General features: G+C 67.7%; 42 protein-coding genes and 2 tRNA genes (1 of these 44 cut by a window edge). 22 read left to right on the top strand and 22 right to left on the bottom strand.

Annotation, left to right across the window (positions count from 1 at the left end):
- Window positions 1–147: 147 nt before the first annotated feature.
- Window positions 148–2,361 (bottom strand): methyl-accepting chemotaxis protein, encoded by a 2,214-nt coding sequence (locus tag FMQ63_RS12185; protein ID WP_011553486.1) that lies wholly within the window; start codon window positions 2,359–2,361, stop codon window positions 148–150.
- 234 nt (window positions 2,362–2,595) lie between these two features.
- On the opposite strand from FMQ63_RS12185, the gene FMQ63_RS12180 reads away from it, so the two are divergent.
- Entirely contained in the window at window positions 2,596–3,462 is an 867-nt protein-coding gene (locus tag FMQ63_RS12180; RefSeq protein WP_011553487.1) for a 2-oxo acid dehydrogenase subunit E2, read from the top strand.
- Window positions 3,463–3,484: 22 nt separating this feature from the next.
- Here FMQ63_RS12180 and FMQ63_RS12175 read toward each other — a convergent pair whose 3' ends face one another.
- Genes FMQ63_RS12175 through FMQ63_RS12165 form a run of 3 tightly spaced genes read right to left on the bottom strand, consistent with a single transcriptional unit; the run spans window position 3,485 to window position 6,422 of the window.
- Window positions 3,485–4,534 (bottom strand): SUMF1/EgtB/PvdO family nonheme iron enzyme, encoded by a 1,050-nt coding sequence (locus FMQ63_RS12175; protein WP_011553488.1) that lies wholly within the window; start codon window positions 4,532–4,534, stop codon window positions 3,485–3,487.
- The gene (locus FMQ63_RS12170) at window positions 4,525–5,826 is read right to left on the bottom strand and encodes a radical SAM protein (RefSeq protein ID WP_020478320.1); all 1,302 of its coding nucleotides are present in this window, start codon (window positions 5,824–5,826) and stop codon (window positions 4,525–4,527) included. Before FMQ63_RS12170 ends, FMQ63_RS12175 begins: the two co-directional genes overlap by 10 nt.
- Complete coding sequence (locus FMQ63_RS12165) at window positions 5,823–6,422, bottom strand: hypothetical protein (RefSeq protein WP_216608501.1); 600 nt, start codon at window positions 6,420–6,422, stop codon at window positions 5,823–5,825. Before FMQ63_RS12165 ends, FMQ63_RS12170 begins: the two co-directional genes overlap by 4 nt.
- A 106-nt stretch (window positions 6,423–6,528) precedes the next feature.
- Here FMQ63_RS12165 and FMQ63_RS38365 point away from each other — a divergent pair, with 106 nt between their 5' ends.
- From FMQ63_RS38365 to FMQ63_RS12140, 6 genes are all read left to right on the top strand, one after another.
- Window positions 6,529–6,654: a hypothetical protein gene (locus FMQ63_RS38365; RefSeq protein WP_255509240.1), complete on the top strand. Its 126-nt coding sequence runs from the start codon at window positions 6,529–6,531 to the stop codon at window positions 6,652–6,654.
- 29 nt (window positions 6,655–6,683) lie between these two features.
- Window positions 6,684–7,175: a GFA family protein gene (locus tag FMQ63_RS12160; protein ID WP_026114007.1), complete on the top strand. Its 492-nt coding sequence runs from the start codon at window positions 6,684–6,686 to the stop codon at window positions 7,173–7,175.
- 113 nt (window positions 7,176–7,288) lie between these two features.
- Window positions 7,289–8,404 (top strand): Gfo/Idh/MocA family protein, encoded by a 1,116-nt coding sequence (locus FMQ63_RS12155; RefSeq protein ID WP_171452205.1) that lies wholly within the window; start codon window positions 7,289–7,291, stop codon window positions 8,402–8,404.
- Window positions 8,405–8,538: 134 nt separating this feature from the next.
- Window positions 8,539–10,044: an SDR family oxidoreductase gene (locus FMQ63_RS12150; RefSeq protein ID WP_011553494.1), complete on the top strand. Its 1,506-nt coding sequence runs from the start codon at window positions 8,539–8,541 to the stop codon at window positions 10,042–10,044.
- Window positions 10,045–10,067: 23 nt separating this feature from the next.
- Window positions 10,068–16,718: a type I polyketide synthase gene (locus FMQ63_RS12145; RefSeq protein WP_011553495.1), complete on the top strand. Its 6,651-nt coding sequence runs from the start codon at window positions 10,068–10,070 to the stop codon at window positions 16,716–16,718.
- Window positions 16,719–16,742: 24 nt separating this feature from the next.
- Complete coding sequence (locus FMQ63_RS12140; protein ID WP_011553496.1) at window positions 16,743–17,828, top strand: fatty acid desaturase; 1,086 nt, start codon at window positions 16,743–16,745, stop codon at window positions 17,826–17,828.
- Between the two features lie 174 nt (window positions 17,829–18,002).
- Here the strand turns inward: FMQ63_RS12140 and FMQ63_RS12135 are convergent, their stop codons facing one another.
- Window positions 18,003–20,081 carry an acetyltransferase gene (locus tag FMQ63_RS12135; RefSeq protein WP_225909255.1) on the bottom strand — a complete coding sequence of 693 codons (2,079 nt, stop codon included), beginning with the start codon at window positions 20,079–20,081 and terminating at the stop codon, window positions 18,003–18,005.
- Between the two features lie 522 nt (window positions 20,082–20,603).
- On the bottom strand, window positions 20,604–22,130 hold the full coding sequence (gene hutH, locus FMQ63_RS12130; RefSeq protein ID WP_011553498.1) for a histidine ammonia-lyase: 1,527 nt from the start codon (window positions 22,128–22,130) through the stop codon (window positions 20,604–20,606).
- Between the two features lie 135 nt (window positions 22,131–22,265).
- Between hutH and FMQ63_RS12125 the strand changes: the two genes are divergently transcribed.
- Both FMQ63_RS12125 and FMQ63_RS12120 read left to right on the top strand, forming a co-directional pair.
- Window positions 22,266–23,543 carry an aspartate kinase gene (locus tag FMQ63_RS12125; protein ID WP_011553499.1) on the top strand — a complete coding sequence of 426 codons (1,278 nt, stop codon included), beginning with the start codon at window positions 22,266–22,268 and terminating at the stop codon, window positions 23,541–23,543.
- A gap of 4 nt (window positions 23,544–23,547) precedes the next feature.
- The gene (locus FMQ63_RS12120; RefSeq protein WP_011553500.1) at window positions 23,548–23,964 is read left to right on the top strand and encodes a helix-hairpin-helix domain-containing protein; all 417 of its coding nucleotides are present in this window, start codon (window positions 23,548–23,550) and stop codon (window positions 23,962–23,964) included.
- A gap of 104 nt (window positions 23,965–24,068) precedes the next feature.
- On the opposite strand, the gene FMQ63_RS37875 is transcribed toward FMQ63_RS12120, so the two are convergent.
- A complete protein-coding gene (locus tag FMQ63_RS37875; protein WP_225910005.1) occupies window positions 24,069–24,482 on the bottom strand; it encodes a hypothetical protein in 414 nt (137 codons plus the stop codon).
- 403 nt (window positions 24,483–24,885) lie between these two features.
- On the opposite strand from FMQ63_RS37875, the gene FMQ63_RS37870 reads away from it, so the two are divergent.
- Both FMQ63_RS37870 and FMQ63_RS12100 read left to right on the top strand, forming a co-directional pair.
- On the top strand, window positions 24,886–26,307 hold the full coding sequence (locus FMQ63_RS37870) for a lipopolysaccharide assembly protein LapB (RefSeq protein WP_228556407.1): 1,422 nt from the start codon (window positions 24,886–24,888) through the stop codon (window positions 26,305–26,307).
- A 166-nt stretch (window positions 26,308–26,473) separates the two neighbouring features.
- On the top strand, window positions 26,474–27,655 hold the full coding sequence (locus tag FMQ63_RS12100; protein WP_011553502.1) for a glycosyltransferase family 2 protein: 1,182 nt from the start codon (window positions 26,474–26,476) through the stop codon (window positions 27,653–27,655).
- A gap of 18 nt (window positions 27,656–27,673) precedes the next feature.
- Here FMQ63_RS12100 and FMQ63_RS12095 read toward each other — a convergent pair whose 3' ends face one another.
- On the bottom strand, window positions 27,674–28,522 hold the full coding sequence (locus tag FMQ63_RS12095) for a CHAP domain-containing protein (protein WP_011553503.1): 849 nt from the start codon (window positions 28,520–28,522) through the stop codon (window positions 27,674–27,676).
- A 135-nt stretch (window positions 28,523–28,657) separates the two neighbouring features.
- Here FMQ63_RS12095 and FMQ63_RS12090 point away from each other — a divergent pair, with 135 nt between their 5' ends.
- The 6 genes from FMQ63_RS12090 to FMQ63_RS12065 all read left to right on the top strand — a co-directional run bounded on the left by FMQ63_RS12090 (window position 28,658) and on the right by FMQ63_RS12065 (window position 35,063).
- Window positions 28,658–30,349: a hypothetical protein gene (locus FMQ63_RS12090; protein WP_026114006.1), complete on the top strand. Its 1,692-nt coding sequence runs from the start codon at window positions 28,658–28,660 to the stop codon at window positions 30,347–30,349.
- A gap of 44 nt (window positions 30,350–30,393) precedes the next feature.
- Window positions 30,394–32,472 (top strand): ATP-dependent helicase, encoded by a 2,079-nt coding sequence (locus FMQ63_RS12085; protein WP_011553505.1) that lies wholly within the window; start codon window positions 30,394–30,396, stop codon window positions 32,470–32,472.
- Between the two features lie 90 nt (window positions 32,473–32,562).
- Entirely contained in the window at window positions 32,563–34,185 is a 1,623-nt protein-coding gene (locus tag FMQ63_RS12080) for an Hsp70 family protein (RefSeq protein ID WP_011553506.1), read from the top strand.
- Window positions 34,186–34,193: 8 nt separating this feature from the next.
- The gene (locus tag FMQ63_RS12075; protein ID WP_011553507.1) at window positions 34,194–34,619 is read left to right on the top strand and encodes a hypothetical protein; all 426 of its coding nucleotides are present in this window, start codon (window positions 34,194–34,196) and stop codon (window positions 34,617–34,619) included.
- A 12-nt stretch (window positions 34,620–34,631) separates the two neighbouring features.
- Complete coding sequence (locus FMQ63_RS12070; RefSeq protein ID WP_011553508.1) at window positions 34,632–34,901, top strand: hypothetical protein; 270 nt, start codon at window positions 34,632–34,634, stop codon at window positions 34,899–34,901.
- Window positions 34,902–34,991: 90 nt separating this feature from the next.
- Window positions 34,992–35,063, top strand: a tRNA-Val gene (locus FMQ63_RS12065).
- 147 nt (window positions 35,064–35,210) lie between these two features.
- Here the strand turns inward: FMQ63_RS12065 and FMQ63_RS12060 are convergent.
- Window positions 35,211–36,170, bottom strand: a complete 960-nt coding sequence (locus tag FMQ63_RS12060; protein WP_011553509.1) for a TerC family protein — start codon at window positions 36,168–36,170, stop codon at window positions 35,211–35,213.
- Window positions 36,171–36,518: 348 nt separating this feature from the next.
- Here FMQ63_RS12060 and FMQ63_RS12055 point away from each other — a divergent pair, with 348 nt between their 5' ends.
- Together FMQ63_RS12055 and FMQ63_RS12050 are read left to right on the top strand one after the other, a co-directional pair.
- On the top strand, window positions 36,519–37,607 hold the full coding sequence (locus FMQ63_RS12055) for a carbohydrate-binding protein (RefSeq protein WP_011553510.1): 1,089 nt from the start codon (window positions 36,519–36,521) through the stop codon (window positions 37,605–37,607).
- A gap of 267 nt (window positions 37,608–37,874) precedes the next feature.
- On the top strand, window positions 37,875–39,482 hold the full coding sequence (locus tag FMQ63_RS12050) for a Rieske 2Fe-2S domain-containing protein (RefSeq protein WP_011553511.1): 1,608 nt from the start codon (window positions 37,875–37,877) through the stop codon (window positions 39,480–39,482).
- Window positions 39,483–39,554: 72 nt separating this feature from the next.
- Here FMQ63_RS12050 and FMQ63_RS12045 read toward each other — a convergent pair whose 3' ends face one another.
- The 4 genes from FMQ63_RS12045 to FMQ63_RS12030 form a co-directional block, all read right to left on the bottom strand.
- Window positions 39,555–40,124: a hypothetical protein gene (locus tag FMQ63_RS12045; protein WP_225909256.1), complete on the bottom strand. Its 570-nt coding sequence runs from the start codon at window positions 40,122–40,124 to the stop codon at window positions 39,555–39,557.
- 164 nt (window positions 40,125–40,288) lie between these two features.
- A complete protein-coding gene (locus FMQ63_RS12040) occupies window positions 40,289–41,428 on the bottom strand; it encodes a hypothetical protein (RefSeq protein ID WP_011553513.1) in 1,140 nt (379 codons plus the stop codon).
- A 51-nt stretch (window positions 41,429–41,479) separates the two neighbouring features.
- A complete protein-coding gene (locus tag FMQ63_RS12035; RefSeq protein WP_011553514.1) occupies window positions 41,480–42,580 on the bottom strand; it encodes a hypothetical protein in 1,101 nt (366 codons plus the stop codon).
- On the bottom strand, window positions 42,577–43,830 hold the full coding sequence (locus FMQ63_RS12030) for a glycosyltransferase family 2 protein (RefSeq protein ID WP_011553515.1): 1,254 nt from the start codon (window positions 43,828–43,830) through the stop codon (window positions 42,577–42,579). The genes FMQ63_RS12035 and FMQ63_RS12030 overlap by 4 nt, the downstream gene beginning before the upstream one ends.
- A 200-nt stretch (window positions 43,831–44,030) precedes the next feature.
- Here FMQ63_RS12030 and FMQ63_RS12025 point away from each other — a divergent pair, with 200 nt between their 5' ends.
- Window positions 44,031–44,807 (top strand): 4'-phosphopantetheinyl transferase superfamily protein, encoded by a 777-nt coding sequence (locus FMQ63_RS12025; protein ID WP_011553516.1) that lies wholly within the window; start codon window positions 44,031–44,033, stop codon window positions 44,805–44,807.
- A gap of 9 nt (window positions 44,808–44,816) precedes the next feature.
- Here FMQ63_RS12025 and FMQ63_RS12020 read toward each other — a convergent pair whose 3' ends face one another.
- Window positions 44,817–45,602, bottom strand: coding sequence for a thioesterase II family protein (locus tag FMQ63_RS12020; protein ID WP_216608500.1), 786 nt, complete (start codon window positions 45,600–45,602; stop codon window positions 44,817–44,819).
- Between the two features lie 106 nt (window positions 45,603–45,708).
- On the opposite strand from FMQ63_RS12020, the gene cysC reads away from it, so the two are divergent.
- Window positions 45,709–46,266: an adenylyl-sulfate kinase gene (gene cysC, locus FMQ63_RS12015; protein ID WP_011553518.1), complete on the top strand. Its 558-nt coding sequence runs from the start codon at window positions 45,709–45,711 to the stop codon at window positions 46,264–46,266.
- 57 nt (window positions 46,267–46,323) lie between these two features.
- Here the strand turns inward: cysC and FMQ63_RS12010 are convergent, their stop codons facing one another.
- From FMQ63_RS12010 to FMQ63_RS11970, 8 genes are all read right to left on the bottom strand, one after another.
- On the bottom strand, window positions 46,324–47,913 hold the full coding sequence (locus FMQ63_RS12010) for an MBL fold metallo-hydrolase (protein ID WP_011553519.1): 1,590 nt from the start codon (window positions 47,911–47,913) through the stop codon (window positions 46,324–46,326).
- A 568-nt stretch (window positions 47,914–48,481) separates the two neighbouring features.
- Window positions 48,482–48,757, bottom strand: coding sequence for a hypothetical protein (locus tag FMQ63_RS12000; protein WP_020478315.1), 276 nt, complete (start codon window positions 48,755–48,757; stop codon window positions 48,482–48,484).
- A gap of 177 nt (window positions 48,758–48,934) precedes the next feature.
- Window positions 48,935–49,057 (bottom strand): hypothetical protein, encoded by a 123-nt coding sequence (locus tag FMQ63_RS38360; protein ID WP_011553522.1) that lies wholly within the window; start codon window positions 49,055–49,057, stop codon window positions 48,935–48,937.
- A gap of 750 nt (window positions 49,058–49,807) precedes the next feature.
- Window positions 49,808–50,782: a hypothetical protein gene (locus FMQ63_RS37380; protein WP_167545715.1), complete on the bottom strand. Its 975-nt coding sequence runs from the start codon at window positions 50,780–50,782 to the stop codon at window positions 49,808–49,810.
- Between the two features lie 528 nt (window positions 50,783–51,310).
- Window positions 51,311–51,384, bottom strand: a tRNA-Arg gene (locus tag FMQ63_RS11985).
- Window positions 51,385–51,559: 175 nt separating this feature from the next.
- Window positions 51,560–52,588, bottom strand: a complete 1,029-nt coding sequence (locus FMQ63_RS11980; RefSeq protein WP_011553525.1) for a fatty acid desaturase — start codon at window positions 52,586–52,588, stop codon at window positions 51,560–51,562.
- 185 nt (window positions 52,589–52,773) lie between these two features.
- A complete protein-coding gene (locus FMQ63_RS11975) occupies window positions 52,774–53,427 on the bottom strand; it encodes a hypothetical protein (protein WP_011553526.1) in 654 nt (217 codons plus the stop codon).
- A 476-nt stretch (window positions 53,428–53,903) separates the two neighbouring features.
- Entirely contained in the window at window positions 53,904–56,081 is a 2,178-nt protein-coding gene (locus FMQ63_RS11970; RefSeq protein WP_011553527.1) for an AAA family ATPase, read from the bottom strand.
- 151 nt (window positions 56,082–56,232) lie between these two features.
- Here FMQ63_RS11970 and FMQ63_RS11965 point away from each other — a divergent pair, with 151 nt between their 5' ends.
- Window positions 56,233–56,965, top strand: the 5' portion of a protein-coding gene (locus FMQ63_RS11965; RefSeq protein ID WP_011553528.1) for a CCA tRNA nucleotidyltransferase. The gene runs 536 nt beyond the window's last position; 733 of the gene's 1,269 nt are visible here — the first part of the coding sequence; it begins with the start codon at window positions 56,233–56,235; its stop codon lies off the right edge, out of view.

The raw sequence follows: 56,965 nt of genomic DNA, 5'->3' as shown, positions 1-56,965 counted from the left end.
CGGGCCCACCGGAGGAGGTGGTGGGCCTGCCCTACAGCCAGACCGCGCCCTTCCTGGAGGAGGCGCTGGGCTGAGCTTCCAGCGCCCGTCGGAGCCTCCGAGCCGTGGCCGTGAGGGCCGCCGGGCTCGGAGGTGGAGGCCGCGGAATCAGCGCGCCTGCGCCTGTGCCGCGGGCACGGACAGGCCTTCCGCCTTGAGCGTCTGGCTGGCCATGCCGGACATGCTCTCCGCGAGCGACTGCACGGAGCGGGTGGCTTCCTGCGTCTCCTGCACCGTCTTCAGCGTGCGCTGCATCTGCCCGGACAGCTCCTGGATGGCCTGCGCCATCTGGTGGGTGCCCGCATCCTGCGCGCTGACGGCGGCGGTGATCTGCCGCACGCTGGAGCTGGTGTCGCCGATGATGTCGGCCAACTGCTGGAACTGTGCGCTGGAGGTCCGCACGGCGTCGAGGCTCAGCCGCACGCGCTCGTCGCCCTTCTCACTGGAGCGGGCGGCCTCACGCATGCTGTTGCTGACGCCGTCGAGCACCTCGCGGATGCGGTGCGTGGCCTGGATGGACTGGTCCGCCAGGCCGCGCATCTCCCGGGCCACCACGCCGAAGCCACGGCCGCTCTCTCCACTGCGCGCCGCCTCGATGGCGGCGTTGATGGCCAGCATGTTGGACTGGTCCGCCAGGTCCTTCACGGAGTCCACGATGCCGGAGACCTCGCGGGTGCGCTCGTCGAGCGCGAAGATGCGCCGGGCCATGTCGGAGACCTCGGTGCGGATGGCCGCCAGGTCCGACAGCGTGCGCTCCAATGCGGCCGTTCCCTCGCGGCCCACCTGTTCAGCGCTCTCCGCGGAAGCCGCGAGCGCGCTGGCCTTCTCCGCCGTCATCTGCGAGCTGCGGCGGATCTCCTTCACCGTCTGCTCCGCCTCCTGGAGCGCCACGGCCTGACGGCTGACGCCCTCGGTCTGCTCGTCGCTGGACGAGCGGAGCTGCTGCACCACCGTGGCGAGCTCGCCGGCGCCGTTGCCCATGCGCTCGGCCAGGTTGCGCACTTCCTGCGCGCGCGCCTCCAACTGGTGGGTGTGCGCTTCGAGCGTGCGCACCACCATGATGGAGCGGCGGGTGACGATGCCCAGCAGCGACAGCGTCAACGCGACGTAGCCCCAGTGCGTGACGTTGCCCAGCGACCAGCCCACCAGGCCGATGACGGGGAGGATGGTGAGGACGATGGAGAGGACGAGCCCCGCGAAGCCACCGACGAAGAGGCGCGCGTCCGGGTTGCCCAACCACGCCTGGGTGATGGCCACTGAGAGCACCACCAGCAGCACCACCATCGCCATGGGGAGGAAGGGCACGAGGATGCGCTGCCCGATGCCCAGGTCAAGGAGCGTCGCCAGGGCGCACACGCCCGCCACGGGCGAGAACACCATGGCCGCCTTCTGGAACCAGCCGCGCCGGTTGTCGAGCAGCGCGTCCGAGACGAACTCCATCAGACCGGCGACGAGCAGGAAGATGCCCATCGTGGTGCCCAGCGTGGCGGCGGCGGACGAGCCCCACAGCGCCGTGGGCATGCCGCTCAGGCCCAGGAGGATCAGGCCGCCGCTGGCCGCGGAGACCGCCAGGCCCGCCAGCATCCGGCGCCGCCAGTGGAGCGCGAAGGCGCCACCCGCGCCGAGCGCCACCGCCAGCAGCAGGCAGCAGATGACGAAGGGCGCCTGGCCCTGGCGCGTCACGTAGACCAGCAGGTCATACTTCGAGCCCACCTGCGCGGCCTGCGCCACGCCGATGTTGGGATTGCTGGACTGGATGCGCAGCAGCACGCGCTTGCCCTGCGCATCGCGCGGCAGGGGCACGATGTGCCAGGACAGGTTCTCGCCAATCTCGTAGCTGTCCGGCCGGATCTTGCCGCTCGTGTAGATGTGCTGGCCGTCCGCGTACACCTCGAGCGCGTGGGTGATTTCGCCCAGGTACAGCGCGGGGTCCGTCCAGCCGCCGTCGGGGATGGGGATGCTGAGCCACATGAACTTGTGGTCGCCGCGACCCTCCGGCGCCGCGAGCGCGGGCGTGGTCCGCCACTCCTTCGAATCCCCCGTTTCCTTCGCCCACAGGGGCGTGCCATCCGAACCCACGGGGGAGTCACCCCATCGGAAGCGCCACCCGTCGAGCACGTTGACAGGAGGTCCCGCCTCGGCCGCGTGGGCCGAGGACGTGAGGGCAAACATCAGCAAGAGTGCGGAACAGAAGCGGAAGCCAGCCATGGAGTGCGTATGGTCTTCCGCCCGGGCACCGAATGTAAATGGGTCTTCCCGACCTCTCCCGAGAATCGATTGGCGTTGCTTGGAATTGACGTCCACAGAGAGCGTGGCAGGCAATGAATGCCGCGAATTTTATACTTCCGGTGAATTCCTCGCTCCGGCAGCCCGTGGGGGAAGCGGCCCACCGGCAAGGTTGTTCCTGGAAAGCCGGATGATCCTCAACGTCCGGACCATGTTCCGATCGGGTTTGAACGGCGACCCGGTGCGTCATGTTGAGTCCGAGGCGGGCGGGGGCATCAGCCGGGGGACCCACCCTTCCCTTGGGGTGGGCCAAGCGGCGACACTGGGGCCATGGCGCATCTGGAGTTGATCCCCAAGCGGGACCTGTCGAGCTTTCGCAAGCTTGCGATTGGAAGTTGGAAGACGGCGTACGACCCCACCGTCTACGGAACGCTGACCGTCCGCATGGACAAGGCGATGGCCTACATCGAGGCCTTCCGTCAGCGCACGGGCGTGCGGCTCACGGTGACGCACCTGGTGGCCAAGGCCATGGGCGAGGCGCTGCGTCGCTGCCCGGACGCGAACGCCATCCTCCGCTTCAACCGCATCTACCTGCGCCAGCGCGTGACGTTGTCCACGCTCGTCGTCCAGACGGACGGCGGAAAGGTGGACCTCACGTCGGCCCGCATCGAGGACGCGGACAAGAAGAACCTGAAGGAGATCGCCAACGACCTGGAGGAGGCGGTGCGCCGCGTCCGCGAGCGTCGGGACGTGGCCCTGGAGAAGGGCAAGGGCACCATCCAGAAGATCCCCTACCTGTTCCTCAACACGTTCACCTGGTTGCTGTCCTTCTTCATGTACACGCTGAACCTGGACATGAGCCGGTTCGGCATGCCGAAGGACGCCTTCGGGTCCGCCATCATCACCAACGTGGGCTCGCTGGGGCTGGACACGGCCTACGTTCCGCTGGCGCCGTACACGCGCGTGCCCATCTTCGTCGCGCCCGGCGCGGTGAAGGAGGTGCCCGTGGTGGAGGACGGCAAGGTGGTGCCGGGCAAGGTGATGAACATCAACGCGACGTTCGACCACCGCTTCATCGACGGGTTCCACGCGGGCGTGCTCGCCAACACGCTCCGGGAGATGCTGGAGAACCCGTTCGAGAGCTTCGACGCGCTTCCGGAGACCGCCGACGCGGCTCCGGTCGCCGCCGTGGGGTAGGGCGGCTCACAAGCCGCTGGTCTCACCTCCGTGAGGGAACCCGGACCAGGCGGAAGCCGATGTTGGGCGCCGCCCCGGTGTCGCTCGCGGAGCGGAAGCTGACCCGCAGCGCGTCCGCGCAGTCCGCCCACGAGCCGCCGCGCAGGACGTGGGTGCGCTTGGGGATGTCCTCGCCCAGCACGCAGACGGGGGACGTCTTCGGCGAGTGCCGGTAGTACTCGGCGTCGTAGTGGTCCTGGCACCACTGGCTCACGCCGCCCGCCATGCCGAAGAGGCCGTAGTCGTTGGGCGGGAAGGCGCGCATGGGGCGGAGCGAGAAGTCGTTGAAGCGGTCGAAGTCCGCGCGGCTCGCGTCTGGAGGTTCGTTCCCCCATGGGTACGCCGCGCCACGGAAGCAGCCCCGCGCCGCGCGCTCCCATTCGGCTTCGGTGGGCAGGCGATAGGTGACGGAAGGCGTGCTCAAGCGCCGCGCGAACTGTTCCGCGAGCGAAGGGGCGACCGCGACCATGGGCTTCTGGTCATAGCGCAGCGGGCCCTCGCCCGCGCGCGCTGGCGTGCCGAACAATTCCTGTGAGGTCTTGATGACGCCGTCGCCGGTTTCCCATCGCGTGTGGATGGCGTGGGCGTGCCAGTCACTGGCCTGCAGGGTGTCGTTCTCGCAGTACTGCAGGCGAATCTTCGAGTCGTTGAAGTACGCGAAGCTGTCGGTGAATCCGTCGAGTTGTTCGTCCGTGGGGAACTCGGGCGGTTCGGGCCAATCCAGGAGGCGAGCGAAGGCGCTCCATGACAGCGATGTGTCGCTCATCCAGAACGCGGACAACGTCACCGCGTGGGCGGGGCGCTCGTCGGGTTCGCCGTCGTCGCTGCCCATGATGAATGTGCCCGCGGGGACATAGCGGAACACGAAGCCGTTCTCGATGACGGTGAGCTGCTCCAACACGTCCTGGAGCATCGGCAGGACGTCCTCGCGTGCCTGCCAGGCCACCGCATCCAGCGTCGCGGCGGCGCCTTCCAGGTCCCCACTGGCACGCTGGACCCGGGCTTTCCCCAGCGCGGCTTGGATTACCGACATGCGCCCCCCTGTCCCCGCTCCGCGCCGAGCACGGGCAGTGGATGTGACTCCGTGGCAGCTCCCAGGGACTGGGCTTGCCAAGGGTCCTCCGCGAACGCGGAGCCATTGTAGAACTGCGCACGCGCGCGGCAGCCCCCGGTGAAGCGGTCTCCCGTCTGCTTCGCCCGGAGGCGCTGGAAGGACTGCCCGTCACGCCAGATGTCCTCGAAGGGGCGCGTTCGGATGTTGCCGGACTCGAAGGCCCGGCCCAGGAAGCTGCACGGATTCACGTTGCCCTGGACGGAGACGGAGGCCACCGTGTTCGCGGCTCCGCAGCCCGGGCCCTCCGTCACGACGCCGCGCAGCTCCTCGCGCGCCGAAGGACTGAAGGGGTCCAACGCGAAGAGGTCCGAGTCGGCTTCGACGCGCTCCAGCCGCGCGAGTGCGTCCACGTAGCCGTCGAACGTGGGCATCAGCTCTGGGTGCCGGGTGGCGGTGCCGACGGGGTACAGCGGGCGGAAGACGGCGGTGTGCGCGCCCACCCGCCGGGCCAGTTCGACGCAGGCCTCGACTTCCGCCACGTTGTCGCGCGTCAGCGTGAAGGCGAGGGTGAAGCGCGCATGCTGGCCGAGTAGCGCGAGCTTCTCCATCACCCGGTCGAAGACGCCAGCGCCCCGCACGGCATCGTTCGTCCCCGCCTGGGCGCCTTCCAGCGACACGTTCAGCCACACCAGCTCGCGCTTGCCGAGCTCACGCGCCCACCGTTCGTCGATGAGCAGCGCGTTGGTGGTGATGCAGGGATGGAGGCCGTGGCCCGTCGCCGCGTCGAGGATGTCCAGCAGGTCCTTGCGCATCAGCGGCTCACCGCCGGTGAGTCCCAGCCGGAAGCTGCCCAATCCGGCGAGCTGCGCGAAGAGCGCGTCCATCTCCTTCACGGAGAGCGGGGACTGATTGCGCGGCAGCTCCCCCGCGAAGCAGTGCGTGCACGTGAGGTTGCACGCGCCAATGACCTCCAGGTGGACGGCGAGCGGGCCCAGCAGGTGGTCGGGTGGGGGCGCCCGGTCGATGCGGGCCGCCGCGAGCCGGCCATCCATCCGGAGGTAGCCCTTCGTCGACAGGTGCTGGATGAGCCCGATGACGGCGTCCCGGTCGCCAGCCTCCGCATCACCGATGACGTCGTCCGCGGTGTGCTCGGTGAGCCGGGTGAGCACGGCCGCCGCGGGGGCATCGAACGGCATGTAGCGAGAGGAGCGCCGGTCGAAGAGGAGGGCGCCGAAGTGCTGAGGAATGAGGACCAGGGAAGGGCGGCTCATTTGAAGCCCTCGTCGTCCACGTGGAAGGACCACCGCACCCAGGCCTTCGTGGCGCTCGAGGCCAGGCCCAGGCCCGTGGCGTCGTCCTTGAGCATCTGCCACCGCCAGCGCTCGTTCGTCTTCGGTTCGGGAACGGGCCGTTGCACCAACGGCGCGAAGCCCGCGTCGGCGAAGTCCGGTAGGCGCCAGCCTTCGGGAGGTGGCCGTGTCGTGGCCTTCCATCGGCCATCCGGAGCGGATGCCAGTTTCGGGTGGACCGCGCTGGCGATCTCCGGATCCAGCCGGGCCTCCATCAGGACGAAGCCCCTGTCTCCGGGACGGTTCACTTCAAATGACAGGATGTGCGCACCCGGGGTGACGAGCACCCGTTGCTCCACGAGGGGATTCCCATCGAGGAACAGGCCGCCGTCCGGGACGCCATTCAGGTAGGAGGACAGCGACAGACCGATGGACGCACCGGGCCTTCGCCAGCGAAGCACCACACCGCCACAGCCCGCGGGCACCTCGCAATGGCTGTGGATCTCCAGCGCGAGCTGGCTCGACCTCTTGCGGTAGCGCGCCAACGCATTGAGGCGGAAGTCGTCCGAGTTCGACATGCCGGCGTTGTACCGCGCGCCACGCACCTCCGCGAACCGCGTAGGAGCCGAGCATTCACGGTATTCCTGGAGCGTATCGGGTCAAATGTCGGACATCGGAGGAAAATTGCGCCACGTATGGCAGGGCTGCTCCGGTGACTTCGGCAACGCCCAGTGCTTCGACGTGGGCGGCCGGTGGAACGCCAAGGACGGCATGCCGGCCAGCGGCGCGCTGAATACCTTGGGGCCGTAGCGCGTGCTCATTCTCTCCAAGGACCTGTGATGAAGCTCGAAGGCTCCTGCCACTGTCGCGGCGTGCGGTTCAGCGTGGAGACGCACCACCCGTCTCCCTTCATGCGGTGCTACTGCTCCGTGTGCCGCAAGACGCAAGGAGGCGGAGGCTTCGCCATCAACCTGTCGGGGGACGCGCGCTCGCTCAAGGTGCGCGGCCGGCAGCACGTCAAGGTGTACCGGGCGCGCATCCAGAACCCGGAGGACGCGAAGGCGCACCAGAGCAAGGGTCAGCGCCACTTCTGTGGCCGCTGCGGCTCCGCGCTGTGGCTGTATGACCCGAGGTGGCCAGAGCTCATCCATCCGTTCGCGTCGGCCATCGACACGCCGCTTCCCGAGGCGCCCGAGCTGGTCCACATCATGCTCGAGTTCAAGCCTGACTGGGTGCCCGTCCATGCGGGCAAGAAGGACAAGAAGTTCCAGCGCTACCCGAAGGAGTCCATCGCGGAGTGGCATCAGCGCCACGACGCGGAAGTGGGCTGAGGCGGCTCGGGGGGCCGCCTGCTGTCCGGACGGGCGGCACGACGTTGCCCGGAGCGCGGGTTGTGGCGGGTGCCTCGGGGGCCCAGCGTGTCTCTCATACGCGGAGGCAATCGATGGCACAGGGCAGCTCGCGGCGAATCCGGTATGCGGTGGTGGGGGCGGGGAATATCGCGCAGGTGGCTGTACTTCCGGCCTTCCAGCACGCCCTTGAGAACTCGGAGTTGGTGGCGCTCTTTTCCTCCGACGCGGAGAAGCGCGACGTGCTGGGGAAGATGTACGGCGTGCGCCACACCGCGAGCTACGACGACCTTGAGCAGGTGCTGCGCGACGCGGACGTGGACGCGGTGTACATCGCGCTGCCCAACACCCAGCATCGCGCCTTCACCGAGCGGGCCGCTCGCGCGGGTGTGCACGTCCTCTGCGAGAAGCCCATGGCGACCTCGGTGGAGGACTGTGAGGCGATGATTCGCGTCACGGACGAGAATCACGTCAAGCTGATGATCGCCTACCGGCTCCACTTCGAGGAGGCGAACCTGCGGGCCATTGACCTGCTGCGTTCGGGGCGCCTGGGTGAGCCGCTGATGATGTCGGCGCTGCTGACGCAGCAGGTGCGGACCGGGGACATCCGGACGCGCGTGGACGTGGGCGGAGGCGCGCTGCTCGACGAAGGGCCGTACCCCATCAACGCGGCGCGCTACCTCTTCCGTGACGAGCCCACCGAGGTGTTCTGCTACACCAACGAGGAGCAGGACCCTCGCTTCAAGGGCGTGGACGCCACGGCCTTCGCGTTGATGCGCTTCTCGAATGGGCGCATCGCGCAGTTCGGCATCAGCCACGCCGCATCGGCGGTCTCCAGCTACCGGGTGGTGGGGGAGAAGGGCGACCTGCTCGTCGAGTCCGCGTTTGGCTACGAGAAGGAGCGCAAGCATGTCCTCACGCTGGAGGGCAAGACGGAGGAGCGCGTCTTCGCGACGCACGACCAGTTCGCGCCGGAGCTGCTCTACTTCTCGAAGTGCGTGCTGGAGGACCAGGAGCCCGGGCCGTCCGGCCGGGAAGGGCTCGCGGACGTGCGCGTCATCACCGCGATGCAGGAGTCCGCGAGGACGGGGCGCCCGGTGAAGCTGGAAGCATTCCCGATGAAGCGGCGGCCGTCCCTGGACCAGCTCATCGTCCGCCCCGCGGCCAGGCCGCCAGCGCCAGTGAACGCGCCCGCGCCAGTGCAAGGATGAACTTGCGTCCACTGGAAATATTTCCCGCGCGCGAGCTTCTTCGTGCGCTGAATGTGCGGCGACATCCGCCTCCGCAAGTCGTGTCAGACCCTTGATGCATTCATTGCCGCGAACCGGGAAACCAGGGGTCGGCAATGACAACGCACGCATCTCATCAGGGCACCTACGCGGTCGAGCACGTTCTCCAGCGGATTCGCCGTTGTGCCGCTGACGTCACGCGGTACCCCGTGGACATCCTGACGGCGGACGCGCAGCTCGAGGACGAGCTCGGCATTGACTCCGTCAAGCTGGCGGAGATCGCCGCCGTGGTCGGGCGCGAGTTCAACATTCCGTCCGAGCGGCTGCCACGGGGCGCTCAGGCGCGTACGTTGGGTGCGATGGCGGACGTGGTGGCGCGGCTGCTCGCGGACACGCAGCCCGCCGCCGTCGCGACGCCTCCACCGGCGCCTGTCGCGGCTCCCGTACTCCAGGTGTCGTCAGCGGGCTCACCGGTGAAGGACCTGGAGGCGCGGGTCCGTGCCGTCTTCGCTCGGGTGACGCGCTATCCGGAAGAGCTCTTGACGCCGGAGGCGGACCTGGAGGACGAGCTGGGCATCGACTCGGTCAAGCAGGCCGAGGTGATGGCCGTGCTCATCAAGGAGCTGGGCCTGACCGATGCTCCGCAGCCTTCGCAGCGGCTGCGGACGATTTCCTCTATCTGTGAGATGGCGCGCGCTCGGCTGGCGGTCGCGGCGCCCGTGCGCGAGGACCGAGCGCCGCGTCAGTCGCCGCCGCCAGCCGTGCTGCCCTTCGCGGGGAAGGTCGCGTTCGTTACGGGCTCTGGGAAGGGGATTGGCAAGGTCATCGCGGCTCGCCTGGCCGGCTCGGGGGCGACGGTGGTGGTGAACTCGTTCCACTCCCGTGACGAAGGAGAGCGGACGGTTCAGGAGATTGTTGACGCAGGAGGGAAGGCGTTCCACGCCTGGGGCTCAGTCGCGCAGGAAGAGCACCTGGACCGGATGTTCGCCAGCATCGAGGCGCAGTTCGGCGGGTTGGACTTCCTGGTGTGCAACGCGTCCAACGGCCTCATCGGACCGTTCGACCGGATTACTCCGCGCGACTGGGACAAGGCGTTCCGCACCTGCATCACGGGGACCTATGAGTGCGCCATGCGCGCGCGGCCCCTGATGGCCCGGCGTGGCGGCGGAAGCATCGTGACGATGTCCACCTCCATGTCCCAGCGGTACATGCACGACCTCGGCTGTCAGGGCGTGGTGAAGGCCGGGGTGGAGTCCTTGACACGCTACCTGGCCGCGGAGCTGGCACCGGATGGCATCCGGACCAACTGCGTGTCCGCGGGACCGGTGCATGGCGAGCTGCTGCGCATGTTCCCCGACGCCGCGAGCCGGGTCGCGCGCTGGGAGTCGGCGACGCCGGGCGGGGAAATCTGCACTGCCGAGGATGTCGCCGACGTCACCGAGCTCCTCCTGGGGCCCAAGACGCGCCGGGTAAACGGCGCCATCTGGGTGGTGGATGCGGGGCTCTCCGGCACGGTGGACGGGCTGCTGCCGGGCGCGTCGGAGGCACGGCGTTCCGAGGCGCAGCGCGGGTCTCACCGCAGTGAGCACGACCTGCGAGCGCTCCTCGCGCTCGATTCCTGAACGTCGTACCGGAGCCAATTGCCATGGGTTACTTCGCGGTCCCGTACGACATTCATTTCGATGACACGATGGCCTACGGGAGCCATCACTTCCTCACGAACTTCAAGTTCCAGTGTGCTGGACGGGAGCACCTGCTCTTCAGCCCGGACGTGTTCGACGTGCCGGAGTTCCGGCGCGACTTCGACCAGGTGCTGCTGCTCACCTACGAGGGCTACTCGCGCAACCTGGCACCGGCCAGCCTGGGAGACCGGTTGGTGGTGCTGACGACACTGGAGGAGGGGGGAGCGGTCTCCATCCGCTTCTGCTTTAGGACCCTCAAGAGCGATGGGACGCCAGTGGCGTGCGGCTTCCAGACGGTTCTCTGTGCGGACCGGACGTCGGGTGCCCTGTGTTCGTTTCCCGATTCGTTCCTGCGGTGCTTCGATTCGTTGTCCGGCATCTTCGAGCGCGCAGGGGCACGGAGCTTCCGGGACTGTGTCCAGCAGGGAGGTTCCGCACTCAAGGAGGTGTTTCCAGAGTCCATCCGGGCGCTGGCGAAGTCGCTGCTCGCGGACCCGGCGTCGCTGGGGACGTCCCGCGTCGTTTCGTTGGAGGGGGCGCCCGCGGCGAGTACTGCCGAGAGTCCCGGCGCGCTGGTGCTGCCGCCGGGGGCGACGGCATTTCTGTTCGCCGGGCAGGGTTCGTTTGATCCAGGGCTCTATCTCCAATTGAAGGCGCTCGACCCTGACCTCGGAGACGAGCTTCAGGGGGTCGCCGCCGCATGTCGTGCGGTCGGAGTGGAGGCGGAGCCGTTGCTCGCCGCGCGTGATGTCTCGGGCGTCCAGCGTGCGCTGGAAGAGCTGCCTCAGCTCGACCAACTGGGCATCTACCTGTCCGGAGTCCTGGGCGCCCGGTGGATGCAGCGCCAGGGGGCGAGCCCGGACGTGTTCGTGGGGCACAGCTTCGGGGAGATTGCCGCGATGACGGCGGCGGGTGCGCTCGACTTGCGCGCTGGCGCGCAGGTCGTCTGCCACCGCATCCGAGCGCTTCAGGTCCTTCCCGACGACTTCGGAACGCTGGCGGCGGTGGCGCTCGGGGAGTCCGAGGCCGTTCGCGCCATCGCGGAGTGCGGCGCTTCGAGATTGCACATCGCGGGACGCAACCACGCGCGGCAGACGGTGGTAGCGGGAGCGCGCGGTGAGCTCGCGCGGCTCCGCGCGCTGCTGGAAGGCCGGGGGCAGGGATTCACCTTCGTTTCGAGCCGGTACCCCTTCCACCATCCGGGCATGGCCCCGGCCGCGAAGGCCTTCCGCGAGATGCTGGACCGTGTGCCCATGCAGGCGCCACGGCGCCGTATCTATTCGCCCATTGAACGGCGCGCTTATGTGGGCGGGCGGCCAGAGCTGGCGGATGCGCTCGCATCGCACCTGGTGCGCTCGTTCGACTTCCTGGGGACGGTGGAGACGCTCTCCCGCGCGGGATGCGCGCGCTTCGTCGACTGCGGAACCACGGGCGTCCTGGCGCGCATCGTCCAGAAAATCATCCCCGAGGAGACGGCCGCCGAGGTGAGCGTCATCAGCAAGCTGCTTCCGGCGGAGCGGTCTGCCCCGTCGGCTGGCATCGAGCCGAAGTCCGTGGATGCCGCCGAGGTCGACGAAAGCGGCATTGCCGTGGTGTCGCTGGGCTGCATCCTGCCGGGGGGAGCGAAGGACCCGGAAACGTACTGGCAGAACATCCGGAAGGGCATCAGCGGCATCGTCGACCAGGGCCTGTTGCAGCCCGAGTTGGTGACGGACTTCGCGGGTCCCGCGGGAACTCCAGACCGGACGTACACCCTGCTCACGGGGTATGTGCGGGATGAGGACCTGGTTCCGCCGCCGGGCTTCGACCCGACGCGTTTCCAGCAGTACGTCCGCGAGCAGAAGCTGCTGGCCATCGCCCTTTCGCAGGCCATGCAGGGACTGAAGCCGGTGGCATCGAAGACGCCGGGGCGCATCCAGTGCCTGCTCGGTTCGACGGCGGAAGGGTCGGCCGAGTACGACGCCGCGCTGAGCGTGGAGGCTGGAGAGGCGCTGCTGAGTGCCCGGGGGGAGCGGGTTCATGACATCGCGGCGCTGGCGTGCGCGGCGCGTGAGGCACTTGGGGTGGAGGCCATCTCCAGTGACCTGGCGCCGCATCCCACCCTGCAGGCCGTGGTGACGGACGTGGTGGGGCAGGGTGTCGCCACCACGCTGCTCGACGCTGCTTGTGCGTCGTCGCTCTATGCCATGGCGCTGGGCATGAAGGCGCTGGAGCGAGGGGACTCGGACCTGATTCTTGCTGGCGGCGTGTTCTCGCCGGGGCCTGGCAACAGTTGTCTGTTCTCACAGTTCAACGGCCTGTCCGCCACGGGGAGCCGGCCCTTTGACGCGCGCGCGGACGGCGTCATCTTCGGTGAAGGCGCGGGTGTCGTTGGGCTGATGCGCCTGAAGGACGCAGTCGCGGCGGGGCACCGGGTCCATGCCGTCATTCGAGGCGCGGGGCTCTCCAGTGATGGTCGGAGCAGCTCAGCGAACGTGCCTCGGTCGGACGGGCAGGTGGCGGCGATGGAGGCGTGCTACTCGGGGGCCCAGGTTGACCCGGCGAGCGTGCAGTACATCGAGGCGCACGGAACGGCGACTCCCGCGGGGGACGCCACCGAGCTCAGGTCGATTGCCCGCGTCTTTGGTGGCAAGCGCAGTGGCGTTCAGCTCGCCAGCGTCAAGGCACTGATTGGCCACGTTGGCTGGGCCGCGGGTGCTGCTTCGGTCATCAAGCTGTGCAAGGCGATGGCGCACCGGATCTTCCCGGTGCAGTCCAACTTCGATGCGCCCGGTGCCGCGCTGCGCGCCATGGGGCCCGGCTTCGAGGTGAACACGCGCGAGCAGCCTTGGCCGGAGAATGGCGAATTGCCTCGTCGTGCCGCCACCAATGGCTTTGGCTTTGGCGGAACCAATGCCCACCTGGTGCTGGAGGAGTACCGGGGGCCTTCATCGGCGCCGAAGTCCCGTGAGGGCATCCCATCGGAGGCCGAACTCGTGGTCGTGGCCACGGAGGGCTTGTTCCCGGATGGACGCGGACGGCCCGAAGCGGGGGTTCCTGTCGAGGTGGGAGCGCGCTTCGATCTGCAGGCACTGCGCCTGCCGCCCACGGTGCGCCTGCTGCCCGACATCTCCGAGGACATGGATGCGACGCAGCACCTCGGGCTCGTGGTCGGGAGTGCGCTCGCCCAGAAGCTGGGGGCGTTCGACGCGCTTCGTTCAGGGACGGCCATCGTGCTGGGGCTGGAGGGCAAGACGCGCCGTGGTGTCGAGGCGGTCCAGCGTGTCCTGGCGTTCACGCTGCAACGGCGCTTGAGTGAGAAGGCTCGTCGCGAGCCAGCATCCGCCGCGGTGCTGCCCCTGGCGGAGCGTCTTTACTCGGCGGTGATGGGGAGCCTCCGTCCCTCGGGGCCGTACACGCTTCAGGGGATGATGCCGAACGTCACGCCCGGCCGTGTCGCGGGAGCGCTCGACGTCAAGGGGCCCAATTTCGTGGTGGATGCGGGGGCTGCGTCGTCCTCGGCGGCGCTCCAGGCTGCGCGGGGGCTTCTGGAGAGCGGCTTCGAGCTGGTCCTCGTGGGCAGTACGCACATTGGCAGGCCGGGTGAAGTCAGAGGGGCGCAGCAGCCCGAGGAAGGCGCGGCGCTCTTCGCGGTGACGACGGCGGAGAAGGCCCGAAGGCTCGGCTTGAAGCCCATGTGCCAGCTTCAGCTTTCCACCCGTGGCACGAAGGGGACAGGTGCGGGTATCGACCTGCCACCGCACTCGGCGGCGGAGAGCCTGGCATTGCTGCGCGCCGTACACGCGGCGGCGGATGGCCGTGCTGGCACGCTGCGGTTCCACCCCGATGCCGCGACAGGTGTCCGGCTCGAAGTGCGGCTCCAGCCGATGGCGGACGGGCTGCCCGTGGAATCAATGCAGTCGTCGTCGCGAGCCCACTCCCATGCCGCAACGGAAGGCCGGCTTGGCGTGTCATCTCGGGCAGCGGAGCAGGGAGGGCGGATTGACGCCTCCACGTCACCTCTTCGGACGCATCCTGATGCCGTGACGGACGGCCGAAGCGAACTGCCGTCCCGACCGTCAGAGGGAGTGCGGCTTGCTTCTTCCCGTTCTGTTGAATCCGCGTCGTCACCCGCCGACGGCGCATCGGGAGCCGAGTTGCAAGCCGCAGCGGGAGGCTTCGACCACGCCGCGCCCATTCAGTACCTGTCGCCCGTGCTGGTGGAGCGGCCGGTTCGGAAGACACGGCCCTCGTATCTCAGAGGCCGTCGGGTGCTGTTCATCGCGGAGGACGTGGCGCTCGCGCGCGAGCTTGCAGCTCGGGCGCAGGCCCTGTGCGGGGCGGAGCACCTGATTCTCTGTCCGGGAACAGGTTCGGATTCGGGACGCGTCCGGTACGTCGACCTCACGACCGACACCTCCGCGGAGGCCGGGCTGGCCGCCCTTGGCTTCGAGCCCGAGGTCATCCTTGCGGTCAGCCGCATCGAGGCAGGGGCGCTCGAGGCCGCGGTGGTCGCGGACACGGCGATGAAGCACGGGGCCCTGGAGCTGCTCTTCCTGACCGCCCGTCGCGCGTATGAGCGCCTGTCTCGTGGCGAGGTGGAGCTGGTGAGTCTGTGCATTGGCGCTGTGGGCCCACGGCGGTGCCTGCATCCAATGTCGGGACTGTTCGCGGGGATGCTCAAGTCCATCGGGCGGGAAGTGCCTGCCCGGAACGTTCGTGCCGTCTCCACCACGGCCATGCTGCTCCAGGAGGCGCTCGAGCTGGCCGAGGCTGAGCTGGGCTCGGAGGTGGAGGGGAATCACTCCATCGAGGTGTGCTTCGAAGGTCCGGTGCGCTGTGTCCGCGTGTTGCGGGTGACGGACGTCACGGCGGACCTGGCGGCGACGCTCGATTCGCGCTCGGTGGTCCTGCTCACGGGCGGGGGCCGGGGCGTCACGGCAGTCCTCGCGGGAGCCCTGCTCAAGCGGTTTGGATGCAAGGTGGTCCTCGTAGGGCGGAGCGATCCGGATGAGGCACCCCTGCGCGTGCTCCAGGCCCGTGAGGAAGACCTGCCGGCGATGGAGCGGGAGTTCTACGCCTCGGAGCTGGCCCGCAATCGGGGCGTGCGCATGCCAGAGCTGCGCAAGCGCTTCGAGCGCTTCCTGGCCGCTCGCGAGCTGAAGGCCACGCTGGAGGGCCTGGGCCGGCTTCCGGGCGAGGTGCTCTACCGGGCCGCGGACGTCACGCGAGCGGCGGACGTGGACCGCGTGGTCCAGGAAATCGTCGACACGCATGGACGACTGGACCTGGTGGTGCATGGGGCGGGCACGCAGACGTCCAAGAAGCTGAATCGCAGGCAGCTCGGGGAGTTGCGTACGAACCTGGGCACCAAGCTGCTGGGGCTCAGGAACCTGCGGGAAGCCTGCGTGAGTCGGCTCGCTCGGCCGGTGCCGTTCCACATCCTTACCTCCGCGTTCAGCTACATCGGGAATGACGGGCAGGCGGATTACGGCGCGGCGAACGAGGCGCTGGACCGGCTCTGCGCCTGGGTCAGCGACGCGAGCCAGGAGGTCCGCTGGTGCAGCGTGGGCTGGTTGGCCTGGGACGGAATCGGCATGACGCGGGGTTCGGAGTACCGCGTGCTCGGTGCCAGCCGGCATCTGCGAGGAATCCGAGCGGAGGAAGGCGAAGCGCTCTTCCTCCAACTCGTGGATGGGCGGCCTCGACAGGCCATCAACGTCCAGCTCACTGAGAGCGAGCGTTCCTACTACGCACTGGAGGTCTTGCCCGCGGAGGAGACGCGTTCTCTGTCGGCCGGGCCCGTGCAGCGCGAGCTGGTCGTGGATTCGGCGAGTGTGCCGTGCCTGGAGGACCACCTCGTGCGTGGCACGCCCACGTTGCCTGGGGCCTGGGCGTTGGACCTGATGCTGCAAGCCGCGGTGGGCAACGGGCGGCCAGAGCTGCGCACCGTCACCATCGAGGACGTCCGGTTCTCACGCTTCATCCGAGTCAAGCAGGGAGGCCGCCAGCACCTGCGCGCCGAATGCTCGCCCCTCATCGATGAGCCCGGATGTCATGGCGTGCGGGTCCGGCTGATGGGGGACATCGTCCATGCGTCGGGTGTCGTGCTGGAGAAGGACCTCGTCTATGCGGAGGCGCGGTTCACGCTGACGGCGGAGCCGCCGCGGGGCACGCCGGAGCTGGATGCGGCGGCGCCGTCGGGACAGGCACTGCGGGTCCACGACCCACACTGCGCCGCCGGTGCACCCATCGAACTGCGGAAGATGTTCGACTGCCTGGAGGAAATTCGCATCGAGCCGTCGGCCCGGTTCGCGCGGTTGGGGCTGCCGGCCGAGCCTCGTCAGGCGGGCAGCACCGTGCCCGCGCTCGTCCTGGATGCCGCCTTGCGGCTGAGCGCGATGCATGTGGATGGGGAGTCGAGCGCGGTGTTCGCGCCCATCCAGTTCCAGCGGGCCACGTTCGATCGCGGCCTGGTGGACGTCCGGGGTGGAGCGCCGCTTCACCTCTCGTTGAAGGCACTTCCTCCGCGAGTGGATGGCGACCTGCTGGAGTGCGGCACCGTCGCTGCGCTCGACGAGGCGGGGCGGCTTCGGATGTTGCTCGAGGGCGGCCTTGCGCGGCCCATGGCTTGAGACCTCCTTCCTTCGGGTGAACGCATGAATTCTTCCAATCCCCAGGCGGGACCCATTCCCGCCGATGACCCCCGGTGGCTGCGGTCGGAGCTGCGCCGGGTGATGCCGCCGGAGTCCTTCCAGCCGCAGCCCCTGCGAGGCATCGTCGCGTTCGGGCTGGTTCCGGTGATGGTGGTCTTGATGTGGGCCGCGGGAAGCGGGCGGCTGCCATGGTGGGCGTGCCTGCTCATTTCGTTCGCGCTCGGGCAGATGGTGACGGCCGTGGGGCTGGCGGCGCATGAGGCGCTGCACCACGCGGTGTTCCGCAGCAGGGCGCTGGAGAGTCTCCTGGGCTGGGTGGGCTTCAGCCCGTTCCTGGTGACCCCCGGGAACTGGCGGGCGTGGCACGTCCAGGCACACCACAGCGCGGCGAACGTCCTGGTTCGAGATCCGGACATCCTGCCGCGTCAGAGCGAGTGGCGGACCCAGTGGTTCGCGAAGGTGTTCCACGCGATGTCCCCGGGCTCGGGCTCGTTGCTGAGCTTCGTCAGCTTCAGCTTCTTCTTCACCGCCCAGGGACAGGCCTTCCTCTGGCACCACAGCCGGCTGCCGCAGTTCAAGCATGTGCACATGCATCGAACGCGGGAGCGCGTCCTCACGGTGCTCGTGATGGTGGGGTGGGGCGCGGTGGGCTGGTGGATGGGGCCCATGGGGGCGCTCTATGCGCTCATCCTTCCGCTCCTCATCGGCAACATCACCTTGATGATCTACATCGCCACCAACCATTGGCTGCTGGCCGCGCACGAGGAGTCGGACAACCCCTTCGTGAACACGGCCAGCGTGGCGACGCATCCGGTGATGGACTGGCTGCACTACAACTTCAGCCACCACCAGGAGCACCACATCTTCCCGGCCATGAGCCCGAAGTTCGCGCCGCTGCTTCGCAAGCACCTGCGCGATCTCAACCCCGAAGCGTCACAGGTGTACCCGCACCTGCACGCGCTCCGGATGCTGTACCGGCGCCCGGCGCTCTATGCCGAGGACGGACAGACGCTCATGGCACCGGAGGGGACGCCTGCGATTGCCACAGAGGACCTGCGCCGCCAACTCAAAGAGCCAATCGTGCTTTGAACTTCTGCTGGGAGGTGATTAACGCGTGGCTTGTTGTGTGTCGGCCTTGCTCAGGCCGCTGACTCATTATGGAAATGGGCCAACCGCCAGCGGTTCCGAATCCGCTGGCGGTTATCGCGCCGAAGGGTTGGGAGCGCTTCGTGTACGCCCCACCAGAATCACCCAGTCAGAGAATTAGCCTGCGGTGTTGTGTATTTTTGAGAGCAGCTGTCGAGTCCCAGTGATGGTTGTCGAATCGAAATTTTCCAACGCCTTATCGTCGAGGCTCTTGAGGAGTTTCGCCGCCTCGTTCGGATTTCCGGCTTGCCGCTTGAACTTTCCGTCGATTAGGCGGATGTATGGCCGCTGTGCATCAATGGCTTTGGCTCGGATAATGCTTGCGGTTACTGGGTCGGACGTGCCCATTTTTTCACGGCGCCGATTGACCACTTCGTCTAGGCGGTCCGCTACTTTGGGCAGCGCCGACGAACCACCCAAGGCCAGGTAAAGGCCGACATCATCCCGCAGCAGATCGAGTGCGTCTTTCTCCTCCAGGTTGGATTTCGGCGTTGCGACTCGGATACGTAGAGGCTGCGAGCGCACGACGAGTTCGCGATTGTTCGACTCATCCATTATGGCGAGCACCGCCGTCACCTCGTACGTTCCGGGCTCCGCAAACGAGAATCCGCCAGAGCCGTACGTCAGGTTTAGGTTGTTCGTCATTGAGCCACCGGGCTGGACACGATCGGCATGTGCAACACCTCGGTCAAAGCACCGCTGGACGACGGGGATGAACGAGCGTGCCCCATCAATCCCTCGTGACGATTGACCAGTGTGTCGACGAATTAGGATCTCTAGGAAGCCGGCTTTGGGGTCGAGGAGAAAGGACGGCATGTCGAGGGGGCGACCGGTCTGATTCGTCAGCTCGACCTCGAGAAAAACGGGCTGTGCAAACGTGAACAATGGGCCTGATTGGGGAGGCTTCAACACGAGCTTGAAGTCGGCGATGGGTACCTCGGGCAGGTACGGCGCGTAGCCGCCGGAGCCGTCTGCCCAGTAATTGATGGAATGGAACGGTTCCCCTCCGGGAATGAGTGGAGCCAGTGGGCCGTGCCGCAGGAATTCAAGCTCGTCGGCGTCGAAGGTATAACGGAATTTCGACCAGAACTCGTCGCGCCGGCTTCCGCCCTTGAAGCGCCAATCGTAGTTCATGAACGAGGTGGAATCTGAACGGCCTACTGTGCGCTCAAAGCGGTGCGCCAGGTTCAGTGCGTGCCCGAGTTCGTGGATGGTTGTTTGAATGAGCTTTCGCTCATGGTCGATGCCCTGAATGCCACGAATCTCGGATGCGAAGACGGCTGCTCCCTGGCGTGGAAGTGGGTCCGTCGTGTCGAACATGATGCCCAGCAATCCCTGGTCTGTCGAACGCGACAGTATAAGCAGATGTAAGTCCCACGCGCGTCGCAGAAGCGAAGCCTGTGCGACATCCTTCATGAGCGCGTGCAGTTGGGCGTTGTCCCATCCATTGGGGTTGGAGGGAATCTTGCTGGCCATACCAGCCACGTAGGTTTCGATGCCTGCATCGGCGAGCGCCGTCTCGATCGTAATTTCCCGATCACCGAACGTACGGGGCTTGGGCGGTTCTACATCATCCTCGATTTCCATCTCGATGCCCACGTGGCGCAGACTGTCCGAAGTGCGCTCCACGACGAACGACAAGTCACGTCGTACGGGAAGTCCGGTGAGGGGGGCTTCGAAGTGCAGTATCCCCACAAGCGTATCGGTCTGCGGGCTTTGTCGAGTGAGAGTGAGCGTTCCCGTCGACTTCCGAGAATCCTCGTCTTGCCCCACGATGGGCCAGCGGCCATCGCCCAGATTCACACGCATGCCGGGCGCGGTGCGCATCGACGCTACGTACTGGCGGCCGGCTGTGTCCACACGGAACAGGTCGGCGCTGATGACGCCGCTTCCCGCTCCATCGACACGCAATTCAAGCGCCACCTCGCCGTTGCCGCCATCGTAGCGACCGTCGCGAAGTGTGGCGACTACGGCCTCCGGAACTGGCGCCGGCTGTAGGCCCGTTTCGGCCTCGGTAATCACATCGAGGGCGTTGCGGATGAGCGGAGCGAGACGATTCAGCTGGGAGAGGCGCCGCTGCTCCTCCTCTGTGAGTGATCGTCCTGTGACTGCAAGGCGATTGCGTTCCTGCTCCATGGGGGTGAGGACAGCGGTCAGTTCTGAATGAACATCGTGACCATTTGTTGTTACCGGCATTGGTGCTCCTAGAGGGCCTCGCTCAATAAGAGTTGGCCGCGACAGATGAGAGCATGGGATTGAGGGCGCACGAATCGTCCCGGAGCACGATGAGACGGTTCTGTCCGTGCGGTTTCCCTGAAACGCCGCACAGAATGAGGAAGATCGCCCGTTAATGCAGGAGGGGTCCTCTTTCACAGAGAAAAACGGGAATGGTCTTGTTGCCTCGCTTTGCGGAGGTGCCCCATTTCGCGTGGCACCACACTTCGTGATGACCCGTCAGGCGAATCGTTCTAATGGCAATCTATGGATTCAGGGGTGTTGGCATTGAATAGGGTGTTGCCAATGTGTTTCTGAGCGTTTGATTGCAACCGCTGGTGCGCATTGGTGTGCTACCGCTCCGATGCCGAGTGTTCTCCAGCAGTGTCGTTCGGAGGTGCATCAGCGTGCGCATGAAATGAAAAAGGCCCGGAGTGCCAAGAGTAACCTCTCGGCTCCGGGCCCTTCGTCATCGTAGGAGAAGTCGATGTCGCTTGTGCTGCGTCAGGCCGTGGCGGAGCGCACCGCCGCGAGCAGCTCGCCAGAGTCGACGAGCTGGCTCACCGCCTCGATGTCCCGGTGCAGCTCGCGGTCCTTGTCCATGTGGGGGACCTTCGAGCGCACCAGCTCGTACGCCGCGAGGGCGCCCTTGCCGGGCTTCAGCGGCAGGCGGAAGTCCAGGGCCTGCGCCGCCACCAGGATTTCAATCGCGAGGCACGAACGGGCGAAGTCGCTGACCTGACGGCCCTTGAGCGCCGCCGTCATGCCCATGGACACGTGGTCCTCTCGGCCCGCGGATGACGGAATCGAATCCACGGACGCGGGGTGGCTCAGCACGCGGGACTCGGCCACCAGCGCGGCGCTGGTCACCTGCGCGATCATGAAGCCGGAGTTCAACCCGGAGTTCTTCGCCAGGAACGCCGGCAGGTTGGACAGCGACGGGTTCACGAGCTGCTCCACGCGCCGCTCGCTGATGGACGACAGTTGCGTCAGCGCCATCGCCACCACGTCCATGGCCAGGGAGATGGGCTGGCCGTGGAAGTTGCCGCCCGACACGATGCGCTCCGTGTCCGCGAACACGAGCGGGTTGTCCGTCGCGCTGTTGACCTCCACCTCCAGGATGCGCCGGGAGAACGCGATGCCCTCGCGCGCCGCGCCGTGCACCTGCGGCATGCAGCGCAGGGAGTAGGGGTCCTGCACCTTGCTGCAGTTGACGTGCGACTCCACCAGCTCGCTGTCCACCAGGATGCGCCGCAGGTGCGCCGCGACGTCCTTCTGGCCCGGGTGCGCGCGGACGTCGTGAATCTCAGGAATGAAGGGCTTGTGGCTTCCCAGCAGCCCCTCCAGCGTCATGGCGCCCGCGACGTCGGCGATGTCCGCCAGGGACTCCGCGCGAAGCTGGAGCAGGGTGCCCACCGCGCACATGGCCTGTGTGCCGTTCACCAGGGCGAGGCCCTCCTTGGCCTCCAACACCACCGGTTGCAGGCCGGCGCGCTCCAGCGCCTGCTTCGCGGGCATCCGCTGGCCCTGATAGAAGGCTTCACCTTCGCCGATGAAGACGAGCGCCAGGTGCGCCAGCGGGGCGAGATCCCCGGAGGCGCCCACGCTGCCCCGCTCGGGGACCACGGGCACGACGTCCCGGTTCAGCATGTCCAGCGCCAGGGCCAGCGTCTCCATGCGGATGCCGGAGTAGCCCTTGGCGAGCACGTTGCAGCGGAGCAGCAGGAGCGCCCGCGCTTCCGGAAGGGGGAGGGGCGTGCCGACGCCACACGCGTGGGAGAGGATGAGGTTGCGCTGGAGGTCGCGCAGGTCCTTCTTGTCGATGCGGACCTCGGCCAACGTGCCAAAGCCGGTGTTGATGCCGTAGGCGGGCGTGTCTCCGGCGGCGACGCGGTCCACCAGGGCGCGCGAGGCCCGCACGCGGGTGGCGGCGTCGGGCGACAGCTCCACGGTGGCCTCGTTGCGAGCCACCTGGAGGATTTCCTCGAGCTTCAGGGTGTCACCGTCGATGAGGATACGGGGGCGCGACATTCGGGACTCCAATGGGTGCGACGAAAGGGCGGGCACCCTAACGTAAACGGGTGCGGTGGTGCTGGCGGGCGCTTTACACCCGCCGGCCGGGCTCGTATAGCTCCCGCCCGTCTGAAGAGGGAGGTTGCAGGCGCCGTGGCACTCATCGTCCAGAAGTACGGCGGTACCTCTGTAGGTGACGTGGCCCGCATCAAGAGCGTGGCGCTGCGCTGCCTGGCCGCCCAGGAGGCGGGGCATGACGTGGTCGTCGTCGTGTCCGCCATGTCCGGCGAGACGAACCGGCTGATGAAACTGGTGGCGCAAATCACCGACCGGCCGGACGAGCGCGAGCAGGACGTGGTCGTCGCCACCGGTGAGCAGGTCTCCATCGGCCTGCTGGCCATGGCCATCCACGCCCAGCAGGGGAAGGCGACCAGCTTCCTCGGCCAACAGGTGCGCATCGTCACCGACAGCACCTTCGCCAAAGCGCGAATCAAGAGCATCGACGCGCAGCCCATCCGCGCCGCGCTGGCCCGGGGCCACATCGTCGTGGTGGCGGGCTTCCAGGGCGTGGACGAGTCCGGCAGCGTCACCACGCTGGGCCGTGGCGGATCCGACACCACCGCCGTGGCCCTGGCCGCCGCGCTGAACGCGGACGCCTGTGAAATCTACACGGACGTGGACGGCGTCTACACCTCCGACCCCAACATGGTTCCGTCCGCGCGCAAGCTGGACCGCATCACCTACGAGGAGATGCTGGAGCTGGCCAGCGTGGGCGCCAAGGTGTTGCAGATCCGCTCGGTCGAGTTCGCCATGAAGTACAAAGTGCCGCTGTGGGTGAAGTCGTCCTTCACCGATGACCCCGGCACCCTCGTGTGTGAGGAGGACAGTTCCATGGAGGATGTGCTGGTCCGCGGCGTCGCGTATGACCGCAACGAGGCGAAGATCACGGTGTGCGGTGTGCCGGACGTCGCGGGCGCCGCGGCGAAGATCTTCGGACCGCTCGATGAGAAGCACATCGTGGTGGACCTCATCGTGCAGAACCCGTCCAAGGACGGACGCACGGACGTGACCTTCACCGTGGGCAAGGCGGACTTCCTTACCGCGCAGGAAGTGGTGCGGAAGGTCGCCGAGGAGATTGGCGCGTCCGGTATCGAGACGGACGGGGACATCGCGAAGGTGTCCATCGTGGGTGTGGGCATGCGCAATCACTCGGGTGTGGCGGCGCGGATGTTCCGGGCGCTGTCCGCCGAGGGCATCAACATCCAGATGATCTCCACGTCGGAGATCAAGGTGTCCTGCGTGGTCCAGGCCAAGTACACGGAGCTGGCCGTGCGCGCGTTGCACACCGCCTTCGGGTTGGATCAGCCGATGCCGCCGGAAGGCGTCTCCGCCGTCTCCGAGATGGCGGCCCTGATGGGCGAGAAGGTCTGAGCGCGTGGCGAGCCGCACCGCCGCGCTCGCCGCCGTCGCGCTGGGGGTGTTGGGCGTGGGCGTCGTCGCGCGCCTGCGCTGGCCGGATACGGCGCCCGCGTTGGACTGCGCCGCTGAGTCAGTGCGGATCCGTCCGGATGGTGTGGCCACCTGTGGCGATGGCGCCGTGCCGACCGGAGCTCAGGCGCTGGCCCTGGGGCGTCCGTTGGATTTGAACTCGGCGACCGAGGAGGAGCTTGCCCTGCTCCCAGGCGTCGGGCGCGCACTGGCGCGGAGCCTCGTGGAGGCTCGCGAGGAGCAGGGCGGTTTCAAGAGCTGGGATGACGTGGATGCCGTCCGTGGTGTGGGTTCCGCCAAGTTGCAGACCCTCCGGGCGGCCACGGCGCTTGGCGCGCCTCCCGACGCCGGGCCCGTGTGGTAAGCACGTCGAGTGCAGATCTCGTGCCCTCAGTGCTCGATGCAGTACGTCCTCGACTCCCGCTTGCTGCCGCCGGGGGGCGCCTCCGTTCAGTGCACGCGCTGTGGTCACGTGTTCATGGCCACGCCGCATGGTGCGCCGCCGCCCTCGCGCTCGACTCCGGCGGTGACGGGCGGGGCGGGGCCCGCGCGCTCGAGCATGAAGTCCACGCAGCTCTTCGCGGGGACTCCCGCTGGCGCCACGGCAGGTTCGTCCGTGACGACGACGCAGTCGTACGGTGCGGTGACGTCGAAGGGGCAGGGCGCCGACAACGCGACGCAGGCGTTCGGGGCGGTGTCTCCCGTAGCGCCCGTTGGAACGACACAGGCCTTCGGAGCAGCTCCGGCAGCGAGCAACCCGACGCAGACGTTCGGCGCGGCGCCGCCCGTGGCACCCGTGGGGACCACCCAGACTTTCGGGGCAGCTCCCGCGGCGAGCAACGCAACGCAGACCTTCGGCGCGGTGCCTCCCGTTGGGTCCACGCAGACGTTCGGGGCAGCTCCGACGACTGGGCGGAGAACTGACAACGCGACACAGGCGTTCGGGGCGGTGCGCCCGGTAGCCCCCGCGCCGCAGACGCAGGCGTTCGGGACGATGCCTTTCAGGGGACCGGCGGCCGATGCTGGCGCCTCGTCGCAGGGCGGAGCTCCCGGAGCCGGGACACAGATGTTCGGCGCGGTTCCTCCGGTGGCACCTGTCATTCCCCCCGTGGGAAGGACGCAGACCTACGGCACGGTTTCCGGACAGCAACACGGGGCGCCAGGGAGTGCCGGACCTGGCTCCGTGGCAGCAGGCAACGCGACCCAGACCTTTGGTGCGTACGCGCCTCCTCAGGCTGGCGCTTTCATGATGCCAGACCTGGGTTCCGTACCCACGCCGCCTCCCGTGAGCCCGATTCACGTTGGCGGGGCGCAGGTTGCATCCCAGGGCTCCGCCTCGGCGGACGGCGCCCCCGTTGGATTCGCCGCGCCTCCCGCGAGCGATTCCGTGGCCCCATTGGGGCGCAGCCAGACGTTCAGCGCCGTGCAGCCGTCTGCCTCCGAGGCACCTGTGGGGTCGAAGCGGATCGTCGGCTCCGTGCCGCCCGTTCCCGCGCCCGCGAGCCTGTCCGGCGAGGCCCCCACGTCGTCACTGGATGCCGCTGAGCCCTCCGTGGGCGTCCGAGCGACGAGCCCCTTTGGCCTGTCACCGCTGTCCGGCGCCGACAGTGGCATCCAGCTCCCGCCAGAATCGGAGCCCACCGCGACACCGGGCGCCGGGGCAGGGGGGCTGAGTTCCCTCAATGACTCCAGTGCCTCGGAGTTGGGCCCTCTGGCCGGAGCCGCAACACGCCGAGCCCCACTGGAGCTCCCTCCGGACCTGATTGCGTCGACCCGTCTGTCGATGGACGGAGCGCGGGCGTTCGAGCGCGGCGGCTCCCAGCGAATCCGTCCCCGGGTGGTGCTGGCCAGCCTGGTCGGACTCATCGTGGTGGCCTCGCTGGGCTACGTCGCGCTGAAGAATCGCGGGGTGGAGATCCCCGCCCATGTGGTGGAGGCGACGGACCGTGTATCGGTGCTGCTCCGTCGGGATGACTCCACCAACCGTCATCAGGCCATCGAACGGCTGCGAACCATCGCCGCCGAGAATCCTGGCTACGTCGACGTCCAGGCCGAGCTGGCGGTAGCGCTCACGCTGAGTCTGTCGGATGCCCAGGCGGATGCCGAGCGTCTGCGTCTCCGGGGCGCTGCCATCGCCCGGGGGTTGGAGGCCGCGGCGAAGATGCGCGTCCTTGCCGATCAGGTGGCTCGCCGCACCTCACTCCAGCAGGAGCAGGACGCCAACGCGCGCGAAATGGCGTCCCTGCGTGACACCGTCGACACGCTTCGCAAGGAACTGGACGTGCAACTGGCCCAGTTGAGCAAGGCGCCGGAGTCCGAGCCGCCCAGTGCCGCGACGGCTCGGCTCAAGGCTCGCGCCCTCCATGCCTCCGTCCTGGCGGCACCGGACTCCCTGGCCCTGGCCGAGCGTCTGCGCAACGTGGAGAGCGCACCGTACCCGTGGAGCACGCTCGCTCGGGCCGAGTACGCGCTGATCGCCGGGTCGCCGCCGGAGTCGCTCGAGGCGGTGGCCAGGGATTTGGAGGCGCTGCGCCAGGCCGACAGCACGCTGCTGCGCGCCTACCTGCTCGGCGCTCGCGTGGCGCTGAAGCTGAAGGACACGGCCGCCGCCCGTTCACTCCTGGACGACGCCGTGGCGCTGAACCCGGACCACCAGGCGGCGGCTCGGCTGATCGCGCAGATTGACGCGGACGCCGCCTCGCCCTGAAACGACGACCGCTTCCGCCGTCTCGAGGGCTGAAGAAAGTCCAGTCCCTCACCCGGTGCAGAGTCCTCCGTGGCGCCACTGCGTGTGAATTCAAGCGCGTGGAGGAGGCACGCCTCTTGCTGAACCCGGACCCGTTTCGAGGACTGGGTGCTGGGAGGCAGGGCTGATGTCGGAGGTCTTCTTCTGGTGTGCCGTGCTGCTGCTCGCACACACTTACTTTCTCTACCCCTTGAGCCTTTTTTTGCTCGAAGGGGCCGCGCAGGTGCTCAAGAACGCCCGCGATGGACGGCGCGCGGAAACAGTCAATCCAGGCTCCGGCGGGCAGCGGGCGTTGCCCTCGGTGAGTCTGGTGGTGGCGGCCTACAACGAGGCTTCGTGCATCCAGCAGAAGCTGGAGAACAGCCTCGCGCTGGCGTACCCGGCGGAGCGGTTCGAGGTGCTCATCGGTTCGGATGGTTCGTCGGACGGGACGGATGAAATCGTCCGCGCTTGCTCCGACGCGCGCGTGCGGCTGTCACCGGCGCCTCGGGCGGGCAAGACGACGGTGCTCAACCGCTGCATCCCCATGGCGCAGGGGGACATCGTCGTTCTTTCCGACGCCAACACGATGATCGAACCCGAGGCCATCGAGCGGCTGGTGCGCCACTTCGAGGACCCGGAGGTGGGGGCCGTCTGCGGCAAGCTGCGGCTCTACAACCCCACGAAGCAGGACTACGAGGAGAGCGCGTACTGGAGCTACGAGTCGCTCATCAAGATGTACGAGGGGCGGCGCGGCGCTGTGGTGGGCGCCAACGGTGGCCTCTATGCCATCCGGCGCTCGCTGTTCACCCTGCTGCCGCCGTCCACCATCGTGGACGACTTCGTGATTCCGCTGCGCATCCTGGATCAGGGCTACAAGGTCGTCTACGAAGAGCACGCCGTGGCGCACGAGGAGACCACGGAGGATTACGGCAAGGAGTTCGGCCGCCGGGCGCGCATCGCCGCGGGCAACTTCCAGAGCATCCGCATGGTGCCCGGGCTGTTGTTGCCGACCGCGGGCTTCCCGGCCTTCGCCTTCTGGTCGCACAAGCTGCTGCGCTGGTGCGCGCCCGCGCTGATGGGGATGGCGCTGGTGGCAAACCTGTTCCTGCTGGACCGGCTCTTCTACCAGTTCACCCTGTTCAGCCAGGTGCTGTTCTACGCGCTCGCGTACCTGGGGAAGACGGGGGTGCTGAAGCGGGGCACGGCGAAGAAGGCCGCGTCGGTGGCGTACTACTTCGTGACCATGAACCTGGCCATCGTCGTGGGGTTCTGGCGCTTCCTGCGCAACTCGCAGCGCGCCGCGTGGGACCGGACGGCGCGCGCGTAGTCGGAATCCAGGAGCCCGTTACCGGAGTGCCACGGGGACGGGCTTCTGGGCCTTGGGGCTCTTGGGCAGCACGCTGCCGTAGCCCCCGAAGAGCTGCCCGGTGAGGACGGGCTCGCGGTTGGGGCCCGGGTGCCGGAGCATGTCGTTGAGCACCTCGCCCGTCTTCGGATCCCTCCGAAGGTGCGGGCGTTCCAGGTTCATGCGGTAGCGCACGACGCCTCGGCGCACGCGGTGGATGACGGTGACCGTCCCGCTGGCGCTGACGTTCTCCACGATGCCCACGTGGGTGAGGCCGTCATTGCGGCGCCCGTCGCGGTTCTGGTCATACGTCTCGTTGAAGAAGACGAGGTCGCCTGGGGTCGGCCGCTCTTCCTGGTACACGCGGCCTCGCGAGCGGGCGAAGCGGTACATGGCGGTGACGCCGTTGTCGCCGGGCTGCACCGTTCCCCGGAAGGTGACGCCGGCCTGGGCATAGACGCCTTCGATGAGGCCGGTGCAGTCGGACGGGTACTTGCGGCCGTTGAGTGCGACTTGCGTCTTGCCCACCAGCGAGCGCGCCGTGGTCACCACCTTGGCGCGGGCATCACTGGCCACGGGGGTGGGGCGCGTGGCCCGGGCCGGCGTCGCGCGGGACTTGCCACCCGACGCCTTGGCCGGGCGGGCGGCCACCGTGTCGGGACGTGCCGCGGGCGCCTCGCGGTTCGCGGTGGCCACCTGCTTGGAAAGGGACTCGCGCGGGAAGGCGGGCGGGGAGGCCGAGCGGTAGCGAAGACTGTAGGAGTCCAGCCATGGCTCCAGCGGCGCGCCCGTGGTGGCGCAGCCGGTCGCCAGCGTGGCGAGGATTCCCATCAGCGTGACTGTCCTCATGGTGCGACCTCCCTGTAGCGTCCTGGGGGCACATGGTCCGCCCGGGAAGCTGTGTCGTCAAAAAACCTACCCAGGCAACCGTCCGTCCGCGCTTGGGTTTCCGGGTGGGCGCGGGTGCGGTATTGCTCCAGGGACATGGCCTCCTTTCGCCGAGCCCTCGCCGTCCTGTTGCTGGCCACTGGCTGCATCCCCTCGCCGTATGACCGCGCGGCGAAGAAGGACACCATCGACGGCTATCGCGCCTTCCTTCGTGAGTACCCCACGCACGCGGACACCGACGCGGCCGAGGCGCGGCTGGAGGAACTGGAGTTCGAGGAAGCGAAGCGACTGCACACGGTGATTGCCTACAAGCGCTTCCTGGAGGCGTACCCCGACGCGGCCCAGGCGCGCACGGCGAAGACGCTGCTAGAGGGCCTGCGCTTCAACGGGGCGAAGGAGACGGATACCGTCGCCGGCTGGCGCCAGTTCCTCCAGGAGCACCCGGACGGCGTCCAGCGCGACGAGGCGAAGCGCCTGCTGGCGGAGGCGGAAGCACGTGAGCTGGCCACCACGGAGGATCCGCGCAAGCTGGCGGAGTACCTGCGCGCGTCGCCGGATGATCCCCGCCGCCAGGACGTGGAGGCCCGCCTGGATGCTCAAGCCTTCGCGCAGGCCAAGGCCTCCGGCGCGACGAAGCTCTTCGCGTACCTCAAGGAGCACCCGGCCGGCGCGCACCGCGAGGAGGCGCGCGTCCTGCTGCTGCAACTGGAGGTGGAAGGCCTGCTCGTCTCCGGCCTGGTGGACGAGGCCGAGGCCCGGGTGAAGGCCCATCCCCTGGGCCCGAAGCTCACCGGCTTCCCGGAGCGGCTGGCTCACGCCCGCGCCGAGCGCGCCGCCCTGGCCCGGCCGGAGCCACTGGCCCAAGCCGCCCACGTGGGGCACTACCTGCGCGGGGCGGAGGACCTGAGCCGCGCGCTGGTGGCGCCCGACGCGCTGGACCGCTGGCAGGCCGCGGAGGAGCTGGGGCAGCACGTGTCGGTGCGCGTGTTGGATCCGCTGCTGGAGAGCCTGCGCGCGGCGCGCAACCCGCTGATCCGTCAGCATGCCCTGGAGTCCCTGCGCACGGTGCTGGCGGCGCTGCCCAAGCCCGTGGCGGAGTACGAGGTGGCCTCGCGCCTGGATGCCCTGCGCGAGCGCGCCACCAGCGCGGAGATGTACCTCACGGTGGCGGTGCTGCTGGACCTGTCCGGCCAGTTGGCCCAGGCGTCCACGGAGTACCAGCGCGCCGCCGAGTCAGGCGTGCCGGATCCGGTCATCCTGCGGCGCTGGGTGCAGATTCGCGAGGAGCGGCGCCAGCACTTCTCCGCGGCGGTGGCGGCGCGGCAGCTCGCGCTGTGGTCCCTGGAGGTGGCGCAGGAGGAGCCGGTGACGCCCGAAGGGCGTGTTCCCCTGGCGTCGGCGCGGCAGCTCTGCGCGGCGGCCGTCAACGCGAACTTCGCCGTGGCGGCCATTGCCCGCGCCCGGTCCGCGAGCACCGAGTTCCCCGAGGACCTGGCGGAGTTCGAGCGCAAGGCGGCGGACGCCAAGCGGCTGGCGGACGCGCGGCTGGCGGACGCGGAGCTGCTGCTGCGTGAGCAGACGCCCGGCGTGAAGACGTGCGCGGACCGCGGTGTGCGTGACCGCCTGGAGAACGCCGTGAAGGAGCGCACCGCCGCGCTGGACTCGGTGGCGACGAAGCTGCCGCAGGTGGGGCGGCTGCTCCTGGAGGTGGCCCGGGAGCGGGATCCGTCGCCCCAGGTCCGCGCGGCCGCGTCCGCCCGGCTGACCGCGCTCAAGCCGGTTCCCTGATCCGGGTGTCCCGGTGCGCCGGGCCGGTTAGAGTCTGCGTCCCCATGGCCTCCCGCACCGATACGCTCCAGGCTCCGGCCGTGACGCCCTCGCTGCGGATCGACTATGCCGCGCTCCTCAACGAGGAGCAGTTGCGCGCGGTGGAGGCGGGGGAGGGGCCCGTGCTGGTGATTGCCGGCGCGGGCTCCGGCAAGACACGCACGCTGACCTTCCGGGTGGCGCGCATGCTGGAGCGAGGTGTTCCGCCCGCGGGCATCCTCCTGCTCACCTTCACCAACAAGGCGGCCCGGGAGATGACGCGCCGAGTGGAGGAGCTGGCCGGCGCCTTCGTGGACGTGCGGCGCATCCTCGGCGGCACCTTCCACCATGCCGCGCACGTGCTGCTGCGCCAGTACGCGGGCGTGCTGGGCTTCTCCACGAACTTCACCGTGCTGGACCGCGAGGACGCGCGGGACCTGATGGTGACGTGCATCGCCGAGCGCCGGCTCAAGAGCGACAAGCGCTTCCCCCGGCCAGACCTGGTGTTGGACCTGGTTTCCCTGGCGGCCAACCTCCAGCAACCCGTGTCACACGTGCTGATGGACCGCCGGCCGCAGATGTTGCCGCTGGCGCCCGAGGTGCTCGCCGCCGCCGCGCGCTTCCAGCAGCGCAAGGCGCAGATGCACCTGATGGACTTCGATGACCTGCTGGTGCACCTCAAGCGCCTGCTGACGCATCACCCGGACGTGAAGGCGCAGCTCACCGAGCGCTTCCGCTGCGTGCTCGTGGACGAGTACCAGGACACCAACCGGCTCCAGGGCGACCTGGTGGATTTGTTCGCCGGAGAGCGCAAGGACCTCACGGTGGTGGGGGACGACTGCCAGTCCATCTACAGCTTCCGGGGCGCGGACTTCACCAACATCATCGGCTTCCCCGAACGCTACCCGGGCTGCTCCGTCCATGCGCTGACGCGCAACTACCGCTCCACGCCGGAAATCCTGCGGCTGGCCAACACCTCCATCGCGCTCAACACGAACCAGTTCCCCAAGGTGTTGACGGCGGCACGGTCCCCGGGCGTCAAGCCGCTCATCGTTCCCGCCCGGGACGCCGGGGAGCAGGCCGCCTACGTGGCCCAGCGCATCGGTGAGCTCCGCGACCAGGGCCTGTCCCTGGAGGCCATGGCCGTGCTGTATCGGGCCCACAATCACTCGCTGGAGCTCCAACTGGAGTTGACCCGGCGCGGCATCCCTTTCCGGGTGCGCTCCGGCGTCCGCTTCTTCGAGCAGTCCCACATCAAGGACGTGCTGGCCCACCTCCGGTTGGTGAACAACCCGGGGGATGAGCTGGCCTTCAAGCGCGTCATCCGGCGCGTCCCAGGCGTGGGACCGGCGACGGCCGAGCACCTCTGGACCGCTCTGCGCGCATCGCCGGAGGGGACACCCCTGGCGGAGGGGCTGGCCCATGCGGACGTCCGCGCGCACCTGCCACGCAAGGCGCAGAAGGGATTCCAGGCCTTCAGTGACCTGATGGGGCGGCTGACCCAGCCGGAGGCGTCCCCCTCACCAGGGCGCCTCATCGAGGACGTCCTCGCCGGGGGCTACGCGGACTTCCTCCGGGCGGAGTTCTCCGAGGAGGAGCACCGGGAGGACGACGTCCGCCAACTGGCGGAGTTCGCCGGCCGCTTCGAGGACGTGGCGCGCTTCCTGTCGGAGATCGCCCTGGTGTCGGAGTTCGCGGCGGGGGAGGCATTGAGGGAGGAGGGGCCGGAGGCGTGCCTGACGCTGTCCACCGTCCATCAGGCCAAGGGGCTTGAGTGGCGGGCCGTCTTCGTCCTGTGGCTGGCCGACGGGCGGTTTCCGCTGTCATTGGCCACGCGCCTGCCCGAGGAGGAGGAAGAGGAGCGGCGGCTGTTCTACGTGGCCCTGACCCGGGCGCGGGACACCCTGGCGCTGGTGTACCCCCAGTCGGTGCTGCCCCGGGACGGGGAGCGGATCCTCCTGCGACCGTCCCGGTTCCTCCAGGAACTGCCCGGCGGGGAGGACGCACCGTTCGACCGGTGCATCCTGTCCACCCTGGAGGCGGAGCCCGAGGCGTCCGTGGGGCAGGATGGTCCCCCTCCGGGTGGATCGGACCCGGTGGACTGACACCGTCGCCCAGAAACGCGCACTCCTGTGCGCGACGTGATAGACAGTGGAATCAGGGGCGGCGTCTTTTGGCACGAGCCCCCTCACTTCATGGCGGACAGACCTCGCATCATCGGGATTGACCTCGGTACCACCAACACGCTGGTGGCGTCCGTCCGCAACCGTATCCCGAAGATCGTCCCCACCGATCGCGGCAATCTCACGCTGCCCTCCGTCGTGGCGCTGTCGGCGCGCGGCGACCTGTTGGTGGGTGGGGTGGCCAAGGACCAGATGGTCACCAACCCGAAGAACACGCTCTGGGGAACCAAGCGGCTCATCGGGCGGAAGTACAACTCCAAGACGGTGGAGGATCTCCGGGGCTACTTCCCCTACGACATCGTCGAGGGCGCCAACGGGGACGCCGCGGTGATGATGGGCGGCAAGCTGTACTCGCTGCCCCACGTGTCCAGCTTCGTGCTGGGCCAGGTGAAGACCATCGCGGAGCAGTTCCTGGGCGGCCCCATCGAGGGGGCGGTCATCTCCGTCCCGGCCTACTACAACGACAACCAGCGCAACGCGGTGAAGGAGGCCGGCCGGCTGGCGGGCTTCGACGTGAAGCGCATCGTCAACGAGCCCACCGCCGCGGCGCTGGCCTACGGCTTCAACCGGGGCCTGGATCAGAAGGTCCTCGTCTACGATCTGGGCGGCGGCACCTTCGACGTGTCCGTGCTGCACCTGGCCGGCAATGTCTTCGAAGTCCTGGCCACCGGCGGCGACACCTTCCTGGGTGGGGCGGACTTCGACAACCGCATCATGGAGTACGCGCTGGAGCGCTTCCGGGAGGAGACCAAGGTCGACCTCAACACGGAGAACCCCATCGCGCTCCAGCGCATCAAGAACGCGGCGGAGGCGGCGAAGATCGACCTCACGCTGATCCCCAACGTCGTCATCGACCTGCCCTACATCGACGAGCGCAAGGGCAAGCCGATGGACATGCGCATCCCCCTGACGCGCGAGTTCCTCAACAGCCTCACCGGCGACCTGGTGGACCGCACCTTCGAGATCTGCGACCGGGTGCTGGCGGAGAAGGGCATCTCCCGCGCGGAGATCGACGAGATCATCTTGGTGGGCGGCCAGAGCCGCATGCCGCTGGTGCAGCAGAAGATCCAGGCGCACTTCGGCAAGGCGCCGCGCAAGGGCGTCCACCCGGACGAGTGCGTGGCCCTGGGCGCGGCGCTGCTGGGCGACTCGCTGGGCAGCATCGACGCGGTGACGCTGCTGGACGCGCTGTCCATGCCCATCGGCTACGCGATGCCCAACGGGCGCGTGAAGCGCATCATCGAGAAGAACTCGCTGATTCCCATGGTGAAGAGCTTCCGTCTGCCTCCTCCCAAGGAGCCGGGCTCGCCCTTCATCGAGCTGGACATCTACCAGGGGGACAGTGACCTGCTGGTGGACAACGAATATCTGGGCACGGTTCGCGTGCCCTCGGCCGCCGCCGGCCGGAAGATCGACTTCCGCCTCACCGAGGAGTGTCTGCTCCAGGTGACGGTGGAGGAAGCGAGCGGCATGCGCAAGGTGGACCTCGCCACCCGCGACACGCCGGAGCAGCTCAAGCGGGCGCTCCAGGAGGTCGCGTCGCGTCACTCACAGCAGGTGCCCAGCTCCAGCAACAGCGGGAGCGACGACCGGGGGCTCTTCTCCAGTATCAAGAGCATCTTCCGGAGGGGCTAGGAGTCCAGATGGCGAAGTTCCCGTCGAAGGAGTGGGTGGACGAAGCGGTCCGCCTCACCAATGAGGATCCCGAGTGCGCCATGGCCGGCAAGGGCTGGAAGGGCGACTTCGGGGCGGTGGTGGAAGCCGAGCCCGGCAAGCTGGCGAAGGCTTTCGTGGTGCACGTCGTCCCCGGTGACTGCCGCATCGAGAAGGCGCGCGTCCTGGCGGATCCAGACGACCTGGACGAGCTGGAGCCGGTGTACCTGGCCCGCGCGCCCTACAGCGTCTGGAAGCAGCTCCTCAAAGGGACGCTGGACCCGGTGGAGGCGGTGCTCAAGCGCCGCATCTCCATGAAGGGCGACCTGCAGCCGCTGATCGAACGCATGAAGTACAAGGGCATCGCCGACCGCGTCTTCGCGCAGCTGCAGACGCAGTTCATCGACGAGCCCTGAGCGAGAGACCCCATGGGAATCAAGGACGACCTGAAGAAGCAGGCCCTCAATGTGTCGGGCAAGGCCATGGAGAAGCTCATGGCCGACGACCGTCGCGCGATGGCCATTGCCAACGCCATTGGGAAAGCCCAGCGCGGCAAGCAGGCGCTCGACCGGGGGCAGGAGGAGCTGATGAAGGCGCTGAACTTCGCGCCCCGCAGCGAGTTCAAGGCCCTGGGCAAGCAGCTGTCCGGCCTCAAGCGCCGGCTGCGCGAGCTCGATGAGAAGCTCGGCGCGCTGTAGTCGAAAATGCGTTGACACCTGAGCGGGCGAATGGCATCTACACCCGCGTTCGCCGCTGGCAACACCGGCGGCGGGCAGCAGAAAGCAGAAGGGCGTATAGCTCAGCGGTAGAGCACTGCCTTCACACGGCAGGGGTCGCAGGTTCAAACCCTGCTGCGCCCACTCAAGAAAGGCCGTGAGTCCGAATCGGGACTCACGGCCTTTCTGCTTTGCGGGCTCCGCATTCACCGTCGCGCCAGACGCAAGAAAGCCCACCCCGCATGCTGCGCGGAGTGGGCTTGGAATCGCGGCGTGAGGCCGCGGTGCGGCTCAGACCTTGGGCGCGTCGGCGTCGCTGGTGGGCGCGTGCCGGGACTTGATTAGCGACGCGACGATGCTCGCGCCCAGCAGGCCGGCGATGACCGACAGGGACACCTCGGGCGGCATCTTCACGAAGTCGATGATCGCCATCTTCGTACCGACGAAGACGAGCACCGCGGAGAGGCCCACCTTCAGGTAGCTGAACTTCTCCACCGCGCCGGCCAGCATGAAGAACATGGAGCGCAGGCCGAGGATGGCGAAGATGTTGGACGTGAAGACGATGAAGGGGTCCGTCGTCACGGCGAAGATGGCGGGGATGGAGTCGAGCGCGAAGAGGATGTCCGACGCCTCCACCAGCAGGAGCGCCATCAGCAGCGGCGTGGCCAGCTTGCGGCCGTTCTCCACGGTGAAGAAGTGGTGCCCGTCGAAGTTGGGCGTCGAGGGGATGGTCCGCCGGGCAAGACGCATCAGCGCGCCTTCCTCCGGGTTGTCCTCCTTGTTGCGCTGGAGGAAGAGCTTCACGCCCGTGATGATGAGGAAGCCGCCGAAGACGTAGATGAGCCAGTGGAAGCGGGCCAGCATCGCCACGCCCGCGAAAATCATGATGGCTCGCAGCGCCAGCGCGCTGAGGATGCCCCAGAAGAGGACTCGGTGCTGGTACAGCGCGGGGATTCGCAGCGCCGAGAAGATGACGACGAAGACGAAGATGTTGTCGACGGAGAGCGACTTCTCGATGAGGTAGCCGGTGATGAACTGGAGGCCGGGCTCAGGCCCGAACTTCCACCAGACACCCGCGCCGAAGACGAGCGCCAGGCTGACCCACAACGCGCTCCAGCCCAGGGCCTCCTTGAACTTCACCACGTGGGCTTTGCGGTGGAAGACGCCGAGATCGAGCGCCAGCATCGCGATGACGAAGGCGATAAAGCCGGCCCACAGGCCCGGGCTGCCGACGCTTGGGAAGGTTTCCATATGGGGGCGTCAGATAGGAGTCATCCGAGCCTTCCACAAATAGGAATTCCAGCTGCACTCCATCTGAAAAACCGAAGGACCCGGGCAAAATGCGTCCGTGCTCCCTCTGTGGCCTGGTGGGCATACGGGCAGTCAAAAACATCCCAGATGTTTGGGAAGTGGTTTTGAAGGCGACGGGTTTGGAACCGTCCCGGTTGGAAAAATCAAACACGGGGCTATGAGACCAGCCAGGCGTCACCGTCCCTGAGGCAGCTACCCCACCCGACGGAAGGACGCGTCGAGCCAACTCCAGGCGATAGGCGCCTGGGGACTCGTCACCCTCATGCCTCAAGCAGTAAGGACGCTATTTTGACTCGGAATCGTTTTCTGTCCTCGACGTGTGGTGCGCTCTTCGCTCTGGCCGCCATCACGGGCTGCGGGAATGAAGCTGGTAACGAGGATTCCAACGCGCCAGGGCGGACCGAGACCCCTGGCCAGTCTCCGCAGGTGCCTGCTCCCTCTCCGTCCGAGCAGACGCCCGGTGGCCAGACTCCCGGCACCCCGGAGCCTGGGGATTCTGACACTTCGCCGGATGAGCCTGTCGCCACCACGCCGCCCGACGAGCCCTCGACCCATCCCGAGAACCCGTCGACCGAGCCCGAGCAGCCTGTCGCGTCGGGCGCGGACAAGTTCGGCGTGACGATGATCCACCCGTCCGCCGCCGGCGGTGAGCAGTGGTTCCTGGCCGACGACGCGATGTCCGACAGCCGCTTCGACCCGCAGGACGACCTCACGCGCAACTCGGACGGCTCCTGGAATCTCAAGAGCGACAAGGTGCGCATGAACGTCTTCACGTCCACCGGCTACAAGCCGAAAGAGATCGCCACGTATGACCGTGACGTGCTCGCCAGCCGTGGCTACATGCAGTCGCCAAACGACTGGAAGAACATCGAGATGACGGGCTTCGTGAAGCTCAACTCCGCGTCCGATGAGTCCGACAACTTCGACATGTATGCGCGTGGCGGGAAGCACAACGACGACCACGAGGGCTGTGAGGGCAGCAGCTACAAGGGCGCGCTGCACTTCAATGGCCAGGCTCGTTTCCAGAAGGAGGCGTGGCACGTCTCCTACGAGCAGGCGCCGTACAAGAAGGTGACGGAGCCGCTGACGGGCCGCTGGGTGGGCTTCAAGACGGTGATGCGGAACACGCAGGTCAACGGCAAGGAGGCCGTGCACCTGGAGATGTACCTCAACGAGAACGCCGACAAGGTCTCCTGGGAGAAGGTCTACGACTTCGTGGACGCCGGTGATTGGGGTGGTGACGCCGAGCACTGCGGCGGCGCGGATGGCGCGATTCCGCTCACGTGGGGCGGCCCCATCGCCACGTTCCGTTGGGACAGCACCGACGACGTGGACTTCAAGTGGCTGTCCGTGCGCGAAATCGCGCCGGAGCAGTGAGCCGCTGATTCCTGGCGCGTCCGCTGAACGGGGCGCGCCTGAACACGGAAGTCCGCGGTCACACGAGGGCGTGGGGGACCCGACGAGGTCCTCCGCGCCCTTCGTGCGTCCATGGACGGGAAGGTCCACCTCCCGGGCGGGTGGCGAGTGCGGCTTCGGCCTCCCCACCTTGCGGGCGTCGACGCGCCAGCCAGCCGCCGGCAGCCCTGTTTTGCCGGGGCTCGGCGCTCAGGCCGGCCCACTGGCTGTCAGAGAGGAAGACTTCCCATGCACATTACTTTCCTGGGCCACGCCGGGTTCGTCGTGGAGACGGCGGGGGCCATTGTCGTCATGGACCCGTGGCTGTCGTCCCGCGGGGCATTCGACTCGGCGTGGATGCAGCTGCCGTGCAACCACCACCTGGCGCCGCGCGTGCGGGAGAAGCTGGAGACGCCCGGCAAGGCGCGCTACCTCTACGTCAGTCACGAGCACAAGGACCACTTCGACCCGGAGTTCCTGGCCACCCTCCGCCAGAGGGACTTCACGGTGCTGGTGCCGCGCTTCCACCGCTCCGAACTGCAGGACGTGTTCGCCAGGTATGGCTGCAAGCAGGTCATCGCCTGCGAGGACGGCCACGAGGTCCCCATCAAGGGCGGCTACGTGAAGCTGTTCGTGTCGGAGCAGGGGACCAACCGTGACTCCGCGGTGATGGTGCGCGGTGACGGGCAGTGCTTCCTCAACATCAACGACTGCAAGCTCCATGACCGGATGGGGCGCATCGTCGCGGAGGAGGGGCCCATCGACGTGTTCTCCGCGCAGTTCTCCGGGGCCATCTGGCACCCCACCTGCTACGAGTACCCGGCGGAGACCTATGCGGCCATCTCGCTGAAGAAGCGGGAGAGCAAGTTCGAGGCGGTGGCGCGCACGCTCGAGGTGATTCAGCCGCGGGCGTACATCGCGGCGGCCGGGCCCGCGGCCTTCCTGGACCCGGCGCAGTTCCACCTCAATTTCGAGAAGGTGAACATCTTCCCGAACGCGACGCAGCTCTTCGCTTTTCTGCGGCAGCGTCTGCCCCAGGGGAAGACGCGCTACCTGGAGCCGATGCCCGGGGACGTGCTGGACGCGAAGTCGCTGGAGTTCGTCTCGCAGGTGGCCGAGCGCGTGACGCCGGAGAACATGAAGGCGTACTTGCACGCCTACGCGAAGCGGCAGGAGTCTGTGTTCCGCGAGCGGCGGCGAAACCTGCTCGTCGCGGAGGTGGCGGAGATTCACGAGCGGCTGCGCGTGGAACTCCAGCGCAAGCTGGACCTCCTCGACCTGCACGAGCGCGTGGGCATGCCGCTCTACGTGGAGCTGACGGAGCTTCCGGACCGGCTCTTGCGCGTGGACTTCAAGTCGCGCCGTGTCCACGTGGTGGCGGACATCCAGGAAGAGGTTCGCTACACGCTGAAGACGAGCGCGGCCGACGTGGGGCGCGTGTTGGACCGCAAGCTCACGTGGGAGGACTTCCTGCTGTCGTTCCGCCTGCGCCTGAGTCGCAACCCGGACGTGTACGAGCCGGTGCTGCACGGCTTCCTGGGTGTGGAGATCGAGGACATGCGCGAGTTCTGCGACGGCATCCGCTCCACCGAGTCCCAGCGGGAGCGAACGGTGGTGGAGGCCGGTGGACGGCGCTTCTCCATCCAGCGCTTCTGCCCCCACCAGGGCGCCGACCTGTCCGAGGGCTGGGTAGAGGAGGGGCGCTACCTGGTGTGCCCGCGCCACCGTTGGCAGTTCGACCTGGACGCCGGGGGCGTGTGCACGCAGAACACGTCCACGCTCTGCGCGGAGCTGCTGCCCGAGCGTGAGCAGGAGAAGCCCCAGACGCCGGCGACGGACCCGCAGCCTCAGTTGTAGTGCCGTGTTCCCTGGGCGCCGCGCGGTTGCCGTGGCGCTCAGGGGGCGACGCAAGCGCGGAGGGCCCGCACTTCAGGGCGGCGGCGTGGAGAGCTGAAGACTCAGCCGAACGTTGTCCGAGCGCAGGCCCACCGGGGCATCCGGCGCGAGCGCCTCTTCGGGCACCTCGCCCGTCCACGCGAGCGTGTCGTCCGCCCAGACGCGGAGGACCTTGCCGTCGAACTGGGCCCGCAGCGTGTGAGGTTCCCCTGTCGAGGGCGCTTCGAGCCGGACGTGCTGCTCGGGGTGCAGGAGGGTGTAGCCCCGGTTTCCGCACTCGCGGCTGGTGTGCTGCCCCGGGTTGCGCTTGAAATTGACGACGATGCCCGGCTTGGGTGCCAGCCGCCACATCGCGTACAGCACGTTGCAGGCATCCACCGCGAAGAGCTTGAGGCCCACCTGCTGGCGCTGCTCCCCCGAAGCCAGGGCCACCTGGCGCTCAGTGGGGCCTAGAAGGGTGAAGCGCAGCGCCACGTCGCTCGTCGTGCTTTCAGGAACGATGGCGCGCATGCGCGGCCCGTCGACGAGGAGCTGCTCGCCGGGTCCGGGCTCCAGGCTTCCTTCAGTAACCTTCAGTCGGGACAATGGGACGCGCGTCAGCATGGGCCAGCCTTTCTTCCGGGGAGCCCCTGGGCGTCGCGGCTCACCCCGTTCGTTCGGAGCGAGCCGTGGCGCCACATCGCCATTCCAGCCCTCATTCGCTGGACTGGAGTCGGCGCCCAGCAGCGAGGCCAGGACGCCGCAGCCCACGAGCAGCCGGCGCGGTGTCACGGCGACCGGGCCCCCAGGAAGGACTGAAGCGATTCCACATGGGCACGCAAATAGGCCTGCTCCGCGCGCAGGCGGGTGAGTTCCATCATCAGGTAGCCGCGGAATCGGCGAATCTCCCGCGTCTGGAGCGCGTCCATGGACTGCAGCTGCGCTTCCAGGTCCGACACCAGGGTGCTCACCTCACGCAACCGGCCCTCCTCGGTGCGGTGGACGGTGCGCAGCTCGGCGACCAGCTCGTTGACCCGCTGGGGCACGCCCGACACATCATCGAGCGTCGCGCGACGGCGGCCCTCCCTCGCCCGTGCGTTGGCCGAGCCCAGCCACAGATGGCCCAGATTGTAGGACAGCGTGAGCTGCCCGAAGAGGGGCAGGTCCTGGTCGACGTCGATGAGCTTGTCGTACCCACCGCGCACGCTGACGCGCCAGGCGCGCGAGCTGCGCAGCGCACCGTGATACGCCTCGAGCTGGTCATCCGCGGCTCGCAGCTCGTTCAGCACACTTTCCAGCCGCTGACCTTCTTGAACCCGAGGCCGTGCCGCCAGCCGCTCGCGAGCAATCTGGGTGTTGCTCGAGAGCTGACGCAGCCCATCCAGCCGGACCTGCACCGCGTTCAGCTCCTCCAGCGTCACCAGGCCTTGCTTCATGTCGTTGCGAAGCGACGTGAGCAGCGCCTCGGCGTGGGGCAGCGCCTCCTCCAGAACGCGAGCTCGAGCCTCCAGCGCGGCCTGTTCGCCCAGGCCGCTCCCCTGGCGGATGGCGGACTCCAGCACCACCATCGCCCGTTGACGGCGGCAGTCCGCCTCCGCACGCTTGTGGATGGCTCGACCGCGGTAGATGCCCACGAGGTCGTACATCAACCCCGCCGTCACACGCGGGGTGGGCTCACCCAACGGCGTGGTACCGGCGCCACTGCTGGCTTCGCCCGCGTTGACCACGCCGAAGGCCCCGAACAGCTCGGGCGCCAGTTCGAGCGCGGCCTCCGCGCTGCCCACGCCGCGGACGAAGTCGCAGTAACCGGCGGCCCGGTCCTCGCGGGACGGTGACGTGAGTTCTCCCGCGGGAGGAGGCGCCGGCTGGGCCAGCGCCAGGCGCGCGGCAAGTGACAGCAATGCGCCACAAGTGACGGTCATCCGCATGGTCGAGTGTCTCCGGCTCCGAGGCCGTCTCCAGTCAAAGGGTGGTGGGATTCACAGCAGCAGCGGCGGCCGGCCCAGGTGGAGCAGGTCTTCCCGGGCGGAAGGCGCGTCCGTCAGTTGGACCTCCACCATGACGCCGCGGAGCATGTACTGGCGGATGGGGTGCTTGAGGGACACCTCGCCCTCGAGCACGCGCCCGATGACGCCCACCTCATGGCACCAGAGGACCTTGGCCGCGCACGAGTACAGCGGCGTGCCCTGCTCGGCGTTCGGGATGTTCTCGTACGGGACGAATGCGACGGTGAGGTCCCTCTCGATAGCCTTGAGGTACGGGGACGCACGCAGCGACGCAATCAGCGTGTCGTAGCGCAGGGCCACCTCGTCCAGGGCGGCCAGGTCCGTCTGGAGGCTCTTCAGCGTCGCCTCCGCGCGGGCCTGCTCCAGGACGGAGTGCGTGTACTCGCGCTCCAGCAGCAGCACGTCGGACGTCATGCCCTGGGGCGTCTCGTTCTTGCCCATCCCGGATTGCACCGCCGAGAGGCCGGCAATCTCCCGCTGGAGCGAATCCAGCCGCGTCTCCAGGTCCGCCGAGGACTGCGCCAGTGCCAGGTTGCTCTGCGCCAGCTGCGCCAGGTGGTGGTTGATGGTGAGCTTCTCCTCCTGCTCCATCATGCGCGCGTCGTACAGCGCGTCGGTGCGCGTGCGCGCCAGTCCGGCGAAGGCACGGTTGGACTGGAGAATCTCCGCCCGGGCGCTGCTGTACTCCCGGCGCAGCAACGCCAGCCGCCGTGCCACCCGGTCCCTGGCGTCGCGCTCGCCGCGCAGGGCGACGAGGAAGCGCTGCTGGAACGCGCGCTCCGCGGCGACGGTGCGCTCGGCGTCGGAGATGCGGTTCTCCACCGAACGCCGGTCCGACAACACGTGGTCGCGCGCGGACGTCTGCGCGGCCACCTGCGTATTGAGCGTGAGAATCTGCGGGTCCGTAGGCGAGATGACCGTGGGGGTCACCCAGCTGCGGCTCACCAGGAAGAAGCCCTGGACGGACAGGAAGGACACCAGCCCGAGCATGATGAGCGCGAGCAGCAGGGAACCGATGAACTTGTAGGCCGATACGGCGATGCTGTTGACGCGATTGGCGACGCGTTGGTTCATGGCGTAGTGCCCTCACCAGCATGGGTGGGAGGAAAGCGGCCCCCGGAGTCGACCGGGGACGTCTCGGGAGCGGTGTTGGCGCTGCCCCGTGTCTCCCAGCTCCCCGAGTCCAGCGTCAGCAGCGCCAGCGGTGTGAAGAGCGCGTACGTCACCGGCATCAGCAGGGCCATGGGCAGGAAGCTGGCGCCGTGGACGCGTCGGTCCGCGGGAAGGTGCCGTGTTTCGATGCGATAGATGACCCCCAGCAATCCGATGACCAGGAAGTGGAAGGCGAGGATGTCCCAGAACTCGCCGGTCAGGACGTTGTGCACGATGACCAGCGGGTAGGAGAGGAGCAGCGCGAGCTGCGACACGTAGTGGACCGCCACGACCGGGTGGAGCCGCCAGGCGTGTGACAGGCCGCCCAGCAGGTCCACCAGGTTGGAGCGGCGCCACCGGAGCTGCTGGGAGAAGTACCCGGCCAGCGTCGACGGCGCGGCGGTGAAGCAAAAGGCGTCCAGCGTGTAGACCGTCTCGTAGTCGTGCTTGACGATCTGCCGCGTGAGGAACCGGTCCTCGCCGTACTTGATGGGGATGCCCGCGATGGCGCGCGCCTCGAGGATGGGCTCCAGCTCCAGCAGCACGTGGCGGCGGTACGCGGTGAGGCAGCCCGACAGGCACATCACCTGGCGGAAGCTGCGCTCCAGGTCCTTGAGCCACTCCTGGGCGAAGTGGAACTTGATTTCAATCATCCGCGTCATCCAGTTCTGATGACGGTTCGTCACGTAGGTTCGGCCGCCCACCGCGGCGATGCGCGGGCTGACGAAGCGGCGCACCAGTTGGCGGACGGCGGCCTTGTCGACGATGACGTCCGAGTCCACCGACACGATGATTTCCGCGTCCGTGGCGGCCTTCACCGCGCGGTTGATGCCCTTGCGCTTGCCCATGTTCTCCGGGTTGCGCATGACGATGACGTTGGGATTTCCCTCCGCCGCCTTCAGCGCCCAGGCGTAGCTGTCATCCTTGGAGCAGTCATCCACCACCACGATTTGCAGCAGGTGGCTGGGATAGTCCTGCTCCAGGAGACTGCGAACGCCGTGGTAGATGCCTTCGCCTTCGTTGAACAGCGGGATGACGATGGCGACTCGCGGCAGGTAGGTGTCGTCGACTCTGTCGAACTTCCGCCCCTTCAGGCGCCGTAGCAATGGCCCGAGGACATAGCGGTTCATCAGAACCACCATGAAAAGTAACTGAATTGGAAAGAGCTCCATCCGTCCCCGCCCCCCATCACGCCACGAGCAGCCCTTGTCGCTGCCCCTGCAACCGTCACGACCCTCAAGATGGGCGAGCGAAAGGTTGGCGGGGACGACGGCGTGTGCCAACTGCCTCGGGGTCAGAGATAGTGGCCATCAGTGGCCATGCCACGCAGAAGCACGCAGGAGCGAACAGGTGGCGGTGGTAGAAAGGGGGCATGCCGACAGACTTCCAGCCCCTCGCGCTGCGTCCGGATGAGGTCCATGTATGGATTGTCGAGCCCGAGCGCATCGACGACCGGCGCCTCCTGGATGCCTACTGGGCGCTGCTGGACGCGAAGGAGCGCGACAAGCAGCAGCGCTTCCGCTTCGAGCGGCACCAGCGCCAGTACCTGGTGAGCCATGCGCTGGTGCGGCTGACGCTGTCGCGCTACGCGCCGGTGGCGCCGGAGGCCTGGGCCTTCGACACCAACACGTACGGCCGGCCGGTGGTGCGGGGGGAGTGGGGCCCGAAGCTGCGCTTCAACCTGTCCCATACCGACGGCATGGCGCTGGTGGCGGTGGGCTGGGACGCGGAGCTGGGCGCGGACGTGGAGGACGCGCAGCGGAAGGGGGAGACGGTGGAGATCGCCGACCACTACTTCGCCGCCTCGGAAGTGGCGGCGCTGAAGGCCCTGCCGGCGGAGCGGCACCGGGAGCGCTTCTTCGAGTACTGGACGCTGAAGGAGTCCTACATCAAGGCGCGCGGCGCGGGGCTGTCACTGCCGCTGGACCAGTTCGCCTTCCACCTGGAGCCGGGACAGGCGCCGCGCATCTCCTTCGACCCGCGGATGCAAGACGTGCCGGAGGCGTGGCAGTTCGTTCAGCTGCGCCCGTCGGAGCGGCACCAGGCGGCAGTGGCGGTGAACCGGCCCCGTGGGCAGCCGCTGTCGGTGCGTTGGCAGTTCACGGTGCCGCTGGCCGGGGACACGCCGCCCCGGTTCCAGGCGGCGTAGACGGCGGGCTCAGGGCGCGCGGCCCATCCACCGGTTCAGGTCCTCGCTGATGTGCGCGAGGAGGGCGTCCCGCTGCGACTTGATGAAGAAGTGGCCGCCGGGGAAGAGGCGGACGCGGACGTCCTCGCTCCGCGTCTCGTCGCGCCAGCGCTCCAGGTTCGCGGTGGGGACGTGCTTGTCCTCGGGCGAGCCGACGACGGAGATGGGGACCTCCAGCTTCGCGGGCTGGGGGCCGTCCTCCGTGAAGGCGATGCCGAAGTCGGCGCGCAGCATGGGCAGCACCAGCTCCAGCAGCTCGCGGTGCTGGAAGATCTCCTCGGGCGTGCCGTCATAGCGCCGCAGTTGCGCGATGAACTCCGGTTCGGGCAGATGGTGGATGGGCTCGCGGGTGTTGACGGACGGCGGCCCGGCGGCCCCCAGGAACAGGCCCACGGGGCGCGGGCCATTGCGAGCCTGGAGGCGCCTGGCGAGCTCCAGGGAGATGCGAGCGCCCATGCTGTAGCCGAAGAAGGCGAAGGGCCGGTCCAGCAGCGGCGCGATGGCGGGCAGCAGCGCGTCCACCAGGGCAGGCAGGCTGCCAATGGGCTTCTCGGACAGGCGGCGTTCGCGCCCGGGAAGCTGGACGGGGCACAGCTCCACACCCGCCGGCAGGCCCTGGCTCCACTGGTTGTAGATGGCCACGCTGCCACCGGCGTACGGCAGACAGAACAGCCGCAGCCGTGGGTCCGTCAACGGCTTCCGGGTGGGGAACCAGCGGTCGGGGGCATGAGGGCTCGAGTTGGACGCGCTTTGCATGACGTGAAGGCTCTGTCGCATGGCCACGGAAAACGGGTCAAGTCCCGGAGGCCGCGTGGCGTGTTAGCGTTTCGGGGACGCGCAGGGGCGTCGTTCTGGAGTCACAATGGGGCGTTCCGCGGGCTTCATACTCTGGCTGACAGGTCTGTCAGGTGCGGGCAAGAGCACCTTGTCCCGTGCACTGCGTGCGCACCTGGCCTCGTCGATGCCCGTGGAGGTGCTGGACGGGGATGAGGTGCGCACCTGGCTGTCCCGCGGGCTGGGCTTCACCCGCGAGGACCGCGAGGAGAACGTGCGCCGCATCGGTCATGTGGCCCGGCTGCTGGCGAAGCACGGGGTGGGCGTCATCGCCGCGGCCATTTCGCCCTATGCGAGCTCGCGCGCCGAGGTGCGCCGGCTGGCCGAGGAAGCGGGCATCCCCTTCGTGGAAATCTATGTCCAGGCGCCTCTGGACGTGCTCATCGCCCGGGACGTGAAGGGGCTCTACAAGAAGGCGCTGGCCGGCGAGCTGGCGCACTTCACCGGCGTGTCGGACCCCTATGAGGCGCCTGACGCGCCCGACGTCACCGTCCACTCGGATGTGGACACCGTGGAGGCGGGCCTGTGGCGCGTCTTGGAGACGCTGCGAAAGCGGGGCCTGCTCGACGCCGCCGCGGCGGCGTGAAGCGCGTCCCCGAGGTGGCGGAACGTCCGCGCACCTCGGGGGAACGGAGGCGCGGACTCAAGCGAGGATGCGCTCCATCTTCACGTAGGGGCGCTCGGCCTGGATGCCCTTCGTGCGGCAGTGCTCCAGGAACTTGTTCGACTCGACAATCTGCGGGGCCTTGTCGTCGTAGACGAGGATCATCACGTGGCGCAGCCACGGCTCCTGGCCCATGGCGTAGACGTAGACCTCCTTGGGCGACAGGTAGTTGGTGATTTCGATGGCGCGGGCGCTGTCGGAGCCGTTGAGCCGGCGGGCCTGGTCCATCTTCCGGGGCAGGGGATTGCACAGCAGCGGGCCGTACATCCAGCTCATCGGGCCGCCTTCGCACTCCATGCCGAGGAACAGCACGTCGATGGTGCCGACGATGTCGCGCAGGTGCTGGTACATGCGCGGCTCGATGGCGTTGGAGTCCGCGGCCATCAGCATGGACTTGCCGCCCAGGCGCACCAGGTGCGCTGTCTTGGCCTGGATGGCCAGGTCGCTGTGCTCGCCCAAGAAGGGCAGGCCGGTGATGGAGCCGCCCGGCACGGGAATCTCCTGGAGGTCGTCAATCTCCACCACGTTCTTGAAGCCGTTGTGGTGGAGCATCAGCCGCAGCGACGGGTCCGCAAGCGAGTTGCCGTTGTTGCGCGGGACGATGATGCAGCCCACCCGGTGCCGCAGCTGGATGAGCGTCTCCATCATCAGGTGGTCGGCGTGGCCGTGCGTGAGGACCACGTAGTCGATGCGCTCGGGCAGGTCGGAGTGGGTGAAGCGGGGGAGGTCCGTGGGGAACTCGTAGCTGATGACGGGGTCGGTGAGGATGCTGACGTCCTTCGTCTCCAGCAGCACGCAGGCGTGGCCGAAGTAGCGCACGCGCACGCCCTCACCGGTGTAGCGCTCCGTGCGGCGGGGCTCGACGTCGGTGAAGAGCGCGGCGAAGGCGTCCGCGGCGGAGGCGGGCACGCCGAGCATCTCCGCGACCTGTCCGGGGGAGCCCGGCGTGTGGCGCATGCGGAAGAGGGCGTCCAGGCCTTCGTGCTTGTAGGGGACGCGCAGCCACAGGGGCGTGTCCTCCTCCAGGCGGGGCGTGCTGAAGATGTAGGGCCGCCAGTCGCCGTCCACCTGCATGAGCGTCACGCTCTGCGAGGACTCCTTGTGGAAGGGGCTGCGGTACAGGAGCGGCTCGATGTACCGCGCGCTGGCGCGGTTGCTCAGGTCGTACGTGAGCTCCACGTAGCCGCGGAGGATGTCGGGCACCTTGGCGTAGAGGCCCTCCAGGGAGCCGCCGTTGTTGGGCGCCATGAGCTGCTCCAGCTCGGCCACCGCCTTGGTGTACGCGAGCATGTTGGCCTGCTCCTTCTGCGTCCGCTCCAGGAGCTCCTTCACGCGCGAGGCCTTCGCCGCCGGGTGGTTGATGAACGGGCCGCCCATCAGCATCGGGTTCTTCAGGGCCGCCACGTGCACGTCCGGGTTCGCCACGAAGGACTGCATCAGCTTCTGGTGCAGGTTCGTCACGAACAGCGGGGCCGTCGCCGGAGACAGCAGGTACCACCACGCGTACCATTGATTGTAGAGCGGCTCGATGGCGACGTTCGGCTTGAGGTACATGGGGCGGTCCAGCATGGCGGTCTCCTCCGAGCGAGGTCCGGAAAACGTCGGGTAATTGGCAAACGTGGAGCCCGTAGATACACGGATTCGAAGGGTGATGCACGGGGCCAACACGGCGCATCTTTTGCGCTAGCTCAACCGTGCGAGCATTCGGGCGTATCCCTTTCATCGTGCAACCCGAGCGAGGAGCGTCCCATGAAGGCAGCTTGGAATGTTGTGCTGTCCCTGGTGGTGGGAGTGGCCGTGGGCTGTGGCGTTGGCGCCATGGATTCGGAGGGCGCGCAGGATGAGGCGCTCGCCACGTCGGAAGCCTCGCTCGCGATCTGTGGAGACGGTGTCTGCGAAATCGGCGAACGGCTGAGTTGTCCCCTGGATTGCCCACGTGGCGAGTTCTGTGGAAACGGCGCGTGCTGCCCTGGGGAGACGGCCCGGACCTGTCCCGAGGATTGCACGCAGGGTGACCCAGGGCGTTACTGTTACCGGACGCATTGAGTCCCTGACGGGTCCTCCACGGACGTGCGAGCAACGGGTTTCCGTTGCCCGCGCGCCGTTCCGCCGTGTCAGGTCGTGCGGGGCGTTTTCGCTACATCGCGAAGCAGCCGTAGACCTTCTCGTAGTAGGAGGTCTTCGTGCCGTTGAGGACCGTCTCCGGCGTGCTGCAGCCGCAGAGGAGCTCACCGACCTTGGTGACCTTCGCGGGCTCCGCGTAGTACGTGATGACGTAGTCCCGGCCGGTGATGTCACGACAGGGGATCGCCTGGGCCTCCGTTTCGAGCCCGGCGGCGGCCTCCTCTTCGATGCCGCCACAGCCCGTCATCAGCCCTACTGCCAGCAGTCCCACCATGATGCCCGTACGCATGAATTCTCCTTTTGTGAGAAGGTGATGCGTTCTCAGGATAGCCAGAGAACGCGTCAATGGCACCTGGGGGCTGCGGACTGTCGGGATGCGAACGGGCCCATTCGGTCTGTCGGCGAGGCGCCCGCGCGGGAAGAGCGCCGCTCCGTGGCGGATGCCCTTCATTGTGAGGTCCTCGGGCTATGTCTGGATGGTGTTCATGACATTGATGGGCGATGGGAGATTGAAGAGCACTGTCTCCGGCACGTGATTGCTGTCTGGGTTCAGCGCCAGGTAGCGGGCAATGTCTCGGGCCTGCCGCATTTGGATTGCGTCGCCGACGGCGCGGATGTCCTGGAAGAGTTTTCCACCACCGCGCGCAGCTTGCTGTCATTGAACAGGTATGAGTCCTGGAGGACGTCGAGCGCGGATGTTCATGTCGCGCAAGTCCGGATAGTTCCTCGTCTGCGAAGGCATGCAGGCGATGACGTCGGCGGGACTCCATTTGCTGGATGGTTTTCCCGCGGGCGGGGCGTACATGCGCGTGGAGGCGTTGGGGGCGAACGCCGCATGGTTGTACGCCTCCTCATTTACGACCGTGTGCTGGACGGAGAACTGCCACACGAACATGGTCATGAGCTCCGTCAACTGCGGCCTCGTCTTCACGCTCGTGGGGAAGCGCTGCGCGCGCGACGCCGTCGAGGTAGTTGAATGCGGGAATGAGCTTGTCGAAGAAGCGTTGGAGTTGCCCCCGGCGTGTCTCTCCGCCTCACAGGAAGCTGCGCAGTAATCTCTCGAACTCACTGTCTCGCTCGCGTTGACAGGTTCCGGGCCCGTGATTGCTCGGCGCCTGTGACAGATGGTTGAGGGGGCTGGCTTCGGCCAGTAGTCCTCCTGGGCTGGCGGATGTCACTGCCAAAATGCGCCAACCGCCTCCCTGCCTGATGGGCAGCAATTCGGCGATTGTCAACCATGCATTGCGATTGCACTGGGAGATGGGTTGCGTCGCGGTGGAAGCCCTTATCAACCCGGGCGCAGAGAGTGACTGAGGTGCTCAGGCAAAATCTGGGGTGGTTACTTTGGAGAAATGCGCTGTAGCAGTTCCACGGCAGTTGCCTGTGGGAGCGGTTCCGCTTGCTCGACAGAGTACCCACTCGGCTGCGGCGAAAAGATCGTGCTCGCAGCCTGAGCTAGAATTGCGTCTTTGACTCGTTCGTTTGCCGCAGACGCCGCGAATACGCCGAACGTGCTAAGCGCAACTGATCTGTGTCTGTTGACAATGTAGTTGTGCCGACTTGTTCTGTAGTTCCGAGCGCAGAGCGAGAGCGCGTAGAATGCGACCGACAAAACGAGGAATCTGGGGGCGTATGCAAATATCGTCAGAGGCATTGAGCCTTGTACGAGGGCCGCAGGAGTGTTTACGCTGGCGAACCATGCGATCGCTGCGATAATTGTTGCTGTGGCCGTGACGCCAATGAGCCACTTGGCTGCAGAGTCTTTGTGCTCAACTGCTTCGTTGGCGAAGTGCTCTGACTGCCGGGCAATGACCGTATCTATGGAGAGCTTCTTGAGGTCGTCGGCAAGTTGTTCACATTCGACTCGCGTCTTCTTGACGGCTACCAGTTCGTTTTCGAGTTTTGACTGGGTGCTCTCGATGTTGGGGGATCTTTGCATTTCGAGGGCGATTATCGGGGCGGCGACTCTGTAGAGGGTGTTGTACTGGTTGCTTATTTCTTGGCTGTATGACTCTGGCGGGGTGGTGTTGGTTGGTGTCCTTCTGCTGCTGGGGGTTGTTAGGGTGGTGATTGCGCTGTGAGTGCGACTTCTTAGCTCCTTGCTGGTTTTTGAGGGCGTGTTGCTGATGTCTATCGAGGCGATGAGCTTGAGGAGGGAGATGAGGTTCGTTAGATCTGTTGTGGGGTTGTGATCGGGATCTGGTGTGCCGTCTTGTGTGATGGTATTTTGAATTTTCTCCATGTTGAGGTTGGAGATTTTTGACTCAAGGTGTTCGCGATAGTCGTTGTTGGGGCTGGCTTGGTTGGTTGGCATGCGAGGAGCGTATCGCATGCTGATTTTGGATAGCGAATGGGGGGCGATGAATCGCGCCGCGACGCCCTCGTTCTCCAAGAGTTGCGCTGTGTGCTAGTGAATGGGCCAACCCATGGTTCCCGTGCTGTTGTGCCTCGGGTGGCTGCTCTCCTGGCTGGTGGCTTTCGCCAGAGACTCCTCGAGCTGTTTGGCCTTCCGCTCCATTGAGATGCAGGGCCGACGATGAGGATGGGGCACCCGAGACTGGTGCGCTTCGGAGGCGATTGAATCCTCAGAGGCGACGCGTCAGCGAGTCCTGGATGCTGCTGCATGGGCCGGCCGCCGGTTAGATGTGCGACTCGGCGTGGAGGGGGCACTTCCAGTGGAGGCTGTGCCGGAGGTGTCGGTGCGCTCGTGGTTCGCCAAGCGCGCGCCCGCCAAGCGGGGGGCCATCCGTTCTCCCTCGGAAGAATCCTGAGAGATACCGTACCCGGCAGTACGTCAGTCTTTCCGGAGCCGGAACTCCAACCGGGAAAGCAACTTGGGCAGTGACCCCGACAGGAATCGAACCTGTGGCCTGCGGTTTAGGAAACCGCCGCTCTATCCAACTGAGCTACGGGGTCGTGCTCTCAAGTCACTGCGCTTTCTGGAGGAAGTCCGCCAGAAAGGTCCAGCCATGCTCCCCCAAGCCGGGGCGCGTGCACAACGACGTGCCTTATAGCAGGCGGCCCGGCGCGCGCAACGCGCCAGCATCACCGTTTCCAGCCTTCCGCTCCCTAGGGGCCCTGCCGGGCGCCCTCAGCGTGACGCGGGAACGTCCCGGAACCGGACCATGCGACCCCGCTTTCCGTCCCAGACGTTGAGTCGCAGACAGGCCAGCACGTCCCTGGGGTGCAGGGTGGTGGTGCGCGGGTTCTGCAGTTCGGGGATGGCGGCCATGGCCTCCGGCAGCCGGTAGAAGGGGATGCGCGGGTTGAGGTGGTGGACGTGGTGGTAGCCGATGTTGCCGGTGAACCACGCCATGACGGGGCCGCAGGCCAGGTAGCTCGACGCCTCCAGGGCCGCGCTCGCGTGCGTCCAGTCCGGGTCCTCGCGCAGCGCGACGTCCGGGAAGTTGTGCTGGGAGAAGAAGAGGTACGCCCCCAGCGCGTAGCCGAGGGACAGCGGCAGCACCATCGCCGTGAGGTACACGCCCAGGCCCCCGAAGTGGAACACCGCCGCGCTGATGGTCACGTGGAGGAGCACGGCGAAGCCCGCGCTCCAGTAGCGCAGCGGGTGCTTCACGAAAGGCACGATGCACAGCCCACCCAGGAACGCGAGCGGGTACGCGAAGATCATCACAAGCGGATGCCGCTCCACCACGTAGGCCAGCCGCTCCAGCGCCGTGGCCTCTCGCCACTGCTGCGCCGTCCACGTGGTGAACGTCCCTGACGCGGAGGCAGCCAGCCGCGCCGTGTTCGCATGGTGGTGGTTGTGCGACTCGGTCCAGACGCGCGGCGGCGTGAGCAGCAGCACCGCGTGGGTGTGGAACAGGGCTTTGGCGATCCGCGAGCCCGACAGCAGTGAACCGTGCAAGTAGTCGTGGACCAGGATGAAGGAGCGGATCAGCGCCAGCGCTTGCACCACGCTGCCCACGATGCGCAGGGGCCACCAGGAGGGAAGGGCGGCGAGCGCGATGGCGCCCAGCAGGGCCGCGAAGGTGGTGCCTACTTCCCACCAGCTCCGCCGCGTGTCCTGCGCAGCGAAGGGCCGCGTGCGGGCGATGAGGTTCCGCTCGGCGTCTCGGGAGAGTGAGGTGAAGGCGCTGCTGCGGGTCGCGGAGTCCATTCGGAAGTCCAGGGCTGGCACGGCGGCGGCTGCCGCCGATTCGAGTCCCTGGAACCATGCCCACCCACTGTCATGCGACCGTCATGGGCAGTGCTATTGGCAGACACCACTCACGGATGCTGCGATGCGTTGGATGTCGCGCTGCCCCGTCTGGCCCATGGGGCCCGACGGGGCACGGCTCCTCGTTACGAGCGATGCTTGTTGGCCCGGAACTCGCTGGCCCACTGCTCGACGATGGATGCCACCTGCTCGCGCTCGGAGCGCTGCGCGGTCGGAATCACCGAAGCCTGGGCCAACTGCAGAATCGGCGCGCTGTCGCCACTGGGCGTCGGGACCACGGGGCTGGCGCCCTTCTTGCGGACCCAGACGCGAGGCCCCTCGCTGGGACGCACGGGCTCCGGGGTGACGGCGGTCTCCGGTGCCTCCGAAGACTCGCGGCGCTTCCGGCCCAGGATGACGTCCGGAATGCTGTTCGGCGCGGCGTCTTCCGTCCACGCGTGGTGCAGGCGGCCGGACGCCACCATGAGGCGCCGCTTCTGGTAGTGGGCCGCGCAGTAGCCCAGGCTGCGCACCGGCCGCTTACAGCCGATGACGGCGCAGGCTCGGGCTTCCGGGGCGACTTCTTCCTCGGTGGCGTCGTCGGGCCCCGTATCCAGGGTCGCGAGCGACGACGCCAGGGCGTCCAGGGCCGCGTTCGGCAGCTCACGCCGCGGCTGGCGCCGGAGGCCGCTGGGGGACAGGCTCTCCGCGATGCGCAGAAGCGTGTCCGTCAGCGGCGACAGTTGCCCGGCGAGTTCCTCGGCCAGCACGGTGCGGAACGCGCGTTCCAGCGGCGGCAAGGATGACGCGGGAACGCGAGTGATTCGCGTGGATTGATGAGAGGGGGCGGAACGAAGGCTACGGGGTCTTGGCATGTCGATGAGTGCCTGTGGTCGCTGCCGGTTGCTTCAGGGGACCGTGGAGCGGACGGCCGTTGCGTTAGCACACCTGTGGCCGACCGCCCAGGACAGCCTGTCAAAGGGCTCGTGAGTGGATGTTTCGCGGCGATAACCCAAGCGGTGCGTCCCCATGTCAACACGGCCCGCGTCCATTCAATCCCGAGCCGCGCCCGCCCCCCCAAAAAAAGGTATGTCGGAGTCCTACCTGTCGAGTCATCGGCATGACTTCCAGGGAACACGCTTCTTCCTCGGCTGAAGCAGGCTGCTGCGGCAGGATGCGCGTGTCGTGCAACTTCACTGAGAGGAATTGCCCGTGCGAAACATCTCGACTGTCGCGGTGTCGGTGGTTGCGCACCTACTGCCCCTGACGTGACGTCTCAGCGCTCCACGCTGGAGGCACCCGGCGTAGATGCGCTTTCCGACTGGCGGCATCGCGATTCGGCCGCGCGAGCGTTCGCGGCCTCGTAGCCGCGACCCACGGCTTCGAGCAGCGCCGCCGCGCGAGCGTAGTGTCCGGCGGCCTGTCCCTTGGGCAGCAACTGTTCGTCCGCGTGCGCGGCGGCGAGCAGGAAGGGCAGGGCGCGGTCCTCCTGCCCCGCTTCCATCCAGTGGTGGGCCAGGATGATGGCGGGCGCGCCATCCCGTTCGAAGACGCGTGCAAGCCGGCCGTGCAGGAAGCGGGCGGCGGAGTCGGACACGCTGGCGTGGACCGCTTCCAGCACCAGGTCGTGGGTGAAGCGCTCCGCTACGAGGATCTGCGCGGACTCCAGCTCGGACAGCGCCGCGTGCAGCTCCGCCACGCTGACCTGGAGCGCCTCGGGCGCCAATGCGGCTCGGAAGTGGAGGTCCGCTCGCGCCGCCAACTGCGCCGTGAGCCGGGCCAGGGGTGTGAGGCGCTCCAGACGGCGTTGGATGAGCGGCCCCACTCGCCCCGGAGGTGGGAGCCGGCGCGGCCAGTCCCGGTGGAGAGCGTCCGTTTCGATGAGGTGCTTCAGCGTCTCCACGATGTACAGCGGGTTGCCCCCCGTGTAGCGCGTCAGCGCCTCGGCGTGAGGTTCTGCGCCCGGAAGCTCCAGGCCCGCGAGCAGTTGCCGGACCTCTTCGAGCGCGAGCGGCCCCACCTCGATGACACGCGCGAGCCCCGTGTCCACGAGTTTGCGCACGTTGGCTTCGGAGTAGGGCGGGAGCTCTCCCTTGCGGAAGCAGTCGATGAAGGCGGGCGCGCGGGCCGGCGCTTCGTACTTCCGCTCCATCATCCGGGCCAGCGAGTACATGAACAGCTTCGCGCTGGCCTGGTCCCAGTATTGGACGTCGTCGACGACGATGACCTGGTCACCCTCGTGCAGCAGGGCCATCGCCTCCGCGTGGGCCTCGTAGAAGCGCAGCTCGTCGGCCTCGGAGGCGAGCGGTGGCAGGGCGGTCCCATTGCCCAGCTCTGGCACGATGCGCGACAGCTCCGTCCGGACCCAGTCCGGCATCACGATGCCGGGCCGCCGGGCCAGGTGGGCTCGGACCGCGCGTGTCTGGGAGGCATAGGGCACCTCCTGGTCACCCGGGCGTGCTTCGAGCCGGAACCACGTCCCCACGGACGCGGCGAACTCCTCGGCGAGCCGTGTCTTTCCGCTGCCCGCGTCTCCCGCCACGAAGAGCAACTGCCCCGCCTCCAGGCCTTCCTGGAGCTGGCGCAGGGCGTGCTGCCTGCCCGCGAGGACGGGCGGGCGCATCACGCTCATGGGCAGCGGTGCTCGGGTGGGCTGGGGGGAGGCGGTCCACGCCGCATCCTTTTCGATGGTGCGCACCAGGGTGAGCGTCTCCGGCATGGGAGCGACGCCCAGGTCGTGTGACAGCGTGCTGCGCAGCCGCTCGAAGGCCGCGAGCGCCGCGCCCCGGTCACCCCGGAGGTAGTGCAGGCGGATGAGGTGGCGGCCGGCCTGTTCGGACTCCGGCTCCTGCTGCACCCAGGCCTGGGCCAGGGCCAGCGCGGTGGGCCAGTCCCGCGCGTCCATGCGGCGTTGGACTTCGGCCTCCCGGGCGTTGCGCACCCATCCCTCCACGGCGGCACGGGCTCCATCCAGCCACCGCGACAGCTCGTCGCAGTCGTCGAAGCTCACTCCCGTCAACAGGCCGACGCCGGTGCCCTGCAGCAGCGCTTGGAGGACATCGGGGGACAGGGGCTTTCCCGCGGCGCATTTCAGCCTCGCGAGGTCCAGCGTGACGTCTGGTGACAGGCCCAGTCGTTGGGAGTCCCCGTCCACCAGGTCCGTGCCGCCGCAGCTCAGCCGGAGCCGGCGCAGCAGTTGGCGCATGTTGTTGCGCACGGCGGCGGGCGGTGAGTCCGGCCACAGCAGGTGGGACACGGCGGCCTTCGACGCGGGGCCCTCCATGCCCAGGTAGGCCAGGAGGGTGGCGGCTCGGCGGTCCATCCTCACGCGCTGCCCGTCGGGACCTTCCAGGTGGGCATGGCCCAGGACCCGAGCGCTCCAGCCCCGCATCTTCACCTGCGCCACTCCGTCATGCGACTCCGCTTCCGGCCAGTTCGACCCCATATCGAACATACGGAACGGTGCCGGAAACGGGTCTTCGGATAAATGGTTTTATTTGAATTAACAGCGAGGGCCCAAGCCGTCTCGGGGCTTGGAACGCGGGAGTCTGGCCGGTACAACGCGCCCCTGGGCCCGCGGGCATGTCGTCCTGGCCCCGGCTGTCATGATCGCGAACCTCCACAACGCCGACATCCCCCAGCCCGTGCTGGACGTCATCGCGCGGCTGCGCGACCTGGGCCACGCCGTCTACCTGGTGGGGGGCTGCGTCCGGGACATGGTGCGCCTGGTCCACCCCAAGGACTTCGACGTAGCGACCAGCGCGCTGCCGCAAGAAGTCCAGGGCGCCTTCCGCAAGGTCATCCCCACGGGCATCCAGCACGGCACCGTCACCGTCCTCCAGAATGGCACGCACGTGGAGGTGACGACGTTCCGCTCGGAGGGGGATTACCTCGACGGCCGCCGGCCCAGCTCGGTGGCCTTCGAGCGCGACATCGTCAAGGACCTGTCCCGGCGCGACTTCACCATCAACGCGATGGCCTACAACCCGCTGGACCGCGAGCTGGTGGACCCGTTCGGCGGACAATCGGACCTCCGGTCGCAGCTCATCCGCTGCGTGGGCTCCGCGCAGGAGCGCTTCTCCGAGGACGGCCTGCGCCCCTTGCGCGCCGTGCGCTTCGCCGCGGTGCTCGGCTTCGCGCTCGATTCCGCCACCCGCGCCGCCATTCCCGCCACGCTCGGCGTCTTCCGCAAGGTCGCGCTGGAGCGGGTGCGTGAGGAACTGGTGAAGCTGCTCCTGTCACCCCGGGCGGAGAGCGGTCTGCTGTTGCTCGCGGACACCGGGCTTCTGGACGTGTTCCTTCCGGAGCTGGCGCGCGCGGAAGCCTCGGCCGCCGCGT

Origin of the sequence: Myxococcus sp. CA005, from assembly GCF_006518205.1 — a bacterium.
GTDB lineage: Bacteria > Myxococcota > Myxococcia > Myxococcales > Myxococcaceae > Myxococcus > Myxococcus xanthus.
The sequence above is the reverse complement of the archived record's forward strand: the minus strand, read 5'-3'. Positions and strand labels throughout refer to the sequence as shown.

Bases quoted from the DNA above. Each gene is read 5' to 3' on its own strand.
- FMQ63_RS12180 (WP_011553487.1), top strand. From the start codon at position 2,596: ATGGCGCATCTGGAGTTGATCCCCAAGCGGGACCTGTCGAGCTTTCGC.
- FMQ63_RS12175 (WP_011553488.1), bottom strand. From the start codon at position 4,534: ATGTCGGTAATCCAAGCCGCGCTGGGGAAAGCCCGGGTCCAGCGTGCC.
- FMQ63_RS12170 (WP_020478320.1), bottom strand. From the start codon at position 5,826: ATGAGCCGCCCTTCCCTGGTCCTCATTCCTCAGCACTTCGGCGCCCTC.
- FMQ63_RS12165 (WP_216608501.1), bottom strand. From the start codon at position 6,422: ATGTCGAACTCGGACGACTTCCGCCTCAATGCGTTGGCGCGCTACCGC.
- FMQ63_RS12160 (WP_026114007.1), top strand. From the start codon at position 6,684: ATGAAGCTCGAAGGCTCCTGCCACTGTCGCGGCGTGCGGTTCAGCGTG.
- FMQ63_RS12155 (WP_171452205.1), top strand. From the start codon at position 7,289: ATGGCACAGGGCAGCTCGCGGCGAATCCGGTATGCGGTGGTGGGGGCG.
- FMQ63_RS12150 (WP_011553494.1), top strand. From the start codon at position 8,539: ATGACAACGCACGCATCTCATCAGGGCACCTACGCGGTCGAGCACGTT.
- FMQ63_RS12145 (WP_011553495.1), top strand. From the start codon at position 10,068: ATGGGTTACTTCGCGGTCCCGTACGACATTCATTTCGATGACACGATG.
- FMQ63_RS12140 (WP_011553496.1), top strand. From the start codon at position 16,743: ATGAATTCTTCCAATCCCCAGGCGGGACCCATTCCCGCCGATGACCCC.
- FMQ63_RS12135 (WP_225909255.1), bottom strand. From the start codon at position 20,081: ATGCCGGTAACAACAAATGGTCACGATGTTCATTCAGAACTGACCGCT.
- hutH (WP_011553498.1), bottom strand. From the start codon at position 22,130: ATGTCGCGCCCCCGTATCCTCATCGACGGTGACACCCTGAAGCTCGAG.
- FMQ63_RS12100 (WP_011553502.1), top strand. From the start codon at position 26,474: ATGTCGGAGGTCTTCTTCTGGTGTGCCGTGCTGCTGCTCGCACACACT.
- FMQ63_RS12095 (WP_011553503.1), bottom strand. From the start codon at position 28,522: ATGAGGACAGTCACGCTGATGGGAATCCTCGCCACGCTGGCGACCGGC.
- FMQ63_RS12090 (WP_026114006.1), top strand. From the start codon at position 28,658: ATGGCCTCCTTTCGCCGAGCCCTCGCCGTCCTGTTGCTGGCCACTGGC.
- FMQ63_RS12085 (WP_011553505.1), top strand. From the start codon at position 30,394: ATGGCCTCCCGCACCGATACGCTCCAGGCTCCGGCCGTGACGCCCTCG.
- FMQ63_RS12080 (WP_011553506.1), top strand. From the start codon at position 32,563: ATGGCGGACAGACCTCGCATCATCGGGATTGACCTCGGTACCACCAAC.
- FMQ63_RS12075 (WP_011553507.1), top strand. From the start codon at position 34,194: ATGGCGAAGTTCCCGTCGAAGGAGTGGGTGGACGAAGCGGTCCGCCTC.
- FMQ63_RS12070 (WP_011553508.1), top strand. From the start codon at position 34,632: ATGGGAATCAAGGACGACCTGAAGAAGCAGGCCCTCAATGTGTCGGGC.
- FMQ63_RS12060 (WP_011553509.1), bottom strand. From the start codon at position 36,170: ATGGAAACCTTCCCAAGCGTCGGCAGCCCGGGCCTGTGGGCCGGCTTT.
- FMQ63_RS12050 (WP_011553511.1), top strand. From the start codon at position 37,875: ATGCACATTACTTTCCTGGGCCACGCCGGGTTCGTCGTGGAGACGGCG.
- FMQ63_RS12045 (WP_225909256.1), bottom strand. From the start codon at position 40,124: ATGCTGACGCGCGTCCCATTGTCCCGACTGAAGGTTACTGAAGGAAGC.
- FMQ63_RS12040 (WP_011553513.1), bottom strand. From the start codon at position 41,428: ATGCGGATGACCGTCACTTGTGGCGCATTGCTGTCACTTGCCGCGCGC.
- FMQ63_RS12035 (WP_011553514.1), bottom strand. From the start codon at position 42,580: ATGAACCAACGCGTCGCCAATCGCGTCAACAGCATCGCCGTATCGGCC.
- FMQ63_RS12030 (WP_011553515.1), bottom strand. From the start codon at position 43,830: ATGGAGCTCTTTCCAATTCAGTTACTTTTCATGGTGGTTCTGATGAAC.
- FMQ63_RS12025 (WP_011553516.1), top strand. From the start codon at position 44,031: ATGCCGACAGACTTCCAGCCCCTCGCGCTGCGTCCGGATGAGGTCCAT.
- FMQ63_RS12020 (WP_216608500.1), bottom strand. From the start codon at position 45,602: ATGCAAAGCGCGTCCAACTCGAGCCCTCATGCCCCCGACCGCTGGTTC.
- cysC (WP_011553518.1), top strand. From the start codon at position 45,709: ATGGGGCGTTCCGCGGGCTTCATACTCTGGCTGACAGGTCTGTCAGGT.
- FMQ63_RS12010 (WP_011553519.1), bottom strand. From the start codon at position 47,913: ATGCTGGACCGCCCCATGTACCTCAAGCCGAACGTCGCCATCGAGCCG.
- FMQ63_RS12000 (WP_020478315.1), bottom strand. From the start codon at position 48,757: ATGCGTACGGGCATCATGGTGGGACTGCTGGCAGTAGGGCTGATGACG.
- FMQ63_RS38360 (WP_011553522.1), bottom strand. From the start codon at position 49,057: ATGCGGCAGGCCCGAGACATTGCCCGCTACCTGGCGCTGAACCCAGAC.
- FMQ63_RS37380 (WP_167545715.1), bottom strand. From the start codon at position 50,782: ATGCCAACCAACCAAGCCAGCCCCAACAACGACTATCGCGAACACCTT.
- FMQ63_RS11980 (WP_011553525.1), bottom strand. From the start codon at position 52,588: ATGGACTCCGCGACCCGCAGCAGCGCCTTCACCTCACTCTCCCGAGAC.
- FMQ63_RS11970 (WP_011553527.1), bottom strand. From the start codon at position 56,081: ATGTTCGATATGGGGTCGAACTGGCCGGAAGCGGAGTCGCATGACGGA.